Raw genomic sequence first — 57,671 nt, 5'->3', positions numbered from 1 at the left:
AAAATTATCAAAAAGTTTTATCAAATTATAACTTTAGAAACGTATGGATTGCACAAATGGGTACAGGGTTAGGAGGAAGTCTGTATTTTATAGCTCTTTCTTGGATTATCTGGGATATTACCAATTCTACGGCACAGAGTGGTATATTTGCGATAATGTATGACATACCTCAATTATTACTTGGATTATGGATAGGTGTTATTATAAGTCGTTATAATCTTAAGAGATTACTAGTAATCTCGGATTCAATACGTGCCGGCTTGGTTTTAACCGTTATGACACTTTATTTGTTTGATTTATTGACAGTTAATATAATATTTTTATGCATATTCTTAGAAGGTATCCTAGTTGTTTTTAATAGACCAGCAACTAATGCCATAATTCCTCAAATTGTAAATGAAAATGAATTAGAAACAGCTAATGCCACCACTCAGATGTCTAATAGAATTGTAAATACTGCTGGCTATGGAATAGGTGGTTTATTAATAGCGGGTGTTGGAGCATTTTTTAATATACTTGTAAATGCTTTCTCTTTGCTTTTTAGTGCTTTTCTTATCAGTCGGTTAAAAAATATTAAAAATCCATTTGAAGGTAAAGATAAATCAAATATAAAAGATGATTTTAAAGAGGGTTTTCGCTATTTGAAGAAAACTCCAGCGTTAATTACTATTTTCAGTATTGGAATACTTATGAATGTTGGCGGTGCCCCTATTACTGTATTAGGCCCAGCATATGTGGAAAATATACTTGGTGCTGGTTCTGGTGGATATGGTTTAATTCAAGGTTCTTGGTTTGTAGGGATAGCATTGGGGGCTTTATACATAGGGAGCAAAAAAATCAATTCATTGTGGAAAATATTAGCTTTAGGATTTTTTACTCAGGGGATAGCACAAGTGTTTTTCGGATTAAGTTCTAGTATCTATTTATCGATGTTCTTTATTATCATACATGGAGTTGCGATGTCGATTGCTAATATTCCTTTATTTAGTTTTGTCCAAAGGACAGTTCCAAGTAAACAACTTCCCCATGTATTTAGTATCCTAGGAACTCTAGTATCTATGGTTAATCCTCTAGCATTTGGTGCTAGTGGAGTATTAGCCGAATTCATAGGGATTCGGCAAACATATATGATAGGTGGTATGTTACCTTTAATAGCCACTTTACTAATTGTATTACCTTCTTGGTTAAAAAATGCAAATCAGGAGTGAGATATGATATGAGTAAATTAACAATGTTTTCTACTGAATTACCAGAATTTGCTAAGAAATTACCATTGCAATGTTTAAGTCCTTTACTGGGCAAGGTGGCAGGGATGAATATAAAAATGTCTTAAATAAATATCATTATTTCTTTGACGAGGATTTTATAAATAAACTGAAAAATATAAGTTGGAAATATGATGATTCGTCAAGAGAAAATTTTTATATTAGAGGTTATCTTATTGGTCAATGGTATAGTTACCATACAAAAGATTTTCTCGATGACTTGACTTTATTAGAGATTCAACCTGCTATAAATAATAAAGGAAAACTAATATCGCTTAGAGAGGCACAAAAAACAAATCAAATCTCATTTAACAATGAATTAAACAGGGAAATTCATAAATACTTAGATGAGTATTATAACCCAAAAGCAACTGAATTTTATACCATTTTAAATACTCTTTCAATAAATTTAGGATTTAATGATTTTATTGAAGTTGCAGACAATTTACGAAGGTATAAAATAGATAACTTAATTAGTGAGTACGATAGGTTTCTAGAATATTCAGACAGCTTTTTTACAGAAGAGGTCTTAAAAAACTGTTCAAAGGGACATTTCAATCTAAATAGTATTGATAAATTAGATAGTTTCACTGTAGAGCGTACAGTTTCTGATATGAATTTCTTAATTGATAGAATGAAATGGTCTACTAAAGGAATTCAAGTTGCTTGGGTGAATTCTAGAAATAAAACAGGAAACTCTTTTTGTGTACCTTTAAAAATACCAGGTGAAGTAACATTGGTCTCTGATAATAAACAAGGGTTTCAAACTCAACGGCACTTATACCATGAATTTGGCCATGGATTTCATTTTAACAATGTAGATGAAGGACTTGTATATGCTTTTAGAAGAATGGGGGATCATGCAGTAGCTGAAGCGTTTAGTGCATTAAATGAAAGCTTGCTTTTTAATAAACATTGGCTTAAGTCAAGAGGATATAATTCTGATATCGCTAAAGAGGCATATAAGTATAGGGTATATCTCATTAGAAAGTATTGGGCTAAATTAAAAACTGAAGTAGAATTTCATCGTACACTTAAATTTGCAGATAATGGTTACTATACAAGAGCATTATTAGAAGATGATATGAGTCTTTATAATCTATTAACATTAGATGACGAAATTAGTGCAGCTTGGCAATTAAGAGGATGGTTATTACATGCTCAGTTAGAGGAATTAATAATTAGAAAATATGATGAAAATTGGTTTGAAAAAGAAGAGACAGGAAGTTATATTAAGCAATTGTTTGCTTATGGATATAAGTATAACGCAGATGAAATATCTGAACTTTTAGGTGGGGATTTGTTAAACAATAAAGCATTAATGCACCAGTTTAATCAGCATTCATAAAAAGACGCATAAAGGTGGAGATTTTGTATGGAAGGGGTATTTGTAAGAAGACATGATAATTTTTATACTAAGTACATTCAATCGTCTAATATAAACTCTATTACTAATTGCCGGATTATTCCTTTAACTGTGCATAACGCAACTTGCTTAAATATTTTCGATATGTATACAAAAATAACATTTGAAGAAAGAATGAGAGCTTCCAATATTGAATTTTATACACATATAATTAAAAAAGATCATGTATTAATTTACAATGTACATTTTCAATTTTTAAATTCAACTAGAAAGCTTTTTGAAGAAATAGTTAATTCAATATCGTATTTGAACGATTTAGAAAATGATTTAAACAATAAACTTTTTGAGATTGCAAAGAGACGTGCCTTAGAAAGAACTCAAAGAGCGAATCAAGATATAAAAAGTCAAGCAATAAAAAAATGCTATGCTGAAGCAGGAATAGATTTTATTAGTTTGTATGGGGAAATATCATTTTATAATCAAATAAAAATAGATTCATTTTTTAATTGGATTGGCTCAACAAAAAAAGAAGGAAGCTTGAAGAAATTAATTTTTTATATAGGTAGTAGGATATCAAGAGATAATGAACGTTTATTAAGTCGATTTGTATCGCAAAATCAAAACTTGATCGAAAAAAGAAACAAAAATATACTTCCTGCTAAAAATAAAAAAACCTCGTATAACATCAATCATAGCTACAGTATTTTTGTTAACTTATTAAGTGTCAACTCATTAAATATAACAGATAAAGATTTTTCTTTATTAAATCTTTATATAGGTGGTAATAGTACAAGTATATTATTTAAACAGTTAAGAGAACAACAGCAACTAGTCTATGATGTAAGTTCAGTAGGGAATGCTAACACAGGTGAAATTGTCATATTTAGTAAGGTCAAAAATGGATTGTTGAATCAAGTAATTGAAAAAGTGAACACTGAATTAGAAAAAATTAATAATGGGCTATGGGATAAGAATACAATAGATGCAGCAAAAAACTATTTTAAATTAAATAGTCTAATAATAAAAGATAGGCCTTTGGCTTTAACAAGAGCCTATATAAATTATCTAACCAACAATGACGGCAATATTATTCAAAAATCAAATGATGACTTTTCTACTAGATCTTCTTTTAAGGTTGAAAATAATGTTCAACTTTGTCTATATGGAGGATTACATGAGAAAGCTTGATAAATTATTAAACTTAAAAATAACCATTAATGGTAATAATAAAGTGAAGATTTTTGAAAATTGCGACCTTAATTCTCAATTCGTTAGTATTAGCTTACCCATTGGTGGTTTGTCTTTTATCAATCAAAGTGGAGAAAGAATCCCTTCAGGTGCTGCACATCTTATTGAACACCTTTTATTAGATGATATGAACAATCTATTTGAAAAATATATGATTAAGGGTGCAAAGGTTAACGGTTACACGCACCTAAATACAACAACTTTTAATATTATAATGAGTGATTTTAATACTGCTATAATTGATGAATTTTTAGATGACCTTTTTAACAAAAAAATAACTAATGAGAGTTTTAGTAAACAAAAGAAAATCGTGTTGAATGAGTTTCATACCACTAACACAGTACGAAGTAAGTATGAACGAGGATTAAGGAAACTATTAGGTCCAATATACCGTTATTTTACTGTTATAGGTAACGAAGATGATATACGGGATATAGAACTTTATGAATTATTATCATTTAAAGAAGAGTATTTCATTATAGAGAATATCGATTTTATTACGCATGGACCAGCAAGATCTTTTAGTGTTTTTAAGTGGGCAGAGAAATTAAATAAAAGAAAAGATAAGGGTTTATTCGTTCCTAAAGATATTTCTTTTATTGAGGATGATATCAGATTTATTTGGGAGGATAATACATTATTTTCTCTTATAGATAACGATACAATTGAGCAATTAATTAAAACTGAGATGATTATTAACATTATTGGAACTAATTTTCTTGAGGTAGGAATTATTTCCGATTATCAAATAGACATAATAGGTAGCAAATTACTATGTATACTTGATTTTAAAAAGCTATCTCAAAATGGATTAACTATCTCATATAAAAAGTTTGAGCAGATTAAGAAACGTATTGTTTACAGTTTTTTGATGTCGTTTAATTATACAGAAAGATTTGTGGATAGAGTACATTGGATATATCTCAATAATTATAATTTAAGTGAATACTATCAGGCATTAAACACTGTTTCTTACAATTCATTATTGGAGTACTTGAAAAATTTACAGAATATTGTTGAACAAGAGATGGGTTAACACAACGGAAGTATTATACTATCATTTTTTATGGGGTAATTTACATCTACAAGGGACATAATCATAACTAATAAAAACCAACACTTTAAATATAATGTTAGTTTTTATTAGTTAGGGTTACGAGAATAGAGTTTTTTATACTATTCATAAAAGCAGAAATTTAATTATGGATTAGAATTAAATTTCTGGCTATACCCAAATGTAGAATCCATTTTGATCAATCATTTTTCAAAATGGATTCATTTTAGGTTATTGTATTATATAGATTTTTGAGGTGTTTTTGATCAAACTTTATACTAAAGCACACCATTGTAAAATTAAATTCCCATCTTCAACTAGTAAATTATCCTTCACCTAAAAATTCCTCATACCTGCATCGTTATAAGAAAAAACACTTGATTATTAAAATCTGTAAAATAGGAATTTATGGTTAACACATCCGAAAGAACTTCTTAGGTATGTTTATTAGAAATATTATAAAAAAGAAGCTTTTGATCATCGCTCGAAACTTTCCTAACCAATGTATTTATAGCTCAATAATTTGTCCTGTTTTGAAAGATTGTAATTTTTCTTTTAAAACGGTTTTGAGAATGTTAAATCCTTTTGCTCCAGTACAATGGCAAGAATAAATACAGTCAATCTTCATTTCATTTAATGTATTACCAATTGCAATTACTTCTTCTTTTGTCTTTCCTAAAGTATTAACTATAGGGAGATCAATTAAATGAAATCCCCCAATAATTGCGTTGATATTCTTATTTGGAAATTTTTTAGTTATAGTTTCAGTGATGTTTACAATTCCATGGTGACTACAACCGCTAAATAATACTAACCCATTTTCGTTTTCGATTACTAACACAATTTCGTGATTAAAATCGTCTAATTCCTTCTTATTCCCTTTAAAAAGATTTTTCGTATATGCTTTCGTGGGCTTTAAATGAATAATATGAATTCCTTTTGTAAGTTCTATATCATCGTAAATAAACTTCAGACGATTTTCGGAATTTTCTATTGTATCCTTTGCTCCTACATTATGATAATAAGGTCCAATTTTTAACCAATGTGATTCTAATGCATTCGAAGACAAATAAATTGGAGCATGTTTATTTACTTCATCCAAATAACTTAATCCCCCAATATGATCAGAGTGCCCATGCGAAATAATTATTGAATGGGCTTTATTTAAATCGATACCTAAAGCTTGTGCATTTTTTATATGGGAGCGATCCGGGCCTAAATCAAAAATTATTCTCATTTGTTCAGTTTCTATATACAATGATAAACCATGCTTAGCTGTTAATTTTTTATCTAATTTCGAATTTTCGAGGATAGCAGTAATTTTCAAAAGAATCCTTCTTTCTAATTAAGATTTGTAATTAAATACTAGATAATTTGATATTGTAGTAGTGTATTAAACTTTAATTTTGTATTTAAGTGGAATATGTTTTATGCCTCTTGATAATATTTTACCATGTAAATGGTTTGTTACCTATTCTTGGTGAAAGTGAAAAATTTGGATGACAATTGTTAAAATCCATGACGAGAATAGCGATAGAGGATCGAAGGCTAAAAGGATCACGTCCGTGATAACACCTTTGTGACCAATCTCGGTGATGTTGTTAACGCTTCTTTTTCGCACAATCAAAACATGTTGCTGACGTTTTGCTTTTGGGCAAAAAACATCTGTTGACCCGATGTTCCAGAAAGGCGGAACGGAATTCAACCACATGTTATGGTGTTGAGCTTATTTTTATGGACGATATGAACTACTTTAATTTAACGAGAGCTAAGGTGCTTTACTGCGGAAATATTTTTATTGTGACAAATACTTCCTTTTAATCTATGATTAGAAGAAAAGGGTGAAAATGTATGACGCAAGCGACTCAAGTAGTTACGATCCAAAATAATGATATTGTACAATTTGAACATGATATTAATAACGCTCTATTTGATTTAAGCGAGTATTTAATAGTTGATATTAAATACAATACGTTATATATAGGGGAACATACAGTTATACATTCAGCTTTAATTATTTATAAATGATTGATCCAGAGGGGGAAATAACTTGTCAAAAATATATTGGGTATCAATTGCTACAAGAACAGGTGATGAATCTGGAGTGGAGAAAAATGTCATTGAAAAAATATTTGCGAAGAAATCTAAACTCAAGCATTTTTTAGAACAAGAAGGCTATTGTAAGGCAGCGAAAAATCAATATATTAAAATTGATGATGAATTGATATATGAAGCGGCCGTTGAAAAAGTAAAAATGAAATAATCATAATAAAAGAGTTATCCGTGGGTGAAAGGGAAATACCCGCGGTTGTGGATATGCGAGAGATAATGCCAGGTAATAAGCTTCCGATAGGGTCTTCCTACCGCCATCTATCCTAAGTCATGATGATTCTATTATTGAAACAATGATAATAGAAATTGTCTATCTTCAGGGAAGGTTAATGTTAAATCTAGTAATTCATCTTTTGATTTCCACGCAATTTCATAAATCAATTCGTCGGGATCATGTAGCGTCATTTGTCCACCCTTAACGATTGTTTCGAAATAGCGAACTTCTACTACATCATTATTTTTATGTAACACTTCTCTGACGATGTCTACTATAAATCCGGTTTCTTCATACACTTCGCGGATACAACATGCCTCAAAATTTTCAGTAGCTTCTATTCCGCCTGATGGTACTGCCCATGTTTTTGCTTCTTCTTTAGTTCCTTGCAAAACCATTAATAATTCATTGTCTTCATTTAAGCAAATTCCTGCAGCACCTTGCCATTTAACCAATATAAAAACCTCCAATCTAACTTTTTATTTATATAATCTTAACCTATAATATCCAAAAGTGGGTACCCTATTAGTTAATTATTTACATATAGGTCGATTCCCGTCGTTTCGATGATTCCATCCGTCGCTCTGGCGATTTTTAGCGGCGGAATAACAGGATTTAGCGGCGTTCCTCCCTTGGTTAGCGGCGCAACTGACACATTTAGTGGCGAAATCAAACACATAAGCTGGACGATTTGACAAAAATAAAGTCAGGATTAAAAAACTTTTTATAGAATTTTACACAATATTAAGGACTTGACTATTCTTTCTGTTACTTCAATGGGTTCTTCCGTCGTTGGCGATTCTTTAGCGGCTCATTGGACGCTCCTAGGAAGCTTTGCTCTGTGCGAAAGCGAAGCGACAGCAACAACAAAGCGCCCAGTCGAAACGGCAATCAACCTGACGTTATGGTGATAAGCAAATAAAAAATAAAGCTTTCATTTTTACCTGTCCAAAGTTAGCATAAAAAGACAGGAATAACTAATTTTGATGTTTTAAGCTATAACCAAGGAGTGAGAGCAATTGAGTTGGATTGAGTCGATTCAAAAAGCAATAAATTATATCGAAGAGCATTTATTAGATGACATCACAATGGAGCAAATTGCACGAGAGGTAAATTCTTCGGTCTTTCATTTTCAACGGACTTTCTCGATTTTAACGGATATGTCTATTGCAGATTATATAAGACGTAGAAGGCTAACATTAGCTGCACAGGAGTTAATAAATACAGAACAAAAAGTAATCGATCTCGCCTACAAATATGGCTATGACTCTCCTGAAGCTTTCGCCAAGGCATTTCGTAAGCAACATAACCTAACGCCTAGTGAAGCAAGAAAGAAGCAAGGACAGCTACAATCATACAATCGCCTGGTCATTCAGGTAAGACTGAAGGGAGCAGAACCAATGAAGTATAAAATCGTAGAAAAAGAAAAGTTTCAAGTGGTAGGGGTAAAAAGAACATATAATAGTCAAAATGGTGAGAACTTACAGGGCATTCCTCAATTTTGGAATGAGATGAATTCGAAAAACTTCGATCATCAACTTATCCAATTAAATAACGGAAGCATCAGAGGGGTGCTAGGTGTTTGTTTACCAAATTCAGACCAAGGGCAAAATGGTTTCATTGATTACTGGATTGCTACGGATCATGTAGGGGAAGTGGGAGAAAATCTATTAGCGATGGAAGTACCTGCATCGAAGTGGGTAGTCTTTGAGGTGCATGGCCCTATGCCAGATGCTATGCAAAATACATGGAAACAAATATATTCAGAGTGGTTCCCATCCAATCCATATAAACCAGCAGGAACGGCTGAACTTGAAGTTTACCCTGATGAAGATGCATATAGCCCTGATTCATACTCTGAAATTTGGATTCCGATTCAATAATGATAAAATGGATTTGGTAAACGATTAGTTTGCCAAATCCATTTGTAGTGAGGATGTTCACTATAAACACCTTAAGAGAAACTTTCGCTTTTTGAACATCCATATTTTGTATAATGTTAATGAAGGAGGATGCATATGGACATAGATAGCATTATTTTCGATTTAGACGGGACACTTTGGGATTCAAGTAATACAGTAGCGCAATCATGGACGCAGGTAGTTCAGAGGTCTCCTTACGGTAAAGGAAAAATAACCGAAGAAAATTTATCTAAAACGATGGGTTTACAAATTCAAGAAATAGCTGCTATATTATTTGATTATCTTGATGAAGAAAAGCAGATGGAGCTTATATTAGCATGCTGCCAACAAGAGCAAGATGATTTATTACGCAATGGCGGTATTTTATATCCGCAGTTAGAAGAAACTTTACTAGCTCTTTCAAAAAAATTCCCCTTATTCATTGTAAGCAATTGTCAAGAAGGCTACATAGAAACATTTTATGCATTTCATAAACTAGAGAAATATTTTCTTGACTTTGAAAATCCGGGGCGTACAGGCTTGTCAAAAGGAGAAAATATTCAATTAATTATGAAAAGAAACCACATAAAAAAAGCTGTATATGTGGGAGATACGCAGGGAGATATGCTTTCTGCAAAGTTTGCAGGGATTCCTTTTGTTTTTGCTTCATATGGTTTTGGTAAGCCAGAGGAATATGACTATATCATCGAAAAGCCAATAGATTTATTAAATATATTTTAAACAGAGTGTAGAGTCTGTCTTTTCTGACGGTCTCTATACTCTGTGTTGGCTAAGAAGTACAAAACAAACCTCTGGGAAAGCTGAGTAGGAATTGAACTCGGACAAAAATCCATGTAACCTTGATTTTTATTTTGAAATTTGCATTCCGATTCAGTAATAGAAATTTATTTTAATAAAGAATAAACATTAATGTCATAAAAAGATTCTTTTGATTCTTCTTTTTCCTGAAATGTTCCTTCAAAAGTAAAATTCAATTTCTCTACTACCTTTATAGAATTTACATTACCAGGCTCAATTTTTGCTTCAATTCTATTTATGTTTAAAGTGGTGAAAGCATAATCAATTAAAGCCGAAATACTTTCTGGCGCATAGCCTTTTCCCCAATAAGCTTTAGCAAGATCATATCCGATTTCTGCTGAGGCGTTAACTTCGTCAAATGCATTGAATCCACAAGAGCCGATTATCTCATTTGATTCCTTCTCGATAATAGTAAAGCGAATAGCTTTGCGCTCCTCAGCTAATTCATCAAAAAGCTTAATCATGTCATTCACTTGTTCTTCATGCGTAAAATTAGTGATATTCATAAACTTTGTAACTTCCGGGTCTGACCAAATTTCAAATAAACGATGAGTATCAGCCATTTTCATTTTTCTTAAATATAATCTTTTTGTGTAAATTTGTTCTATCAATACTTTTACCTCCAAGTTATTAATTAAGTTTGGATGAAAAATATTGCTATCTGTGCATAATTCAGTCCCTTCAAATTTTATGTACCCATTATACAATATTTAAATATTAAACAATAACCCCAATAATTCCCTCAAACGATATTTATATATAAAGATATGCAGTTTATACAAAATCTTAATTCATAAAAAATGCTCACGGTGGAAAAATAACATCGTGAGCATTTTTTATGAATTAAAAGAATCTATTACGCATTCCAAAGATATTGTAAAACAATTTAGCATCTCTTGCCATTTTAGTATTGGCGTTCATTTGTGGTCGTAAGCAATTTTGGAACATTTCATCGCAATATCTTGATCTACCATATCGAGCATAACATTCGTCATGTAATTTGCAGCATGAATCTACGGCATTGATAGGTCTACCTGGTCCTAAACACCCTGGTCCACAGTATTTATAACCCGGGTAGCAAAAACCAAATCTGCGGTATCTGTACATCATCTATTCTCCTTTATTAAAAAAATAATGATTACTATAAAATATGAAATTTTTGCTTGTAGGAGGGGATTAAAAACTAATGTAAGTGAAAAAAGCATTAACTGATGAGACAAATCTATAAATGTAAGGTTCCTGTAAGCTTTTCAAAAAACTACTGTAAGGATGAAAGGTTATGATAGCCATAGTTCGTAAAGTATGAAAGATAAGGAGTTTTAAGAATGAATTCATCCATTACTCAAAAAGAAAGAATCGTTTCCTTAGATATTATTCGAGGGCTAGCGTTATTTGGCATTCTGTTTATAAATGTAGCGGCCTACCAGATGATAGTAGAGGGAGGACCGATGCCTGACTATAGTGGAATTAACGGCATTATTGATACGCTCATTGATATTTTTATTGAGAAGAAATTCTTTTCCATTTTTTCATTTCTCTTTGGTGTAGGTTTTTACATTTTTGCTTCACGTGCAGAAGCGCGTGGCGATAAGCCAAGATGGCGTTTTGCAAGACGTTTACTAGCTTTATTATTAATTGGTATTGTCCATGTGTTTATTTTTTGGGGTTCAATCCTCGCTATCTATGCAGTAATAGGTTTTTTATTAATTCCTTTCTATAATGCAAAGGTTTCAACAATTGGTAAATGGCTATTTGCTATCATTACCGTTCATGTCCTTAGCATTCTTGGACAACTATTTATGCCAAATCAAGGAGCATTATCGACTGTTTTTGGGATATTAGGAAATGATGCCGTTACTATTTTTATCATGTTTTTAACTGGTTTTTTAGCAGCAAAAGCTGATTGGATTAGTCATATTAGTGAATACTCAAAACAAATAAAGTGGCTACAATTTGTGACATTCCCACTCTTTGTTGGTATCTCTCTTTGGATTTGGTTTGCTGCTCAAGGGGAAGATCCACATCTACAATTGATTATTGGTTTAGGGGTAATTCCGACAACGTATTTTTATTTAACTTGTCTATTTATTATGTTGGAGAATAAAAGCATCGCGAAGTTACTTAAGCCAATTGGGCGAGTTGGTCAGATGGCATTTACAAACTATTTAGCTCAAAGTTTTATTGGTCTAGCTATTATGTCATTAATGGGGCTTGAAGTTGTTTCGCCTTCTGATGTAGTAATCATCGCAATCTTAATTTTTATCATTCAAATTCTCTTTAGTGTCATTTGGTTCAAATTCTTTAAAATGGGGCCATTTGAGAAGGTATGGCGCTTTATGACATATGGAAGAAAAACAGTGCCGAATAAGTAAACGATTTGTACGAAACTCCCTTGCGGTAAATGATTCCAATCCGCCAGGGAGTTTTTAGTGCTATGATAATGTATGAATTTGTAAAAAATGAAACCTAAAGAAGTAGACATCCGTAAAATAAGTATCGACATAAAGGAGAAATAGGATATGGCAAAACAAATGAAAAAATACATAACAGTCACAACAGCGTCATTTATGGCTATGCAATTAGCCGCGTGCGGGAATACAGAAACTCAGACTGTTAAAGAGACTACTGCCACTATAGATAATACAACGGAAGAAAATAATACTTCAACAGCAGGGAATGGTTTACAAAGTGTCTATGACAGTGACATGGCAAATTCATGTAAGAAATGGAAAGAAAATGATGATGGTTCGTTCGAATGTTTAGATGAAAATTCGCCGCATTATGCACATCATTTCTTCAATGGACTTATGTATGCAACTACCGGTGCGATGATAGGGAGTGCTATTTATAAAAGTCGCAATTTAAGAAATGGTACAGACAGAGAGGACAAAGGTGGTGGTTCAGCAGTACCACGAACGAATTATAGCAATACGAGCGACAGTAAAAATGCGAATTCTAATGGAATTACGACGAATGGCTCTCAAAATCCGTCTGGTACAACATCTAGTAGCTCAAATAACTCAACAACAAATAGCTCAAATTCAAATACAAGCGGTTCCAAGTCTTATTCGAGTGGCAAGCGTTCATACTCAAATAGTTCAAGTTCATCAACGAATAGTTCTAATTCTTATTCAAATCACTCATCATCTAGCACAGGGAAATCAGGCTTTGGCTCAGGTGGTGCCTCTCGAGGTGGCTCTTCATCTTCTTAAAAGGAGAAATCAATATGGACAAATATTTTCAACAACGCCAAGCATTTTATTCTCAATTTCCTAATTTCTTTCCTGACTTTGAGGATCTTGAGTATGCCTTGTACGATGTACTAGATTTACCCAAAGAGAAAATCGATGAAATTAACTATGCCTCTACTATACTTTGGAAAATATTTTTAAAGGTTGGGAAACAATTTAAGCATTTATCGGATGAGCAACTTTTAGCACTAGGCATTCGTTCTGAAATGCTACCATATATTCCATTAGATTATTTACAGCAACAATCGATACTGGCTCGCTTCGATTTTATTTGTACAGAGGACGGACAAATAAAATGTCTTGAATTAAATGGTGAAACGCCATTTCTTGTCCAAGAAACCTTTGAGATCAATGAAGCGCTTTGTCAGCATTTAGGATTTGATAGTCCGAATGATGTTTCAGCATTACATAAATCCTTGTCTGGTGCACTCTTTACGGCTATGCATTATTTAAATGATGTGAAAAAACCTAAAATCGTCATTACAGGGAAAACGGCCGCGGAAGATTATGAGGAATATTGTCAGGTACAGTTTTTAAAGAAATGTATACCTTTTGATGTGGAGTATGTTCCTATTCAAGAGCTAATCATTTTTTCTAGTAACACTGCTAATATAGCTCGAGGCCTTTATACACCTGCCATGGAGAAAATTGATATTTTATATCGTCCTGCACACCCAGTAGAGTTTTTAATAGATGATATGTCTTCCGATGGTGATCGTATTGGCCTACATTTACTGGAACTCGTAAAAGATGGACAGCTTGCTATTATCAATGCACCTGCTGCATATGTACTGCAATCGAAAATTTTATTATGGTTAATTTGGGAACGTAAAAATGATCCGCTTCTTTTTAATGCAGAAGAACGAGCTGCTATTCAGAAATATATGTTGCCAACGTACCTTTCGGCAGAACTATTCGTACAGGAAAACTTGCCGTTTGTAAAGAAACCTGTCTATTCTCGGGAAGGGAATACTGTAGAAATCTATGCAGGGGATGGTACGAAAACAAATGCTTCTGCGTATACCCATTATGATGATAATTTGTTTATTTATCAGCAGTATGTGGAAATGCCTTCTATAACGATAAACCTAAAGGATGGATTACAAACAAAGAAATGGTTAATCGGCTCATTTATCGCTGATAATCGTGCATGTGGCTTATCTTGTAGAGTAGGTAATCAAATTACAGAATGGGATTCTCACTGGTTAGCTGTTGGATATAAGAAAGAAATTTAAATAAAAAACGACGAGACTTTTAATAAAGTTTTGCCGTTTTTTATGTTACTCGTTCCAGCCTTTACAGACGTTAATCCATTCTTGATATGGTGTATAGATTTCTAATTCAGAAATAGTAAGCTCAATGGCGGAGCTGCTACTACCACATGCAGGGAATACCGTTGTGAAGCGTTTAAGTGATTCATCTAAATAAATAGCAACGCCCTCATTCACGCCGAAAGGACAAACACCCCCTACATCGTGTCCGATCTTTTCAAGAACTTCATCTTTCCCAAGCATCTTTGCTTTTGTACCAAAGGCCGCTTTAAATTTTGCATTGTCGACTTTGGCATCGCCTGCAGCAACAATTAGTATCGCGCCATCGTTCACGAGAAACGATAAGGATTTCGCAATGCGTTCAGGCTCGCAGCCGAGTGCCTGTGCTGCTAGTTCAACGGTCGCCGAACTTTCGTTTAGCTCCTGTATTTTGTGTTGCACATTCCATTGTGCTAAATGTTCACGTACTTTTTCAATTGCCATATGTAATACCTCCCTACAATACTTCATTTTATTTTAACATAATTTTCAGAATATATAGTTGTGTTACTTTTCGAAAATAACCTATTATATAAATATGGTATAAAATCACTCTTTTGGAGGTGGAGCCGTTGATTATGAAAGTGCTACAGTCTCTTTTTGTACTAATAGGATTATTATTTTTCACAGGAGTAGTTGCGTTGTATTTAATTATAAGTGGTGGGCTACATTTTAGTGGACTACTCTTAACCGTTCCGATATGTTTATTTGTCCTATTTATTTGTTTAATTTTTGATTGGTTGACAACGACAAAACGGAAGATATGGTTAGCTGGACTAATGGGCATTGCGTTGTTGATTGCCTCGATTAAGCCTATTCAACATTACTACAAAATGAGTATTCCAACCGTTGATGCAGAAATTGATGTGTCTGCCTATCAACCATTTATAGAGCAAAATAATGTAGTAAAGTCAGATACAAAGGCTTCATTGCAATTAGTTGACTCACTACCTCGCTTAGATGGGGCAACGGCGATGTATCCACTGTATGCTGCCTTTGTAGAAGCGACCTATCCAAAGGGTTACTATCCATATGATAATAGTAGAGTAATGGTGAGTCGTACAGCTGAAGCTTATCAAAATTTGATTTCAGGAGATGTTGACCTGATTTTTGTAGCGGCGCCATCTGAATCACAAAGGAGGCAAGCTGAGATGGAAGGTCTTACATTTGACATGACCCCCATTGGACGAGAGGCATTTGTCTTTTTCGTCAATCATAAGAACAGCGTAGAAAATTTATCATTGGAGCAGTTAAAACAAATATACGCTGGGAAAATTACGAATTGGCATGAAGTCGGTGGTGAAAATGCTGCGATTCGTGCATTTCAGCGCCCAGCAGATAGCGGAAGCCAAACAGCGCTTGAAAGAATGATGGGAGATACACCAATCATGGAAGCACCTGCTGAAAATGTTGCAACAGGTATGGGTGGTATTATTCATGAGGTATCACAATATCGTAATTATAAAAATGCCATTGGCTACACGTTTAGATTTTACTCAACAGAAATGGTAAATAACCACGAAATTAAATTATTGTCCATTGATGTGATTGCGCCCACAAAGGAAAATATTCGTAAAGGCACATACCCACTCGTATCTGAATTTTATGCTGTAACAGCAGGAACAGATAATCCTAATGTAAAGAAGTTTATCGACTGGATTGTCTCAGACGAGGGGCAAGCACTAGTTGAAAAAGTTGGTTATGTACGAGTAGAAAATGATTGAATAGTTTGCTATACTAGTAGCACAATCAAATATGTTAGTTTTCTAGGGTTCCGTAGCAAAGCTAGTCTGGTCCGAGAGAAAACCACAAATTGATTTTGTGACACGGAAGGATAAAAGCCTGGGAGATACTGTTTACAGCAGTGTTCCTTGGGCTTTTTTTATTTGGCTACTGTTGAAGGGTAGTTGTAGAAAAAACGCAAGTCAGATTTCTGGTTGCCGAACTGCTCGGGTAGGTCAGAATACCGTCTTAAAGAACCCCAATAATAGTATCCATATGTGTTTAACTATAAAATGGAGGAATTCGTAATGAACAAACAATGGTTAAGTGTCGTAATTGCTGCTTTTTTTGAAGTCGGCTGGGTTATTGGCTTAAAGCATGCAGGGAATGCATTCGAATGGATTGGAACCGCGATTGCAATTTTTGTTAGCTTTTATTTACTAATTAAGGCTGGGGGAAGTTTGCCAGTAGGTACTGTTTATGCAGTATTCGTAGGCTTGGGGACAGCGGGTACTGTATGTGCTGATAGCTTACTGTTTGGAGAACCATGGAAATTAACTAAGATTTTATGTGTTGTCGTTTTACTTGCAGGTGTCATCGGCTTAAAGCTTGTGACAGGGGATGTTAAAGAAAAAGAGGTGAATGAATAATGGCATGGTTTGCATTAGTAGTCGCGGGGCTATGTGAGATGATGGGTGTTTATATGATTAGTAAATATAATAATGCTAAAAGTATTAAAAATTTACTGTTATTGATTTTTGCGTTTACCTTGAGCTTTGCTGGCCTTGCATATGCCATGGAAACATTACCGATGGGTACAGCCTATGCCATTTGGACTGGCATTGGAGCGGCTGGTGGTGCATTACTCGGTATGGTGTTGTTCAATGAATCTAAGGATTGGAGACGTATTGTTTGCATTACTCTTGTTTTAGGAGCTGCGATATTTTTGAAGTTATTATCCTAATTAATAACATAAATAGTCATCTGGCACGGTTTAATCGTTGCGAGGTGACTTTTTGTTTATGATGAGGAGTTCTTGCTTGAAAATTCGCAAAAGAACGTTAATTATTTGTAGTCTTTTATAAAAAAACCATTGCGGCGATGTTAGCGAGATGGAGCTGAATTTTAGTAGCCTTAAATGATGTTCTTCAAATAAGACGGGAAGAGCCTATAAAAAAGACAGACAACCACTCCGGTTGTCCGTCACTTTTTGAAAATTATTTTTTTACATCCTTCGTCCATTCAGCAACTTTGTCTGCGTTAGCTTCCACCCAATCTTTAGCAGCTTGTTTTGGGTCTTTGCCATCCATAATTTCTAGCATAACGCTCTCTAAGTCTTCTGATGTCCAGTGGAAGTTATCTAGTACAGAATAGACATCTGGTTGATCTTCTTTTAAACCTTTACGAGCGAATGTGTTAATCGTTTCTTCGCCACCATAAACGCCTTTTGGATCATCTAAATATTTAAGATCATATTTAGCGAATTTCCAGTGAGGAGACCAGCCTGTCACGATAATGTCTTCTTTATTTTTAATTGCTTTAGCAAGAGAAGTGGTCATAGCTCCAGATGAAGAAGTTAATAGCTGCCAACCTGCTAGGTTATCATATTCATCTAAGGCCTTTTCAGTAGCAGCTGTAATCCCAGCACCAGGTTCAATACCCGTAATTGTTTTATCTGCTTGGTTTTTTAAATCCTCAATCGAGTTAACGTCCATATAGCTTGGTACTACTAGACCTATTTTGGCACCAGTAAGGTTTTCACCTAGTTCATCAAGGTCGTTCTTATATTTTTCGTACTGTGGGGCATGAGTATTTGGTAACCATGCAGCGACCATGCCATCTGCTTCACCTTTTGAAACAGCCTCCCACATAATTGCATTATCAAGTGGTGTTAATGATACATTATAGCCTAAATCCTCTAGTACCTGACCAACTACATTAGTTGAAGCAATTTCTGTATCCCATTCAACGTAGGCTAGATTGACGTCCTTTGAGTTACCACTACTCTTACTTGAATCATCACTATTACATGCGGCTAGCAAAAAGCCAAGCCCTAAAGCCATTCCTAATTTAGTTAATGTTTTCAGTTTCATCGAATCTTCCTTTCAACTATTAATAGTTTTGTAGCAAACTACAAATCGTAAATCTCAGCGGTGAAAGTAAAGAACTAAGATTTTCGTCAATAAATTGCCTCTTTTTCTATACGACTTTCTTCTTATTAAAACTTTGCGTTAGGCGGTCTATAACAATGGCGAAAATTACAAGACCTAAACCTGCAACAAAGCCATTACCAACCTGTGTACGTTGTAGTGCAGTTAATACTTCACGTCCTAGACCAGGTGCACCGATCATTGAGGCAGTTACAACCATTGACAGTGATAGCATAACTGTTTGGTTAATCCCTGCCATTATAGTTGATTTGGCAAGAGGAATTTCTACTTTAAATAGTTTTTGCTTTGAGGTACTTCCATATGAATCAGCAGCTTCTACTAATTCTTTTGGTACTTGGCGAATTCCTAGGTTCGTCATACGTACAGTTGGTGGTAAGGCGAAAATAACGGATGCAAATACACCAGGGACTATCCCAATACCAAAGAAGGCAACGGCAGGAATCAAGTATACGAAGCCAGGCATTGTTTGCATGAAATCGAGTATCGGCTTAATCACATTTTCTGCTACAGTTGACTTCGACATTAGAATGCCAAGAGGAATACCTAATATGATTGAGATGATACTTGAAAAGAGCACGAGTGTGGTTGTTTCCATAAGATGCGTCCATAAGCCTTGATTATAAATAAATAACAAACCAATTAATGAAAACGTTGCGAGCCCGAATTTTTTACCGGTAACGAAAAAAGCAAAAATGACAACAAGTAAAATAAGAATAATCGGAGGAATGCTCACTAATAAATCAGTGACCTGATTCATGAGTAGTTTTCCATTTTTTTGAATCAAGTTAAAAAACACTGAAAAATTACTCGTCAACCAGTCCATAACTGATTCTACCCATGGTCCCACTGGTATTGCGGGAATATTGTCTAATAAATTATTCATGTGCATTCGCCTCCTCATCGCTAGTTGAAAGTGCTTCGATGACAACGCCCCGGATAAGAACACCAAGCAAGCGCTCATCTTTTACAACCGCAATAGGAGTAGGACTATTATGAATCAAACCTAATATATCTTGTAAAAGCATATCTGGTGGAACGGTTAACATATCTGATTGAACAATTGAATGTACCGTTTGTTCTTGTCTTTTAGCTGCAGCCCGTGCGTCGTCAGCAGTAATATAGCCTTTTAAATGTCGATTTTTGTCAACGGCCATTAATAAACTAACCGTTTCCTCACGCATTCTTTTAAGTGCTACGGTCGGTCCATCTACATCTACATTGACGGATACAGGTCGAACCATGGCATTTTCAGCAGTTAATACTTTAGAACGATCGACGTCTTCTACGAATGTTTTAACATAATCATTTGCAGGATTTGTTAAAATTTCTTCTCCAGTACCAATTTGGATGATTGAGCCATCTTTCATAATGGCGATACGATCACCAATACGTAATGCTTCATTCAAATCGTGGGTGATAAATAAAATTGTTTTTTTCAATGTGCTTTGTAAATCGAGTAGCTCATCTTGCATTTCTTTTCGAATTAATGGATCGAGTGCAGAAAAAGCCTCATCCATTAGTAATATTTCAGGGTCATTTGCAAGTGCCCGCGCTAATCCAACACGCTGTTGCATACCGCCTGATAATTGACTAGGATATTGGTCCTTATAAGCAAGTAAGCCTGCATTGTCGAGAGCTTGCTCTGCTTTTGCTTGCCGTTCTTCCTTTGAGATGCCTCTGATTTCAAGGCCGTATTCTGTGTTTTGAAGAAGTGTACGATGGGGGAATAAACCGAAGTTTTGAAAGACCATACTCATTTTGTTTCTTCTTACATTACGTAAACTCTCTTTGCCCATTTTAGAAATATTTTCTCCATCGATGTAAATATTTCCACTTGTAGGTTCTATGAGACGGTTTAAAAGTCGAATCAGTGTCGACTTACCACTTCCTGATAATCCCATGATAACGAAGATTTCACCTTCATTTACGGTAAAACTTGCATCGTATACACCGACTGTTGCACCTGTTTCTTTTAAGATATCAGTCTTGCTTTTTTGTTGCTTGACGAGTTCTAAGGCTTGGGGAATATGTTTCCCGAAAACTTTAGAAACATGTTCCACTTTTATTTTTTCCACTAGAACCACTCCTTTCGTAGATCAATTTCGCCTTGGCGTAATGGGTGTTACTTCACTACGCACATATAAATTGCCACTAGACGAGGCATTTTTAGGCTGAGTCCCTCTATTGCAGTAGGTGTTTGGACACTCACTAAATAAAGATAAATACTATTTGAGGATAATGATACCCAAATATAAACAAGTAACAACTCAACCCTAACAAAAAGTTGTTACTTCTGTCAAATCGACAAAATAGAAAAAATCCGCTTAAACGCTGCTATATCAGCGTTTAAGCGGATTTTAATTTGGATATAAAAAGCTCTGAACTCGAGCGAAACTTTCATCATTCCCGATAAAGTAAATAATGTCTTCTTCTTCCAAGGACACATATGGACCAGGTGATAGTAATAATTCATTTTTACGACGAATTCCGACAATCGTGCTAGATGTATTTTGCCAAAAATTCAATTCCTGTACTGTTTGGTGGATACAAGGGCTTTCAGCTGTCATCTCTAATTGATAAGGAATAAACGGATTGACGGATCGGAAATGTTCAGTTCGACTAATCAGTTGTTTGGTCTTTTCCTGTAGATTTATTAATTCTTGGTGCTGCTTCTGAATGCTAGACATAAGCTCATGTTGTAGCTCATGGACTGATTGAACATCATGGAATTGGCGGACAAAATGTGCAGCCTTTTCATATGAGATGATTATAACTCCACTACCTTTGGTGGCCTCCACAATTTCCAAGTCTTGCAAAACAGCAATTGCTCTTCTTGCAGTTTCCGCAGAGACATTGTATTGACTAGCTAGGGATGATCTTGCGTAAATTTTATCGCCAATTCGATACTTTCTTTCCACGATTTTTGAGGCTAGGTCGACAGCTATTTGTTGATATTTTGGCTGTTTCACTTGCACATTTTTTTCTAATTGCATTCTAAACTTCCTTTCGTCATTACAGTTCCCTCAGCTTATTATAGACTAGCCTGCACAGAAAAAATAGCATCTCCATAAGCTAGTAGTATATGATAAAAACGTAATATAGCAGTTTTTGTTTCTTAATAGAGTAGGAGCTGGAGTTTGACAGTTGTTAGTTATTATTATAAACTAAGTTACGTTATGTAAGTTATATAAAAATACAAGTGCTCAGTTAGTTTGTTTTGCTAGCTGTTAACATTAGAAGGTTGGAGAAAATATGACAATTACTACTAAAGTTTTAGATATAGTGAAAGACAAAATGACGATCGTGAAGCAATCAGAAACTGAAAGTATTTGCCTAGTTGGTCCAGTGAAATTACCGGTAAAACAGGGTGAATTTTCAGCGACATTTCAATGGTATAACTGGTTAAAAGTAGGAGCCGATCAGTCAAAAGAGGAAATTATTGATGGGTTAGCATCTGCAAATTTAGCTTTTTTACAACAGTCATCAGTGCTTGTTTATGGAGATTTTACACATGCTGAGGATGCTTTAATTCGCATGCATAGCATTTGTCATACAGGTGATATTTTTGGAAGCGAACGCTGTGACTGTGGTTATCAATTGCATGAATCGATGAAAATGATTGTGGAGCATGGCTGTGGGGCCATTTTCTACTTAGCTGATCATGAAGGCCGCGGCATCGGATTGTTCTCGAAATCGCTTGCTTATTTATTACAAGAAGAGGGGTTAGATACGGTTGAAGCAAACCATGCTCTCGGCTTCCCAGATGATACTCGTTCTTACGAAGATGCCATTACTGTGTTAGGAGCACTTCGTTCAAAACCAGTTACACTCATTACCAATAATCCGAAGAAGCTTGCCGCATTACAGGCACATGGTTTGGCAGCAGAAGGACATGTCCCATTATGGGGAGGATTAACGGAGACAAATCGTTTTTATTTAGACACGAAAGTAGAGAAATCTGGACATTTGCGCGAAGAGAAGTGAGTGGAGGAACGAAGATGACAACAGATGAAAAATATATGCAGTTAGCACTTGATTTAGCCGCTAGTGCAAAAGGAAATACAAATCCTAATCCACTAGTAGGGGCTGTAATCGTCAAAGACGGTGTAATTGTTGGAACAGGTTTACACAGAAAAGCAGGGGAACCACATGCAGAGGTGCATGCATTTCATATGGCTGGAGAACATGCTAAAGGTGCGACACTTTATGTAACTCTTGAGCCATGTTCGCATTACGGAAAAACACCTCCTTGTGCAAATTTAGTGAAGGAATCAGCAGTTAGTCGAGTAGTAGTAGCCATGCAAGATCCAAATCCTGCTGTTGCTGGACGTGGTATACAGCTGTTACGAGATGCGGGTATTGAGGTAGAGGTGGGTATTTTAGAAGCTCAAGCTCGCCGTTTAAATGAACGTTTTATTCACAATATGCTAACAAAACGACCATTTATTATTTCAAAATATGCGATGACTTTAGATGGGAAAATAGCTGCTCATACAGGACATTCCAAGTGGGTAACTGGTGTAGCAGCGCGTGAGGATGTTCACCGTATTCGACATGAGGTGGATGGTATTTTAGTTGGTGTTGGTACTGTTTTAGCTGACAATCCATCCTTAACAACAAGATTAAAAGAAGCTTACGGAAAAAATCCAGTACGCATTATTATGGATAGCTCCCTTCGTACACCAGCTCATGCCAATGTTCTGAATGTAGAAGAAGCGAAAACAATTATTGTATGTAGTGAGAATGCCGGCCAAGAAAAAATAACAGCATTTGAGGAAAAAGGCGTGACTGTATTGCCAGTTCGACATGACTCTGAGGGCCTTGTTGTTGACGATATGCTTGAAAAACTATATCAATATGGCATTACGGATATTTTAGTAGAGGGTGGAAGTACGATCAACTCTTCCTTTTTACAGCAAGGTGCTATTAACAAATATGTGATTTATATAGCGCCAAAAATTCTCGGTGGTCGCTTATCATTAACACCGATTGCTGGTCCAAATCCATCTACTATGGATGAAGCATGGGATGTAGAGTTTGCTTCGTTTGAGCAGGTTGGGCAAGATTTACGTATTATTGCTTATCCAAAGATAGGTGAAGGAAAGTGAATTATCAAGCAGATGTTTGTATCGTAGGGGCTGGGCCAGGTGGAGCACTTCTTTCGCACTTACTAGCGAAAAAAGGTCTTTCCGTAATTCTACTGGAACAAAACGCAGCACTTGGGCAGGCATTTCGCGGTGAGCATTTAAATGAGGAGGGTGAGGCTGTTTTAAAAAGTCATCAGCTTTTTGAAGCAGTCGAAGCGCTCGGTTTATTACGTATGGGAAAACTTGAATATTACGCAGACGGTAGAGCAATAAAAACTATTTTCCCTGTTGAAGCTGTTGGACATTTAGGAATTCATGTACCGCAAGCAAATCTATTAAAGGGAATTTTACAAGAAACACAGCATTTTCCTCACTTTTCTTGTTTCTTGAATACGAAGGTAATGAAGCTCTTAGTTGATTCTTTGGGTAGATATACGGGTGTCGTTGCAACAAGAAATGGGGAAAAGATTGAAATTAGTAGTCAGTTAATTATCGGTGCTGACGGCCGTTACTCTACTATTCGAAAGCAAGCGCACATTGAGATTCAAAAGCATAAGCATGGCTTTGATTTATTGTGGGCAAAAATTCCTGCCCCTCAGGGATGGGAACCATCGATTAAAATGGCATTAATAGGTGGAAAACAGCTATCCTTATTTACGCAGGTAGGTGGGTTCGTTCAAATCGGCTGGAATATTGAACAAGGAAGTTTTCCTCAGCTCAGAAAAAAAGCATTTACACCATTTATCCAACGGCTTTTAGAACAATTCCCAGAACTATCTGATACTGTAAACGAACATATCAGATCTTGGCAAGATTTTGTCTTGCTTGATGTATTCAGTAGTCATTGTGACTGCTGGGGGACAGAGGGGCTTGTACTATTAGGGGATGCTGTTCACACGATGACACCAACTGGAGCATTCGGGCTCAATAGTGCACTCAAGGATGCAGATTGTCTTGCGTCATTATTAAATAAAGATACACTTGTTCATTTTAACGTACACGATTTTCAACAAATGCGCGAGCGAGCCATTGAAGAAGTATTAGCGATGCAAATTGAAAAAGAGCAAACATTCGCGACTAACTTTATCACCAAGGCTTCTTGAAGGGAAGAAGAACAACATGAAATTTGGCTTTGATATAGATGACACACTCATAGATTTACGAGCACATGCCTTTGCGCTCTATAATAAAAAACTTGATAAAAATGTTTCGCTAGAAGTATTTCAAGCTTTGCAAAGAGTTGAAATTCACGAACCTTTTGCATTAACAGATGCTGAAGGAGCAGCGATGTGGAATAGTTCATTAGAGGAAATTTATTTTACGGATTGTCCTTCTTTTGAGGGAGCACTAGAGACGCTTCAAGCTTTGGCACAGCAGGGACATGACATTTATTATATTACTTCACGTCCTAAGCAATATTGTGAGCAAACACAAGCATGGATGAAAGCACAAGGATTTCCAATTATAGAAGGTCATTTTTTCTGCGGAATGCAAGATACAGAGAAAGTAGCGATCATCAAAGAGCTAGCTTTAGATGTTTATGTAGATGATAAACCAGCTGTATTAGAAACACTGCAAGATGTGAAGACAAAAGTAATTTTAAAAAATCAATCCTATAACAAGCATGTTGAACTGCCACGCTTAAATTATTGGGATGATTTCTTGGAATTAGTAAATAATTAACTTATCACCATAACGTGTAGTTGATTTCCGTTCCGACTGGGCGCTTTGTTGCTGACGCTTCGCTTTCGCACAGAGCAAAGCTTCCTGGGGGCGTCCGATGAGCCGCTTCGCTTCGCTGCAGGGTCTCGGGCCAACACGATGTTGGTCACGAAGGCGTTATCACAGGATGTGATGCTTTTAGCCTTCGTTCCTCTATTACTGATCCCCAAGGAGTCGCCCAGTCTCCACTCCAATCAACTAATATTTACTTGAAAAAATAGTATCGCTGACTTTGGTGCTAAGTCGATTAAATGTTAAAAAGGAGAGTGCGTTAATAAACGCTGCTCTCCTTTTTGAGTCGCTCAAATGCATAATACTATCACTTTATTCTTTGTTTCGATTAATACAATTGCTTTTCGATTTCTAATGCAACGGTTTGAATAGTGTCAATTAATAAATTTTCATCGTAGTCACTGTAGCGTACCTCTGGTATGACCAGTGTTACTGAAGCGATGATTTGTTGAGATGCATTTAATATCGGTGCAGATATAGAACATGCGCCACGTACACGTTCGCTTTTACTAGTCGCAAACTGTTGTAAACGGATACGTTTTAATTCCTTTAACAGCTGCTCTCTTGAAAGTATTGTCTGATCAGTGATAGGTTCAAGACGTATATTCTCTACATATTCTTCAACATTCGGCATAAATGCGAGCAATATTTTAGATGATGCACCTGCATAAAGGGGAGAGGTGTCACCTACAAACATTTTCGTTGAAAGCGGATATGTTGAATCAAAGTTTAAAATACATCGTCTTTCCAATCCATCAATAATATTCATGGAAACACTTTCGCCGATTTCTTCGTTTAGCTTTTTTAAAATAGGTTCTGCGACAATAATAAGACTTGATTCTTCTTTTACTAAATTGCCTAAATACAGAAGTGAATGACCTAATTGATAGCGCTTTGTACGTTCATCTTTGTGAAGAAAGCCTTCGTACACAAAGGTAGAAACGAAGCGCTGTAAACTCGAAATGCTGATCCCTGTTTTTTTACTTAGCTCAGTTAGGGAAAGGCTTGGTTCATCTTTTGAGAAAGCTTTTAACACATTAATAGCTTTGTGCAGCGATGACATTGTATAGTTTTTTTCGAAAATCTCCTGATTCATTCCGTCACCTACGTAATAAAATTTTCTTCGACATCAGCCGGAGGATTTATCTTCAGATATACATGCAGCTATGCTTTTGCGCATAAAAACATTTATTAATGAAGATAAAACTGGCCCATCACCATAACGTGGGGTTGATTTCCGTTTCGACTGGGCGCTTTCCTGGGGGCGTCCGATGAGCCGCTTCACTCGCGTTGCTCGCTCCAGGGTCTCGGACCAACACGATGTTGGTCACGAAGGCGTTATCACAGGATGTGATGCTTTTAGCCTTCGTTCCTCTATCGCTAATCCCCAAGGAGTCGCCCAGTCTCCACTCCAATCAACCTATCCACATGACATACTTTTTAATAAAATGTCATTCCGAACTTTCAGTGATGAACCATAAAAGTACTTCTATTATAGCGCAATTTTATTTTTGTAGAGAGGACTTTTGCAATTGGTCTGTGTGTTCTCCAAGTATCGGTGGTGCTAATTTATATTGAATATCTAAATCAGAGAACTTTAACGGGCTTTTGATGAATCTGATTGTACCATATTGTTCGTGCTCTATTTCACCAATCATGTCCCGTGTCATAAATTGCGGTTGTTCTAGTGCCTCAGCAATTGTGTTCACACGTCCACCTGGAATTTTGTATTGCTGTAACAAGGTAATCCATTCATCCTGTGTTTTTGTCATGGTAATGTCAGTAATCATCCGAACAAGCTCCGCTTCATGTTGCTTGCGCATTGTATTCGTTAAAAAGCGCGGATCATTGACCCATTCCCCACGTTGCAACATCGTGCAAAACTTTTTAAATTGTCCATCTGTCCCAACGCAAATCATTAGGGGGCCATCCGCACAGTTAAATACTTGATAGGGCGCAACATTATTATGACGATTACCGAGACGTTCTGAAATAAAACCTGTATTTAAATAAGCACTCGCTACATTCGCTAAGCTACTCATCTGAACGTCTAATAAAGCTAAGTCAATAAATTGCCCTCTATTTGTTTGATCACGCATTCGTAAAGCGGCTAAAATACTAATGACGACATAGTTAGAGGTTAAAATATCTGCAATAGGAACACCAACTTTTGTCGCTTCTCCATCAGATGAGCCTGTGACATGCATTAAACCACTCATCGCTTGAATTACTGGATCGAAGCCTGGTTCGTGTGCAAGAGGACCAGTTTGACCGAATCCTGTAACTGCACAATAGATGATTCTAGGATTCACTTTGCTCAATTCCTCATAGCTGAGCCCCATTCGCTCCATGTCACCCGTTTTAAAATTTTCGAGGACGACATCAGCATCTTTGACAAGTTCTTTAAATTTTTCTCTGTCCTCCATTGTCTTTAAATCTAATGTGATCGATTTTTTATTGCGATTGGCACATAAATAATACGTACTTTGACCATTCACAAATGGCCCCCAATCACGCATGCTATCAGAACCATTTGGATGTTCTATACGAATTACTTCTGCCCCTAAATCTGCCAACAACATGGAGCCAGCAGGAGCAGCATAAACGCGAGATAAATCTAATACTCGAATATTTTCAAGAGGTTGCATTGTTCGTCCTCCTAAACACGTCATTTATAAATAGGCTTACGTTTTTCTACAACTGCGTTCACACCCTCTTTAAAATCATCTAGCTCTGTAACAATAGCCATTTGTGATGAAATGTAATCAAGGGCACTACGTAAATCCATCCGTTGACTTTGATATACAGCACGCTTTATGAATTGCAATGTCGTAGTTGGACGACTAGCTAATTCCTTTGCATAATTCAATGTGTATTCGTCAAGCTCATGGTCTTCTACAACAAATGTCACAACACCTTTGTCTTTTGCTTCATCGGCAGTTAATACACGAGCTGTCCAGAACATGTCCAAGGCTTGATCGATGCCGATTAATTTTGGTAAGTAATAAGCGCCACCGTCGCCTGGCACGATCGCAACGTTAATGTAGCTTTCTGAAATCTTTGTAGATTTTGCGGCAATCCGTATATCGCACATTAAGGCCATATCAAGTCCTGCCCCCATTGCAAATCCATGTACCTGTGCAATAACGGGCTTATCAATTTCTTCAAGGAGAAGGGGAATACGCTGAATCTTTTTCCACAGAGAATTTTTTCGTGCTAAGCCTGTAGAAGAGATATCGTCCTCGCTTTGGAAAAATCCTTCCCCAGCTTGCATCGCCTTAATATCCCCACCAGCGCAGAATGATTTTCCATTACCCTTTACGATGACAACACGAATATCCTCTGAATCACGAACAGTTTCAAGGGCTTCAATCCATTTAGCAATCATCTCTTCACTAAAAGCATTGTACGCCTCAGGTCTATTTAATGTAATCGTAGCAACATGGTCTTGCACTTCAAAAAGTAAATCAGTCATTGATAACACTCCTTATCATGTCATTAGTGGTTTGTCACAAATTAATGTTGGTCATTGGCCTTATCCTTCTACTTTGAGAAGTGGAGAGTTTGCGCTACTTGAAGTTAAATATCCCCATAGACTATCTCCGCTATTTTTTAGTAGCTGTGTTGCTACTAAATTAGTCCAATAAGAGGTGCTAGCCCCTTCATCGCGCCATGACCAAAGTCTGCGTGTAAATTGATGCAAACTATGCTCGTGTGTCGTACCAATTGCAGCGTGTACTTGATGCGCAATTGTTGTCACTGCTTGAATAATTTCTTCGAAACGAATGCAGGCGTAAGCAACCTCACTATTTTGATTGTTTTTTAGAAGTGCTTCCGTTACATTATTAAATGCAGCTAGAGCAATCGCTGTTTCACCTGCTAAATGTACAATATGCTGCTGAACGAGCTGAAAGCGATGAATCGGTCGACCGAATTGCTCACGTTCTTTCGTATATTGAACAGTTAAATCATTTATTTTATCGACGGCACCAGTCATCAGTGCTAATTGAAAAGCAGCTTTGAGTGTTGTAATAGCGTGTATCTTGTTAGGAGATAACACAGCAGATACTTGTGAAACTTTAGCATGATGGAATATCACGGTATCACGCGGTTCGCCTGCTAAATTTGATCCTACCTTAATTTCAGCTTGGCTTAAATCGATTTCTACAAGATGAGTACCCTCCGTGCTATAGGCAAGTGTCACTAGATGTTTTGTATGACGTGCCCAAGGGATGTGGATCGCCTCTCCCGTTAATTTGCCATTCTCTAACGTAAAGGCTTGGTTAGGGTAAAGCATATACGTGGCCAAGTCTTCAATTACTTGTAAACTAGTAAACTCTAATAAATAATTTGCAAATGTTGTTTCTGCAAATGGGATTGGTGTAGCGTATTTTCCAGTTAAACGAACAATATTTAATAAATCCTCTATGTCGCCACCTGCACCGCCATTTTCTTCTGTAAAGGCTACAGCTGTCATACCGTTTTCTTTAAACAAATCCCATAGTTCTGGTGCCCAATGACCTTGTTCCACTGTATCGACTAACTCTTTATCGACTTTTTCTTTTAACATGCGTTCTACAACATCAAGAATCATATCTTTCATTTCACTCATTGTGCTACAACCCCTTTCGCTACAACGCCATACAGTACCTCTGAAGTTCCTCCTCGGATAGTGAAACCTGGTGCATGTAAAATGGATTCAGCCATAAAGCGATCAATTTTACGATGAGCGTCAAGAGTAGGATAAGTCTGTACGATTAAGCGTGTAATTTCAGGAATACTTTGCTCAAATTTCGTACCGAGTGCTTTCACAAGTGCTGCAGGAATAGATACGTCTTCACCATTACCAGATTCTAAAAGCTGGGCTACGCCAATTGACAAATTACGTAGGCCCCAAAGACGAGCTATTATTTTAGACGCTTGCTGTAACCCTTCTAAATTTTTTTGGCGCTTTAACTCTTGAATAAGTTCATCGATTAATGGGAAAGTGCTTAAAATTCGCTCTGGACCACTGCGCTCAAAGGCAAGCTCTGCTAATCCTTGAGCCCAGCCATTACCGATCTCCCCTACAACCATATTGTCAGGTACAAAAACATTGTCAAAGAATACTTCGTTATAATGATGCTCTCCGGTTAAAAATTTAATTGGAACAACCGTTACTCCTTCCGCATGTAAATCAACAATCAATTGACTGAGTCCTGCATGTTTGCTTTTTCCATCAAAAGGACTAGTCCGTACTAAAGTCACCATATAGTGGCAAAGGTGTGCATTACTCGTCCATATTTTTTGACCGTTGACAATCCATCCACCCTCTACTTTTTCAGCACGTGTGCTAACCGAAGCGAGGTCGGATCCACTATTTGGTTCACTTAAACCTATGCCGAAGTAGCATTCGCCTTTCACAATTTTCGGTAAGAAATATTCTCGCTGCTCTTCTGTTCCATACCGTAAAAGAAGTGGGCCTGTTTGGCGATCAGCAAACCAATGTGCAGCAACCGGAGCACCAACAGCTAAAAATTCTTCCGTTAAAATGTATCGATCAATAGTACTCCTCTCTTGACCACCATATTTTTTAGGCCAAGTTAAGCCAATCCAACCTTTTTGACCAATTAATTTAGAGAATTCAGGATCATCTCCACTAAGCCAAGAGTCACATTTAGGCGTGAAAGTTCCTTTTGCTATTTCATCCTGTAGAAACGTTCGAACATCTAAGCGGAAGTGCTCCTGCTCTTGTGTAAATTGCACAGTTGGTACATGAAACATTTGATCACTCCTTATTTTTTACCGTAATGTGGTAACTGTTATTATATATGTGTATTTTATGATGGCTTATAACTGCAGTCAATTACTTTTTTGGAATTATTAGAAAATTTTAATACATAGAGTAGGGAGGCTCGTGGTTTATCACCAAAACGTGGGGGTGATTTTCGTTCCGCCTGTGCGCTTTGTTGCTGCCGCTCCGCTTTCGCACAGAGCAAAGCTTCCTGAGGGCGTCCGATGAGTTACTTCGGCAAAAAGGATGTCAGCTACGCTATAATTCAAAAAAACATTTGATTAAAAAATGGAAAAAGAGAGAATAAACGTGTTACTATGTAGAAAATTACGCGATGGAGGTATGGGGTATGCAAATAGCTATCAAAACTTCCCAAAAAATAATGCAAGTGTTATCACCACAGCTAGTACAGCATTTAGAAATACTACAATATTCAACAAATGAATTAGAACAGTATATTTATGATAAGGCTAACGAAAATCCACTGTTAGTTGTCACTGATGCGACGGTGAAAATGCAATATGAGGAAATTATGCAATTAGCAAGTTATTCTGATAAGAGTTATTCTGCGCAATATCATGCACCGCAACATCATTCATTTAATCCCATTGAGATGAAGTTTGCAGCAAAAGAGAGCTATGAGCAGTTTTTATTGGAACAAGTACCAATGCATAAAAATCTATCTACTGTAGATTTAAAAATCATAACGTTTTTAATTCAATCCTTAGATGAACGTCTATTTTTAGATGTTGATGTAGAAATCGTCGCAAATAAGTGTAATGCAAATGTTTTGCATGTAGAGGCGCTATTGGACTTACTTCAAACTTTCGAGCCAGTAGGAGTAGGGGCACGTAATTATAAGGAGTATTTACTCATTCAGGTAGACAGTGATGCGCTAGCACCGAAATTAGCCTCTCGATTGATCGAAGAGGATTTAGAGTTAGTGGCCGCACAAGCTATTAAACAATTAAGTAAAAAGTATAAGACGTCTCTTCATGACGTGAAGAAAACTGTCAACTATATAAAAAATTTAAAACCAGTGATGACAGGAGATAAATTTGAAGCGATTCCATATGTCATTCCAGAAATCGAAGTAGAAAAATTAGGAGAGGAATGGATGATTAAATTAAATCGCGGATATTTACCGAGCGTCACTATCGATAAATATTATGTTGAAATGCTAAAGAATGATCCGAACTGTAAAACCTATTTTAAAGACACAATGAAAGATGCACTTTTATTATTACAAGGGATCGAACAACGTGATAAAACACTGTACGAATTAGCTAGATTGCTAGTGGAATTGCAAGAAGATTTTTTTCATAAAGGCATTGAGGCATTAAAGCCTATGCGGTTAAAAGATGTAGCTGACATTTTAAGTCTACATGTATCAACGATTAGTCGGGCAGTACGTGGAAAATATATAAAGACCGCCCATGGCGTATATGCTTTACAATCGTTATTTACAAAAGGAGTAATGAATATTTCTGGAAAGATGGATTCTATTATGTATATTAAAAAGCGGCTCAAGCAGTTGATTGAGACAGAGGATAAACAAAAGCCATTAACTGATCAACAGCTTACAAATACTTTAAGTGCTGAAGGTATCCAAATATCCAGACGGACAGTAGCGAAGTACAGGGAAGAGATGAATATTATGAGTTCATTTAATCGTGTATATGGATAGATGATGTAAATGAACTGTTAATGATGTATTTTTGCATCAAATTTTTAAAATCGCATATGAAAACACTTGGCGCTGAAAAAGAAGTTAAAACGTATATTATATATGGGTTGAATGGAGTGAAGGCTGGGCGACTACTTGGGGCTCATCTTACTCCCACAGGAAGCTTTGCTCTGTGCGAAAGCGAAGCGATAGCAAAAAGCGCCCAGCCGGAACGGTAATCAACCTCACGCTATACTAAAATCGCTGAGTTAGAAAAATATTAGCAATAATAGATGTACAGGTTGATAATTTTTTGAAATTTTTAATAATTGAGTAGGTTTGGCATCAGAATTGCTCATTAAACGATAGACATTGAAGTAGAGGAAAGGGGCTAGTAAATGTCTACATAACACAAAGGGGTGGTTTAATGGGGGCTTTGCAAAAATCATTGAAAACACGGCATATTACAATGATCTCCATTGGAGGGGTTATTGGTACAGGGCTCTTCGTAGGGACAGGAAAAAATATTTTAAGTACCGGTCCTGCGGCGGTGATTTCATATGCGATTGCATGCATGCTTATAGTTCTGATCATGCAAATGGTTGGGGAAATGGCATCAGGAGAAATAGTATTAGGAAAGAAATCAGGAGGTTCGGCAGAACTAGGCTCATTTGCTTCCTATGCAGGGAAGTATATTGGTCCATGGGCAGGGTTTACAGTAGGATGGCTTTATTGGGCAAGCTGGGTATTTATTGTGGGGTTAGAAGCGGCACTCATAGGGGGAATGCTCCATAATTGGTTCCCGATGATACCAACATGGCTCGGAAGCGTAGGCATAACATTATTGATGACAATTGTTAATATTTATTCAGTAAAATCATTTGGTGAATTTGAATATTGGCTGTCCTTCGTTAAAGTTACGGCAATTATTGTATTTTTAGTTGTTGGTATAGCTATGATTTTAGGAATTTGGCCAAATTATGAACCGAAGGGGTTAGGAATATTAACGGAATTCGGTGGATTTGCTCCGAATGGTATTGTCCCGATTTTTACGGCCATTGTCTTTGTTATATTTTCAATTTGTGGTGCTGAGGTTGCAGCCATTGCGGCAGCAGAGTCTGAAAATCCAGCGAGAAATATTGTCCGCGCCATTCGCAACGTTGTCTTTCGATTAGGGTTATTTTTTGTAGGCTCAGTAGCTATTATGGTTTTAATCATCCCTTGGAATGATTCGAAAATATTGGCAGCGCCTTATGCAAATATATTAACGATGGCAGGGCTTCCAATTGCTGCTCAACTTATTCAAATCGTCATTTTTATTTCACTAATCTCTGTGTTAAATTCAGCCCTTTATACAAGCTCACGTATGCTACTTGAAATGTCGCGTCAAGGGGATGCACCAAAAATATTCTCGCAAATTAAAAATCGTCGAGGTGTGCCTGTACCAGCTGTTATTGGTAGTACAGTAGTAGCCTATATTTGTGCGATGCTATACTTCATTTCACCTGAAGTTATTTTCTACTTTTTAGGTAATTGCGTTGGAGGATTAATGATTGCAGTTTATATTTTTATTGCTATTTCACAAATTCGTTTCCGACGTTATTACGATAAAGTTTCAGATGAGCCATTATCGATTAGAATGTGGTTATTTCCATATTTATCGTATGTGACAATTGGTATTTTAACAGTCGTCTATTTATGCCAAGCGCTCATCGAATCTTTACGTTCACAATTCTATTTGAGTACATTTGTATTAATTGGCTCAGTTGTGTTGTTCGTGATTATGCGAAAGCTGTCGACAAGGCCAGCAGAGCAAATAGAGGAAAAGCTAGCATCAGAGTAGAATACTATAAAAATACAAAAAATTCGCAATATTTCTGCGAGATATCAAGCCAAAGGAAACTTTAATACCTTTTAGGCTTCCAGATGCCCCGTAGAAAGAGCGAATTTTTTTGTATGAAAAAGCCTTTAAAGTTCAGAGGGAGTGATCTAGATGTCGATAACTCAACTACATAAAGAGGAGCATTTTTTTATTGTAAAAAATGATGAGGTAATGATTAAAAGTGATATCCAAATAGAGCTTCTTGAAAAAATAATAAAAAAATATAGTAAAGGAATAGAAACCTTTGATGTAGAAGACTATTTTATTCATGTAATAGAGACTTCGCAAGGTAGCTTATTCCATGTCAAACCATTCATGCAGTATAGCTATATAGACTTTATGAACCCATTGTCCATTAAAGTATTAAACTCCATATCCGATGGCGTTACAGTCTGTGATAGCGATGGCAAAATTATATTTCAAAATGATATAGATATTGAAATTGTAGGCATTGATTTAATGGGGAAATATGCAAAAGACGTCATCGCTGAAGGAATAATGAGTGATTCCATTTCGATGAAAGTAATTGAATCAAAAGAAAAAGTAACTATTTTGCAGACGTTCATTAATGGCAAATGCTTTTTAGTTTCTGGAAAACCGATATTTGATGAATACGGCGAATTACAATATGTAGTTGCTATTACTCGTGATATGACACAATTAAAGCTGTTGGAGAAAGAAGTAAAAAAATTAGAAGTTCAAAACGAGAATTTTAAAAATAAACTACATGCCTTACATAATAAAGAAAACACAAAAAGTAGTTTAATCGCTGTATCTTCAGCAATGATGCAGGTTGTAGAGCGTGTTATGAGAGTTGCAGAGGTAGATTCTACTGTATTAATTGGTGGTGAATCGGGCGTAGGCAAAGAAGAGATAACAAAGCTTATTCACGCAAATAGCCGCCGTCATGATAAGCAAATTTTAACGATTAACTGTAGTGCAATCCCAGAGAATTTATTAGAATCTGAACTTTTCGGCTATGAAGCTGGAGCCTTTACGGGAGCGTCAAGAGGTGGTAAGGCAGGGTTATTTGAGATTGCGTCAGGTGGCACAGTGTTTTTAGATGAGATTGGAGAGATGCCCTTGCTACTACAGGCGAAATTATTACGTGTGCTCCAAGAATCAGAGGTACAGCGTCTAGGTAGCGGAAAGCCTATTCCTATTGATGTACGTATTATCGCTGCGACAAATCGAAATCTAGCGGAGATGGTGAGGCAAGGTAATTTTCGTGAGGATTTATATTATCGTTTAAATATTATACCTATTGAAATTCCTCCTTTAAGACAACGTCGTCAAGATATCATCCCATTAGTCAACCATTTTTTGGCAATTATTGAAGAAAAATATGGGATCCATCGGACAATTGAGTCATCGGCAATGAAAATATTAGAATCTTATGATTGGCCAGGCAATGTACGTCAACTTAAAAACATGGTGGAGCGTATTTGCTTACTAGCAACGCAGCCAGAAATAACAGCATTTATTGTGCAACAAGAACTAGATAGTAACCCAACTATTACACGTGTTCTAGAAAACCCAGTAGAAATACAAAGCATTCAGGAACAGGTTGTAACTCCGAAGTTTAGTGGTGCTTTAAAGGAGCAAGTAGCTGCGTTTGAAAAGCAGATTATTAAAGAAGCTCTATCTAAATATCCAAGTATTAGGCAAGCTGCTAAATCACTTGGATGTGATCAGTCAACATTAGTACGTAAAATACAAAAGTTCCAATTAACGAAACAAATTTCATATGAGGATTAACGATGTATTTTTGCATCAAAACTTCATCTATGCACAGTAGCTAGTAATATTGCAATGCTTACTAATTCATACAAGGAAAATGATGTAATGCATCATTATGTTAATAGATTGAGGGACATTTTCGAAAAATGAAAGTGTTCCTTTTTCATTTTGTTGCAGTTGTTGTGAAGTAACTAATAGAAAAAAACGCTGCTTTCTCATAACGTGGGGTTGATTTCCGTTCCGATTGGGCGCTTTCCTGGGGCGTCCGATGAGCCGCTTCACTCGCGTTCCTCTATTGCTGATCCCCAAGGAGTCACCCAATCTCCACCCCAATCAACTTATATAAAAATCAATTCCTTTTCTTTTAGAAATGAGTCAAAAAAATTACAACGCCTTAAGGAATTGTTTCATCAGTTGGCATGAGAATTGCTATTAAAATTGTGTATGAAATTTTAAACGAAAAGAGGTTGGCATTTATGACAATTCAACTAAAAGAAGAGTTAAAAAAGTTAGATCAAAAACATTTTCTACACCCAACAACGTCGATTGAGCAACAACAAACACAAGGGCCAGCAGCCATTTTTACAGAGGGCAATGGCATTTATTTAAAAGATATAGAAGGAAATGTCTTCATTGATGGGATGTCTTCTTTATGGAATGTAAATATTGGGCATGGTCGTAAAGAAATTGCCGAAGTGGCGAAGGAGCAAATATCTACATTAGCATTTAGTTCCTGCTTCGCTTCTTTTAGCAATGAACCGGCTATTCGTTTAGCGACGAAAATTGCTTCTTTAACTCCTGGAGACTTAAATACTGTATTTTTCACTTCTGGGGGCTCAGAGTCGAACGATACAGCGATTAAGTTAGCACGTCATTACTGGTTACTAAAAGGACAGCCAGAGCGCCAAAAAATTATTTCACGTACCCATTCATACCATGGTGTCGCAATGGGTGCTACAAATGCGACAGGCTTACAGGCATTTCGTGACTTTACGAATTCGCACGCACCTGATTTCCATTATGTATATAGCGAATCCGTACGTATTTTAAGTGAAACGATTGAAGCGTTAGGCCCTGAGACTGTGGCGGCGTTTATTTCTGAACCTGTACAAGGTGCAGGTGGGGTTAATATTCCACAAAAAGATTACTTTAAAGAAGTGCGAAAAATTTGTGATGAGTACGGTATTTTATTCATTGCAGATGAAGTCATTACCGGGTTTGGTCGTACAGGGAAATTTTTCGGTATGGAACATTACGGGGTAGTGCCAGATATGATGTCATTCGCTAAAGGAGTATCGAGTGGTTATGTTCAGCTTGGTGGTGTGGCGATATCCGAAAAGCTGCATCAAGATCTTTGCGAACTTTCTAAAGGGACATTAATGCACGGATACACTTACAGCGGCCATGCACTCGCTTGTCAAGTTGGGTTGAAAAATATAGAGATTCTTGAGCGCGAAAATCTCGTTGAAAATGCTGCAAAGATGGGCGATGCCATGTTAGAAGGATTCCGAGCACTGCAAGAAAAATATAGCTTTATCGGACGCGTGCGAACGCTTGGATTACTTGGAGCCATTGAATTAGTGAAGAGCCGTGAGACGGGTGAATTGTTTGAGTCTCCTCTTAGTCCCATTTTTGTACAAGAAACGATGAAACGAGGATTGATTCTACGAACAGTTACGTATGAGCAAGATACAGTTGTCTTTTCTCCACCTCTCATTCTATCAAAAGTAGAGCTAGATGAAATGTTACGTATTTTAGACGAGACATTTGAGCATATACGTAAAACAATTGTTGAAAAAGATTAATGTCAACGAAGCGATCATTATTTTAAGGAGGAGTTTTATGACAACTATCGTTAGAGAAATACGAAAACAGTTTAATCCGGCGAAACCATCTCAATGTATAGGCCAAGTTGAGCTTTTGACAATAGATGAGACGAAAGACGTTATCATTGCAGCTCAGGAAGCATTTGAAGGGTGGAAAAATACGTCTTCTGTTGCGCGTGGAGAAATTTTACGCGTGACAGCAGACTTACTTGAGAAAAATATTGATAGAGTAGCTGAAATAGCTTCGAGTGAAATGGGTAAAACGAAACATGAAATGCTTGGTGAAGTTAAACGTGGCGCTTCCATTTTACGTTATTTTGCACAAGAAGGGATGCGGGCAACAGGGGAAGTGTTACCTTCTGCCAATGAAGCGAAATTATTGTACACAATGCGAGTACCACTTGGTGTCGTTGCTGCCATAACTCCTTGGAATTTCCCTGTCGCTATTCCTCTATGGAAAATTGCACCAGCATTAGTGTACGGCAATACGGTTGTTTGGAAGCCTTCTACTGAAAGCGCTTTAACTGGTGAATTAATAGGAGAATTATTTCAACAAGCAGGTTTGCCAAAAAACGTGTTAAATGTCGTGCAAGGCCGTGGTTCAAAGGTTGGGCAGGTATTATTGGATGCACCTGAAGTAAAAGCGATTACATTTACAGGTTCAAATAGTGTGGGGCAAAGTATTTTAGATACTGCTGGATCGACTAATAAAAAAATTCAGCTTGAACTTGGAGGGAAAAATGCAGCGATTATTTTAGCTGATGCCAATATCAAGCAAGCTGCAAAATTAACGATTGAAGGTGCGATGAAACAGACTGGACAGCGTTGTACAGCAACTAGTCGAGTTTACATCGAGGAAGCGGTTTATGAAAAGGTAGTAGAGCAGTTAATTGAAGAAGCTAAAAAAATAGAAGTTGGTGTCACGATGGGGCCTGTGTCATCTAAAGGACAATATGATTCTATATTATCCGCCATCGAGAAAGCAAAAGCTGAGGGAGCAGAGCTAGTATTTGGCGGGGGTCCTACAAAAAGTATATTAGAAGGATACTATATTGACCCAACAATTTTTACGAATGTATCACATGAAATGTCGATTGCCCATGAAGAGATTTTCGGACCAGTTTTAGCCGTTATCAAAGTAAAAGATTATGAAGAAGCGATTCGATTATCGAATGATTCTAATTTTGGATTGAGTGCTTCTATTTATACAAATAACATTCCGAAAGCATTTGATTTTATTAACCGTAGTGAGGTTGGACTTGTACAGGTTAACGATGAAACGGGTGGAGCTGAGCCACAAGCGCCGTTTGGAGGAATGAAAAACTCAAGTACCGGTGCCCGTGAGCAAGGGCAGGCAGCCAAAGAGTTCTTTACAACGTATAAAACAATTACGATTGGCACAAAAAGTGAGTAAAAGGTTTATGTTGAAAAAAATTTTAGGATAGCAAACAAAAAAATATATGTCACATATGCCTCGGTGTAATGGCCCAGATTTTTCTTGAATTGAACGCGATATCATTAAAAAAATCTGGGGCATATTCTTGAGGCATTAACTTTATCCTCAAAAATATGTTTTGGTGAAAGCAAAGTAACACGATGTGAACAACCGCAAAATGCGTGTTAGCCTTTTTAAAATTTATAAATGAAAGAAGGTAGAGCAATGGCACAAAGTCGTTTAGCAATTGATGTCGGTGGAACGTTTACGGATGTATTTGTTTTTAATGAAGAGACGGGAGAAGTATTTGTCACAAAAACGTCGTCAACACCTTCAAACCCGGAACAAGGAATTCTTAATGGAGTAGCAAAAGCGGAACTAAATGGGAAGGATATTAAAATTTTTTCTCATGGTACAACAGTTGGAACGAATGCATTAATTGAACGCAAGCTACCAAAAACAGCACTTATTACGACAATGGGCTTTAGAGATGTCATCGAAATCCGCAGAGGGACGAAAGAAGATATTTGGGATACGTACAAAGATACTGCGAAGCCTTATATTCAACGGCGTGATCGATTTGAAGTGACAGAGCGAGTAGATTATGAAGGAAATATTCTTCAAGCCATTGATGAAGAGGAAGTTCGTTTATTAGCAAAAAAATTACAACGCAGAGGAACAGAATCCATTGCTGTCTGTTTCATCAATGCCTATGTGAACGGGGAAAATGAGGCGAAAGTCAAAGGAATTTTAAAAGAGGAATTACCGGATGTCTATGTTTGTATTTCCAGCGAGGTGCTTCCGGAAATTTTTGAGCATGAGCGTATGAGTACAACGATTATCAATGCCGTTCTTGGACCTATTATGAGTAATTACATTAGTAAGTTAAGCACTGAAATGCAGAAAAAGGGCTATGACGATGAAATATTAGTTTTACATTCTGGTGGTGGTGTTATGACTTCAAGTACAGTGCCCCGCTATGCTGCTAGATTAGCAAGTTCTGGGATAGCTGCTGGGGCAATTGCCAGTAAGCATATCGCGAAGTTATGCGGATTTGACAATGCAATCGGCTTAGATATGGGTGGTACAAGTACCGATATTTCACTGATGCATAAGGGAGATATACGAATTACAAAGGATTGGTCGATTGAATATGGCTATCCAATTGGTTTCCCGAGCATTGAAATATTAACAATAGGAGCTGGTGGGGGGAGCCTCGCCTGGAAAGATGAAGGCGGTTCTTTACGAAATGGACCACAAAGTGCAGGGGCAGTACCAGGTCCAGCTTGCTATGGCCGAGGAGGCATTGAGCCTACTAACTCAGATGCAAATTTAGTGTTAGGACGTCTTGGTGTGGATTTGTTAGATGGAACGATGCAGTTAAATAAAGAGGCAGCTAGAGAAGCTGTGGAAAAGATTGCAAATTCATTCGATCGAACGGTTGAAGAAGCGGCAAGTGCCATTATAGAAGTTGCAAATGCCAATATGAGTGATGCAGTTCGATTAATATCAGTACGGAGAGGCTATGATCCCCGTGATTTCGCGCTTGTAGCTTTTGGTGGTGCAGGTCCATTACACGGTGCCTATTTGGCAAAAGATTTAAACATTCCAAAAGTCATTATTCCTACGCATCCAGGTGTAGCAGCGGCAATGGGGTGCCTACTTGTAGATGTACGCCATGATATTTCTAAAACATATGTCAAAAAACTAGATGAAGTAAGTGTAGAGGAACTGACAAATCAATTTAATGCATTGCGAGAAGAAGCAAGAGAATTATTAGAAGAGGAAGGAATAGCAGAAAACACAACGTCATTAACGAATTATATAGATCTTCGTTATAAAGGACAATGGAGATCTCTAGCTGTTCTCGTATCCGATCAAATCACTTCCCTAGATGCTATTTTGGAAGCGTTCCATCAAGAACATGAACGAGAATTTGCATTTTCTGATAAGGATCAAGCTGTAGAAATATTTGGCTTACGTGTAACGGCTATAGGAACAGTACCAAAACCTAATTTTCCTCAATATGTTCCTGAAGGCTCATTGGAAGCTGCTTTTAAAGAAACACGTCCTGTTTATTTTGAGGGTAAATATATTGAAACAAACGTATATAATCGCGACAAAATACCTGTTTATACACAATTTGCTGGTCCAGCCATTATCGATCAGCTAGATACGACGACTGTAATTCCACCAGGGTTTACTGCGGAAGTAGATGCCTATAAAAATATTATTATTACGGTGAACTAATACGCGATAAGGAGGAATTGGCTATGAGTACAACGAAATTGGTGACACATCATAAGGTCCAAAATCTAGACCCAGTAACATTTGAAGTGTTAAAAAACGGCTTTGTGAATTTAGTCGATCAAATGGCTGAACAAATGTTACGTACATGTTACTCGTTTGTCATTTATAATCGAGATTTTAGTTGTGCATTATGCGATGCACAGGGGAATACCGTTATGCAGGGAACGCAAGATATTTCCGTACATGTAGGGACATTACATTTAACTGCAAAAGCTGTTTTAGAGGATTTCGCTGATGATATTCATCCAGGTGATGTATTTTTAGTAAATGATCCTTATCGTGGTGGAACACATTTCAGTGATGTGCGTGTAATTTCACCAGTGTTCCATGATGATAAACTGATTGCACTTATGCAAACAAATGGACATTGGGCAGATGTTGGTGGTTCTAACCCAGGTTCCTTTGATATTACAGCAAAGGAACATTACGGGGAAGGGCTACGTATCCCACCTGTTCGTATTTATAGTAAAGGTCAATATTTAACAGATGTTGTGAAGATTATTGTCATGAATATGCGCATTCCGGAAGAACGTATAGGAGATTTAAGGTCTCAAGTGGAAGCGGCAAAGGTTGGAGAGAAGCAGCTCCAAGAAATGATTGAAAAGTATGGCATTCACACGGTGCTAGTAGCCTTTGAAGAAGTTCAAAATTATGTAGAGCGATTAATGCGAGCGAAAATTAAAGCTTTACCAAAAGGACAATGGGAAACGGTGGACTATATTGATATGGATCCGCAATTAGGAGATGGCCTCATTCCAATTCGTGTGAACATGACCATTACGGAGAATGAAATAGCTTATGATTTAAGCGATTCACATCCTTATATTAGCTGTTTTTTAAATGCAGGCTTTGGTTCAGCACTCTCTGGTACTTATGCAGGAACCAAAACATTTTTCCCAGAGATTCCTCTGAATTCAGGATTTTATCGTGTTGTGAAAATATTCCTACCCGAAAACTCAGTCGTTAACGCACCTAGCCCAGTAGCTGTTTCTGGCTATTGTTCAGGCGCTTTTGAAAAAATTATGAATGCCTGCTTCGAATTATGGTCGAATATTATGCCTGAACGCGCTATCGCATGTTCATTTAATTTAGAGTATTTATTAATAGGTGGGTACGATCAGCGGAGAGATAGTAGTGAATATTTTATGTGGTATGACTGGATGGCTGGTGGCCATGGTGGACGTATTGACCGTGATGGTGCAAATACTACCTCGCCGGTTTTTGGGGTAGGTTTGAGTGTTCAACCATGCGAGGGTCAAGAGCGTTTGTCTCCGGTTGTTACAACGAAGCATGAAATAATGATAGATTCAGCTGGTCCAGGTAAATACCGTGGTGGCTGTGGTGTGGAAAAGGGAGGCATTTTAACGGATGTAAACCAAACAGTGATGTCCTATTGCTGTGATCGCTCTCGCTCCATTACATGGGGGATTATGGGCGGCCTACCTTCTATCGCGCAGGGGGCCATTTTAAATCCAAACAAAGAGGATGAAAAATTTTTAGGCACGATTTTCTCCAATGTCGAGTTGAAGAATGGAGAGTCCTTTACACGTCCCTCAGCAGGAGGCGGTGGTTTAGGTGACCCATTAACACGAGATGTAAACGCTGTTTTAGAGGACGTGATAGATGAATATGTTTCGCTTGAGCGCGCAAAACTTGATTATGGCGTAGTCATCCATGAAATTGACCGTGATATAGATGCCTTCGAAATTGATATGACTGCAACATTAAAAGAACGCGATTATATTCGAAAAAATCGTCATAGTTGGCTGGAAACAGATCCAATAGAAGTTGAGCAGATGTATAACAAAGGTGAAATTAATCAAATGGATGTTGTTCGTAAATATGGTGTCATTATGGATTATCAAACAAATACAGCATTGCCAATTTCCACAGAGCAATACCGAGAAGCAATGAAAAAACGTTCTTTAGCATATTGGTGATCATCAAAACGTTCTAGCGCAAATTGCTTGAGTAAAATAAATAAGAGAGTAGTTTACACTACTCTCTCTGTGAAATAAGGGTATACGAATTTTTAATATCAAGGAAGCGTTATGAAAAATCTCACTACATAACTTAAAAAATCTAAAGTTAAGTTGGATGATGGCTAATGCCCAACGAAATATGCTTAGCAAACATATCATATATCAAAACTAATCGGCATGGATAACGAATAAAGTGTTGAATAATAACACCATTAGTGTAAAATTACACTAATGGTGTTATTTTAGTTGTGTGAGTAAATTTTGAAGGACATCGATAAAAAAGTAAAAGTTATGCTAATCGGGAGGGAATGAAATGGCATTTTTACGTTCTTTGCATGTTAAAATTATGATGATGTGTATTGTTGCGTTTTTAGTGGCAGTAATTGGTATCAATCTATTTGATCTCTATCAACTGGGGATACTTGGTATACTCGCTATTATTGTATTTCCAATTACAGTGATTTTAGCTGGAAGACGCTTTGCCCCAGCGCCATTTAATAATTTCACTACGTGGACTGTTATCATTATGATTGGTATTTGCATTTTACATTGGATAGGTCAAGATGATAAGGGACTTTTAATGTCGCTTTTCACGGTTGATTTTGTATATATGTGGCTGCTCTATCACGACCCAGTACGAGAGTATATGGTTGCTAATGATTTTACGTTCTTTCGCTATATCGTGCGCATTGGGCTTGGGTTATTATACGGTATTTTGTTGGATGTCTTCGTCTATTTCGTAAAAAAGATAATGAAACGATAAGTTTACTTAAACAGAAGACAGCCTTATGCCTTTAAAGGCATAAAAATTAAACAACTTTATGATCGTTTTACAAAAGGGCCTGTATCTACAATTACTTGGTAATTAAAGATACAGGCTTTTAATTTCAATGTTTACTTGTTGTTATATATATTTAACTATTAGGAAGTCTTCTCGCAGTAATCCGACACAGTAGTAAGTGCATCAGTTTGTATTAAATCTACTAAGCTTAAAGAGTGATAAATCCTGCTTACTTTTTCCGTTAAGCGTTAAATCAGCTAATACTTCACCAACAGCGCTACTAAATTTAAAACCATGTCCTGAGAAGCCCGCTGCAATGACAATATTTCGATACTCTGGTAAAAAATCAATAATGAAATCTTCATCTGGTGTCATCGAATATTTACATGTTTTTCCGAATTTTAACGCACCATGTTTAGGCATAAAACGATTAATAAAGTTTTGTAAATCTATTAAATCCTGTTCGTCGAATGGCCGTAGCGGATCGTTTGGATTGATAGCCTCACCGCCATCATGTCTGCCAAGCTTTAGGCCTGCTCCATCAATACTGGGAAAACCATAGTACATAGAATCAGCAAATTCAAAACAATAGGCCGGGAAAATTTCTTCATGATAAAGCTGCTCATCCGCCTCAAACCATGCAAATGTTTTTCGCGTCGGTGTTACAGGAATGGCGATGTCCATTGTTTGTAGTAACTCAGTTGCCCAAGCACCAGCTGTCACAATTAAATGTTTGGCCTCGTATATATTATTTGCTGTTTGTACACGGACAATTTCTCCAGCTTTGATGTTCTGCACTTTTTCATTTGTATGTAAGGTTGCTCCTGCTTCAATGGCTAATTTTTTATAAGCGCTAATGCAATCTTCTACACGAAGGACTCCAGCAGTAGGCTCAAAACAAACAACGAAGTCTTCGGGTAAGGATAATCCAGGCCATTTTTCCATTGCCTCAGATGCTGAATACTGTTCTAATGATAAATCGTAGAGCTTAGCACTAGTTTTCACATTTTGAATAAAAGGATGGGCCTCTTCACCGACATTCATTACACCTGTTTGTAAAAATAAAGCTTCATCCGTTAACATTGCAAGCTCTTTCCATAATTCACCCGCTCTTTTGACAAAAGGTACATAGCTAGCTCCTTCTCCGTACGCAAAGCGAATAATTCTTGTCTCCCCATGGTGACTACCTTCTTCGTGGGGAGGATTAAAGGCATCAAGCATCAAGACATTTTTGCCTGCTTTCGCTAAATTATAGCCAGCAGCCATCCCCATCGATCCTGCACCAATTACAATCACGTCGTATATCATTTTAATCCCTACTTTTTTACTATAGTATAACAAAAAAAAGAGAAGGTGGGACAAAAAATTCAGAAATTTAAGCCGATTCCGGACGCCATTATGCCGAGGCATAATTGATATAAGAAAATGCACAATCTCCTAAAAGAGTAGGAGTATTGTGCATTTTAGTTTAAAAGCTATTTCACACTAGGTAATATTTTATTTAATACGATGGCTACTATAGCTGCTGTTGCTATTGGAGAGCCGAATAAGTATTGAACTGTTGTTGGTAATGAGTATAAGAAATCTTTAGGAAGTAACGTTAGAGCTAATGTTAAAATCACTGGCACTGCGATAACATACATTTCCTTTTCACCAATGTTTTCATTTTTCATTACTTGTAAACCACTAATCGCAATAATGCCACAAACGATAACGAATACACCACCGATAACTGCTGAAGGAATGGCAGAAATAAGAGCAGCTAGTTTACCAGAGAAGCCGAATAAAATAAACCAAAAACCTGCAGCAATAAAAACACGACGACTTGCAATACCTGTAATCGATATCACACCTGCATTTGTTGAGTAGCCAGTGACGGGAGTTGAGCCTAGTAATGATGCAATGAAACAACCAATTCCTTCACCGATCACACCGCGATTAATTTGTTTATCCGTTAATGGTTTATCGATGACATTACTCACTGCAAACCATGTACCTGTTGTTTCTGCCATTAAGACGATATAAATAATCACCATTGTAATGATGGCAGAAAAGTTAAACGTGAAGCTGAAATCTGCAAATGGAATTCGAGGCATACTAAACCATTTTGCTTGTGACACTGCTGATAAATCTAAAACGCCCATAATATTTGCTGCAATACAACCTGCGATTAAAGCGATAATTACTGAAGTGATCCGAAATACACGGCCTTTTTTATTAAAGACAAAACCTAGCATAACGCAAAGGATTAGAACGCTAGCTGAAGTTAAAGCTAAATAGATGTTTTGGTTAATAGATGCACCTGCCGCATTAAAAATATTATTACTTAAACCTACAGGCATTAATGAAAGACCGACCACAAAGATAATTGTTCCTCCGACAATTGGCGGAATGAACGTTTTCACGATTTTATTGAAAATACCTGTAAAACCTAAAATAATAACTAAAATGGCGCCGACTAAACTTGCTCCTAGCACAGTACTCCAACCAAGATCTCCACTACCACTTGCTGCATATATACCTACAATGGCACCGATTGGAACATATGAAGGACCTTGCGCTATCGGTAACTTCATGCAAAAGTGAGTTTGAATAATCGTTGCAATTCCGGCCGCAATGAAAGTCGATTGAATCAATGCACTTGATTGACCTGATTGTAAACCGATTAACATCGCAATTAAGAAAGGTACTACGTAGACATCCATTGCCATAACGTGCTGTAAACCAAGTAGGGTAGATTGGCCGAATGACACCTTCTCGTCTGGTAAAACTGTTAACTGCTGAGTTTTCATTTTATCGTTAGCTATTTTGTTATATTGCGTTTCCACTAAGATGTACACCTCAAAATTGTAAATTTGGAATTTTTTTATTTATGCTCTAGCGTGAACCTTATTTCCTTGCACCCAAACTTCACGGATATTTTCAGGGCGCACAAGATACATAATTTTTTGGAAGATATCCTGTAAATCTTCCTTGTTATCAAAAATAGGAAGTTTTGCTGAAGGTATGTTAGTATCGATGATTTGTACATCCCACGTGTAGTTTTCTTGTAATCGACCAATGGGTAGGCTTAAGCTTTCCCCGCCACCTGCTGTTGCTAAATAAAATGCTTCATTAATCGTAATACGTGAATTTGGGACACCACGTTTTTCAGCAGAAAGAGATGTATCAACACCGTCTTCTAACATTCTAGATGACATGACTGCTTGTCTAGCATTATCGAATAGACTAGGTGAGAAACCGCCAGAAATATCTGAGCCTAATCCGATATCAACGCCTTTTGCATGGAAGCGGGCAATTGGAATGACGCTATTTGCAAAATAAGCATTAGAAATTGGACAATGACCAATCGCTGTGCCTGTTTCAGCAAATAACTGTGCATCATCCTCATTTAAGAAATTACAATGTGCCATTACAGATTTATCGCCTAATAGACCAAAATCATGTAAGGCAAAGGCATCATTTTTCTTAAATCGTTCCTTTACATAGCCATGCTCCCAATCGCTTTCACTACAATGTGACTGGATATGTGTATTGTATTTAGCAGCTAATTCTCCTAAACCTTTTAAAGCATCGTCTGTACAACTTGGAATAAATCGTGGTGTTACAACTGGATAAACACCTTGTTTAGTTGATTTGGCTAATTCCTTCACAGCTAAAATAAATTCTTCTGTATCTTTTAGTGCAGTTTGAGTATTTGCATCTCGATAATAGTCTGGATTTTGTTTAGGATCATCCATCACAACTTTCCCAACTAGACCTCGTTGCCCTTTTTTAGCACAAATTTTCGCTAATAGCAGGCTTGCTTCTTTATGGACGGTTGCAAAATAGAGCGATGTAGTTGTTCCATTTGCAAGAAGATTACTTACTAAATCTTCATAGACCTCTTGTGCGAACTCTAAATCGGAGAATTTGGATTCGATCGGGAAGGTGTATGTGTTCAGCCAGTCATAAAGTGGAATATCTAATGCAGTTCCAGCTTGTGCCCATTGCGGTGCATGAACATGCAAATCGACAAAGCCTGGTAGGAAATATTGTCCTTCAGTTAATTGATGAAAATTTTCTTGATGCTGATATGAAGTTAGCAGATTTTGATAATCTGGATGCTCAGGAGCTACTGTTTTCTCAATCATCCCGTTAGCATTAATGAAGAATAAATAATTCTTTAAAATTTGTATTTCAGTAGGAGACTTACTTGAAAAAGCTGTCCCTTTAAAAATTAACGTATATTTAGTCATGAAAACCACCTTAATGTTCGTGTATTGATGAATTCATGGATTATTATAGGTCATTAAAACTGTTTAGTCTATATAAAAACGAATAATAATGATTTCTCTTTTAGGCTTCTTGAATGAATGTCACTATTTTTTTATAGATTTTACAGGCATTGGGATTAATTGTTGCTGAAAGTTGAGGTGGGATGTCATCAGTTGATTGGAGTGGAGGCAGGACGCCCTCAAGTAGCCCGAATGGAACGTAAATCTACCTCCCGTGTTTTGGTGATGAGATATAGTAGATTACAAATTTTAGATATAAAAAACTACACATCAATTCGTTATTGCACAAATTTTGTGTAGTTCGAACTTTTGAAAAGTAATTGTTATGAAATTGAATCATTAATGATGTTACTAAAAGTATTAAAGGTCGAAGAGGTATTTTGTTCATTTTTCCTTGTGCAAAGATAAATAGGACGCTGAATATCGATGTCTTTTATTAAAACTCGCGCTACTTGCTGTCGTTGAATGAAGCTAGAAGCCGCTATGGATGGAGCTAGCATCGTACCATACCCAGCTGCAATGGCGTAAATGGATTCATTGATCCCGTCCAATTGAAGCCCTACTCTTGGTGGTGGAATTTTATGAACTTTACATAAAGCATTCAAATATTCTTTCGTAGAGCTACCATCTTCACGTGAAACAAATGGCTGCTGCATTAATTCCGCTAATGTCACTTTCTGTTCTGCCAGCGGATGACCAAATGGGACGATAAACCAATAATCAAGATTCATGAGAAATTGATAATTAATATCTGGATGATGCCCATCTTCTTTTACGATAAAAGCCATATCAACCTTATAGTGAAGCAATTCTTCAATAACCTGCTGGGAGTTAGCCGTTTTTATGTGGATATTAGTTGTCGGATAGGCTTGTTTATACTTTGCGAGCCATTTTGGTAATAAAAAATGGGATGGGACATGGGTAGAAGCAATTTGTAATTCTTCATTACCTGTGTTTTTTAATTGCTCTAGTTTGTTTTCAATATCCAATTCTAAATCAAATAGTCGCTGAGCCTGTTTAAATAAAAATTCCCCATTTTGTGTTAAGGTAATTCCTCGACCTTTTGGTTCTAACAGCGTTAAGCCTAGTTCTTTTTCCAAATTTCTAATTTGAATGGTAACGGCAGGTTGACTAATCATTAGAGCTTGCGCTGCCTTAGAAACACTTTTGAGCTCAGCTACTTTTGTGAATAATCTAAGAGCATGTAAATTCATTATGTATCCCACCTCTTATAAAAATTTTTTATCCTTTTATATAAATTATATATTAGATTTATTAATTTTCACTCTGTATCCTTTTAATTACAAAAAGTTTTTAGGGGGTGGGAGACATGATGAATCGACAGCACATCGGAATTTTATTTGGTGGGGTGCTATTACTTGTAGTGGCTATGGGGATTAGCCGGTTTGCATTCACACCAATTTTGCCATTTATGCGTCAGGATGTCGGGTTTTCGTTTGAAGTTGCAGGGTTTTTAGCATCGAGTAATTATATTGGCTATTTCATTGGCGCTTTGTGGGCAGGGTTTATCAATCGCCAAAAGAAGAACTTTTTATTGTTAAGTGTTGTCTTGAATGTCCTTTCTGTTGTTCTTATGGGAATCATTGAAATATATAGTATTTGGCTTGTACTTCGTCTGATTGCGGGCATTACAGGGGGACTTATTTTTGTATTAACATGTAGTATTGTTATGGATTATTTAGCAAAGCATTCACTTACACGATGGTCAGGTTATTTATTTGGTGGTATCGGATTAGGAATTGCTATTTCAGGTTTATTAGTCCCTGCTATTGAAGCACGTTTTGCTTGGCAAGGTACATGGATCGGTTTAGGGGTTTTATCTGCAGTTTTTTTAGTGACAACATTTATACTTTGGAGAGATTTGCATGTACAAGATAGTGTGAAAACCGTAAAATCCTCGGATGCAAAAATGACAAAGGGCTTTATGCCATGGTTGATTGTCGCCTATGGCTTTGAAGGATTAGGCTATATTATCACGGGTACATTTTTAGTGGATATCATTCACAATATTCCTTCACTACAAGCATACTCTTCGTATAGCTGGGTCATTGTTGGGGTAGCGGCTATTCCATCAGCACCTGTTTGGACTGTTTTATTAGAAAAATTCTCTGCCATCAAAATTTTAGTAGTCGCCTATGTATTGCAAGTATTAGGTATATTGTTACCAGTATTTTCACAAACAGTATGGAGTGTATTATTATCGTCATTTTTATTCGGCTTAACATTTGTAGGCATTGTGACGTTAACGACCTCTTATGCACGTCAGCTATTCCCGACGCAAAGCGGTCCAGTCGTATCATTATTAACAACATTTTATGCCTTTGGACAAATTATCGGACCGATCATCGCGGGTCAGCTTGTAGCAGTTTATAGTAGCTATAAGGCAGCACTTGTCTTTGCAGGAGTCATTGTATTTTTTGCATTGATTGTTATGTTATGTGGAAGGTGGATCACTGTTAAACGACAATCCACTGTAGACAATGTATTGCCTATCAAAACTCAATCTAGTCCTTAAACTAGAAAAGCCAGAAATCCTATTGGGAATTTCTGGCTTTTTTTACCGGTTTTTTATGTTGAAAGGATAGTAAAATAGATGGCTTTGGATTGAACGCTAGCTAAAAGTTGACTTTAAAAGGAATTATTTATTATGTTTAGTAAAACGAAAATTTGGGAGGGTGATATAGGTGGATAAGCGAGAGCGAACAAGAGCACAAATATTAGTAGCGGCAAAAAATGTTTTTTTAGCAATTGGATATAAGGAAACGACGATCAAGTTAATTGCCAAGGAAGCAGGACTAGGTTACGGGACGATTTATTCTCATTTTAACTTAGGGAAAGAGGAAATTTTGGCAACTTTAGTTGAGGATGTCATGGGCCCATTCTATAAAATTGTAGAACTAAATTATACGCCTAAAAATAAGCAAGAGGCTTTTAAATTTACGTTTAAAAATACATATAATTACTTATCCTTGGCAGTTGAAAACAAGGAAATATTTAGATTGATTCATGAAGCAAAGGGGGTGTCCCCGTTAATTGAGGAGAAATGGGAATCAATCACGGATCAATTTATTAAAAGGGTGTCTGCCAACGTAGAAATTGTTCGACAGCTGGGGCTGATTCGCAATGAAAATTATCATGCAGAGGTTATTGCGGGTTCATTGTATTACATTGGAGAGCGGTATTTATGGAAAATTATTTTGGACAAAACAGACATTCCAATTGAAGAAATTGCACGTGATATGACAACCATGTATATATACGGTTTGTTTAAATAATTCTGCTTAAAGTGAAAAAAAGCTAAATAAAAACAAAATTAGCTAATGACGTGGCTTCGGTTTCTTATTTATAATAGAAATAACGTTATAAAGGGAGGAATTGAAATGTGGTTAAATCAGTCATGTTTAGAGGGAGAAATTGAAATGTGGTTAAATCAGTCATGTTTAAAAATTGACGCCGCGTCAGTTTTGGAGGAAGATTGTTCGCTTTCGGAAACTTTCTTTAAAAGAACGGCCACAGATGAGCAATGCATCGCAATGTATAAACATATGGTACAAGGAAGAATCTTTGATGGCATTGCATTGAAATTTCAGCGCCAAGGTAAAATAAAAACATATCCACCAATTAGAGGGCAAGAAGCAGCACAGGTTGGAAGCGCTTACGCATTGACTTCGAATGATTGGATTTATCCTAGTTACCGAGATATTGCGGCTTCATTTGTTCACGGGATGCCTATCGATAAGTTCTTTTGTTACACAATGGGTAAAATGGCTGGGCAGCATTTAACTGATTTATCTATTTTTCCTATTCAAATCGTTATTGGAGCGCAATTTTTACATGCGGTAGGTGGGGCATGGGCTAGTAAATATAAAGGGGAAGAAAGTGTTTCGGTTGCTTATATGGGTGATGGAGGTACCTCTGAGGGCGATTTCCATGAAGCATTAAATTTTGCAGGTGTATATAAATTACCAGTGGTTTTCTTTATTCAAAACAATCAATGGGCAATTAGTAATCCAATTCATAAACAAACCGCTAGCCAAACAATCGCACAAAAGGCTTTGGCTTATGGGATTACAGGAATTAGAGTAGACGGCAATGACGTATTAGCAGTTTATGAGGCAACGAAGCTTGCTATAGAAAAAGCTAAAAATGGAGAGCCTGTGCTGATTGAAGCTGTTACATTTCGCCAAGGACCTCATACAACTGCAGACGATCCGACGAAATATAGAGACCAAGCTGAAGTTGAGCAATGGCTGACAAATGACCCTATAGAAAGAATGAAAAAATTTATTGTTTCTACTGGACTATGGGATGAGAGGCAAGAGGAGGAGCTGTTAAATGACTGTGAAGAAATCGTTTTAAAAGCCTATGAAAAGGCACTTACAATTGAAAAGACAACGATTCCAAAAGTACTAAGAGCAACGTATGAAACAATGCCTCAAAACTTAGTAAGACAAATGCAACAAAGAGGAGGGGTGTAATGATGGAGATGACAATAGTACAGGCAATCAATACATGTTTAAGCCAAGCAATGGAAAATGATGAAACAATCCTCTGTCTCGGTGAGGATATCGGAAAGAATGGTGGGGTTTTCCGTGTGACGGACGGGCTCATAGAACGTTTTGGAGAAAGGCGTGTAGTTGATACACCGATTGCTGAGTCTGCAATTATCGGAGCTGCAGTAGGTTTAGCCACTAGAGGACTTAAACCAATAGCAGAAATACAGTTTTTAGGGTTTATTTATGAGGCGATGGATCAAATGGTAGGACAAGCTGCACGCCTTCGTTCTCGAACGGAAGGTACAGTTACCGTGCCACTGGTTGTTAGAGCACCGTACGGAGGAGGGATTCATGCACCTGAATTACATTCAGATAGTTTAGAAGCATTGTTTTTACACTCACCAGGTTTAAAGGTAGTTATGCCAAGTACACCTTCCGATGCTAAAGGGTTACTCGCAGCGGCGATTAAAGATCCAGACCCAGTATTGTTCTTAGAGCCATTGAAGCTATACCGAACGATAAAAGAGGAAGTACAAGAAGAATACTATGAAGTGCCTATTGGTAAGGCGGCGATTGTTCAAGAAGGGGAGCATGTGACCATCGTTACATATGGTCCGAGTGTCGTAACGGTAAAACAGGCAGTAGCGCAATTACAAGAGCAGGGTGTGTCTGTGGAAATCATTGATTTACGCACAATCGCACCTATTGACTATGAGACTATCATTCAGTCGGTAGATAAAACTGGCAGACTAGTCGTTGTTCATGAAGCGGCAAAAACAGGCGGTGTAGGGGCGGAAATCGCAGCAGTTATTGCCGAAAACTGTATGTATGCTATGCATGCACCTATTTTACGTGTCACAGGTTATGATACACCGTTCCCAGTATCGAGCATTGAGGCAGAATGGATGCCAACCGTAGCGCGCATTATAAGTGCAGTACAAAATGTCATGAAAGAATAGGGAGGGATAGTAATGTATGATTTTTTACTCCCTGATATAGGGGAAGGTTTACATGAAGCAGAAATTGTTGGCTGGTTTGTAAAACAAGGGCAAAAAGTAGCGATTAATGAGCCGTTAGTAGAGGTTCAAACCGATAAAGCCGTTGTAGAGATTACAGCGCCAATTACAGGGGTGATTGAGAAGCTTGGAGCCGAGGAGGGGAATACCATTACGGTAGGTAGTCTGCTTTGTCAATTTAGTAAAACCTCAGATTCGTCACCACCCCAGCGAACTCAGCCACTTGAAGAGAAAATAGAGGAGAATATGCCGAAAAAGGTGACTGAATTTTCAATATCCAATAGGGTGAAGGCAGCCCCTTCAGTTAGAAAAGCAGCACGGACTATGGACATTAATATTGAAGAAATACAGGGCAGTGGACCAAACGGACGGGTGTTGCGAGGTGATTTAGATAGACATGCTAAACAATCATCGTCTGCGATAGCACTAGTGCAAAATAAGTCAAAACGTAGTGAAGATGAAGTGAATGAAAATAAAATCATCCCTATTCGTGGCTTGCGCAAAGCAATCTTTGAAAATATGCAAAAAGCTGTTTCTAAAGCAGTATTATGCACCGGAATGGAAAAAATTAATGTAACGAAATTAGTGGCTTTTAGGAAAAGTATTCAACAACTGCCGGAAATGAAGGACAAAAAAATAACTTACTTACCTTTTTTTATCAAGGCAGTAGCGACAGCTTTACAGGAACATGAGCAGTTTAATGCCAAGGTAGATGAAGATCAAAAAGCACTTGTGATTTTCCCTTATATTCATATTGGTGTTGCAGTTGCTACTTCAGATGGTCTACTTGTGCCAGTGATAAAGCATGCAAATAAAAAAAGTATTTTTGAAATTGCAGAGGAGCTAGAAAGCTTATTGGCAAAGGCTCTTTCTAAAAAAGCAACGGTAGAAGATTTAACAGGTAGTACTTTTACGATTTCTAGTACAGGAAAGGACGGGGCAACATTTGCGACGCCGATTACGAACTATCCTGAAGTAGCAATCCTGGGCACTCATAAAATTGTGAAAGAGCCAATCGTAGTAGAAGATACAATACAAATTGGCCATACAATGACACTGTCTTGCACATTTGATCATCGTGTTATTGATGGCGAGCCAGTAAATGCATTTATGCGTAGTTTGGCAGACTATTTAGAGGAACCTGTACGTTTTTTACTATAGTTCAAAAATGATAGATGCTAGCCAAAGCGATTTCTGTTGTTCTGTGGATAGTATGCAAGTGTCGCTGTGCAAAATGAGATTTGCACAGCAAAGAAAATAATTAATCCTCGTAAACGCCTCTGTTGTGTTTACGAGTTTTTGTGTCATCTAGACAGTAAATGTTTGTGCAAATGGGGTAGAAGTAACGTTGATCAATTTATTATCTTTATATGTAAATATATATTCATAGTTGGTTGTTTCATCCAACATTTTCGGTAAGTAATATTTTAAATCTGCTATTCCTACATTTTTAGGATGGAAAATCCATGATAGATCTTTCCAATCTAAAATGCCTTCTGCAACTTTAATCGGTGTCACATAATGATAGGATTCTGGTAATTCAGCAATAAAAGCATACATACAGCCGTAGTCGGTCATTCCATCAGTCCAGGTTATTTTTCCTTTGAATGTAATATCGTTCAGTAAGATGCCCGTTTCTTCCTTAATTTCTCGTAAGGCACCAGCTAGTGGCGTTTCATTTTTCTCAATCTTTCCACCTACACCGTTCCAAGCTCCCATCCATTCTGGAAAGTCTCTATTTAGCAATAATATTTGATCACCCTTCTTAAGAAAGCAAATTGTAAATTCAACCAAGTCTTGTCCCTCCTTTTTGTTTGTTAAAGCAAAAAAATTCAAGCCGTATATGCCATTGCTCTTATCAAAAAAACTGTAGATGAAAAAATAGTAGCACAAACTAGATAACGTTTGCGCTACTAAAAAAATTATTTTTGCATTATTGTTATTGCTAAAAAATCATATCTGTTAATAAATAGAGTACGGTAGGTGCTAGTAAGCACCTAAGCCTGTATAAAAAGTTGCAGTAACTGCTCCATAAGGTACTAGTTTAGGATCTGTAGCTGCTAATCCTCCTGTTACACCTGAGGTAGTTCCCATTTACCCACCATAAACCATAGCAGTAACAGGGTTATTCAAGCCGATATACTTTGCAACAAAAGGTGTGCCCACCATCACAAGTACTGATTTTACCAAACCAGCAGCAATACTAATGGCAATTACTTCAGAGCTTGCACCTAAAGCTGCTCTGTAACGGGGCCAACGATATACGTAACTGTGCCAGCCCCAATTGTTGCAATACTAACCGCATCATTGTAGCCAAAACTAGTAGCAAAAATAACACCGATTATAAAAGATAAGACTACTCCGATGAACAAAGAGAGGATGCCACGAAGTCCTGATTTTTTTATTTCATCGAAATTGGCCCCAAAAGAAGTAGAAACAATGGCGAAATCACGAAGCATACTACCACCTAAGAAGCCAATACCCGCAAGGAAACTAACATCTGAAAGACCTTTCGCTCCACCAGTTGTAACCCCACCAATATAAGCCAAAATTAAACCAAGCACTATTGCGATAGCAGAGCCGTGGATAAGCCCCTTTGTTAATTTATTTGAAATTAAGTAAGCTATCCACATTGTGATGATGTCGGCAATTGTTTACGCGAGGCAACAATTGGACCAGCAAGTATTAGATTATTTGGATAGTATTGATTTGGATTTTACGATAAAGGATGATATCGGAAATGTATATGATGGCACAAATTTTGGAGGTCGTGGCTTTCCAAACGATATAAGCACGGGTAAGACGCTTGAGAAAATAGATGAAAGGGCAAAGACTTTGACAATTGTGCCACATGTTCGCCTCACCAAATCATCGGAAATGATGGTGAACAAACCGAAGAAAAGAATGCATTCGGTGAATCAGTTGTTAGCAATGGGACAACAGAAGTAGCGGATTATAAAGAAACAACGCTTGCACCGATAGTAATAAATCTACAAAAATAATAGTTATGTAACAAAATATAGCTAATTATCTTCTTTAGCTCCAAAATGCTATAATTAAGGTAAATCATTTGGAGTGATGGGTATGAGTGAAAAGGCTTTACGTAGAATTCCACTTGAAAAATTTGTAGATCTCAAAGTTGATTACGCCTTTAAGCAATTATTTGGTAATGATAATAATAAAGATATAACGGTTGTCTTTCTTAACGCAAT

At 37.0% G+C, this 57,671-nt stretch carries 52 protein-coding genes, 1 pseudogene and 1 riboswitch (2 of these 54 running past the window's edge); of the genes and pseudogenes, 33 read left to right on the top strand and 20 right to left on the bottom strand.

Features of this window, described 5'->3' with window-relative positions; genetic code table 11:
- From ACIPKN_RS09515 to ACIPKN_RS09500, 4 genes are all read left to right on the top strand, one after another.
- A protein-coding gene (locus ACIPKN_RS09515; RefSeq protein WP_400935447.1) for an MFS transporter crosses the window boundary here: on the top strand, positions 1-1,208 show its 3' portion. It extends 16 nt beyond the left edge of the window; the window shows 1,208 of its 1,224 coding nt (coding positions 17-1,224); the start codon falls outside the window, past its left edge; the stop codon is at positions 1,206-1,208.
- Between the two features lie 70 nt (positions 1,209-1,278).
- Positions 1,279-2,613 carry a hypothetical protein gene (locus ACIPKN_RS09510; RefSeq protein WP_400935445.1) on the top strand — a complete coding sequence of 445 codons (1,335 nt, stop codon included), beginning with the start codon at positions 1,279-1,281 and terminating at the stop codon, positions 2,611-2,613.
- Positions 2,614-2,640: 27 nt separating this feature from the next.
- A complete protein-coding gene (locus tag ACIPKN_RS09505; protein WP_400935443.1) occupies positions 2,641-3,819 on the top strand; it encodes an insulinase family protein in 1,179 nt (392 codons plus the stop codon).
- Positions 3,806-4,915, top strand: coding sequence for a peptidase M16 family protein (locus tag ACIPKN_RS09500; protein WP_400935441.1), 1,110 nt, complete (start codon positions 3,806-3,808; stop codon positions 4,913-4,915). Before ACIPKN_RS09505 ends, ACIPKN_RS09500 begins: the two co-directional genes overlap by 14 nt.
- A 526-nt stretch (positions 4,916-5,441) precedes the next feature.
- Here the strand turns inward: ACIPKN_RS09500 and ACIPKN_RS09495 are convergent.
- Positions 5,442-6,260, bottom strand: coding sequence for an MBL fold metallo-hydrolase (locus tag ACIPKN_RS09495; protein ID WP_400935439.1), 819 nt, complete (start codon positions 6,258-6,260; stop codon positions 5,442-5,444).
- 524 nt (positions 6,261-6,784) lie between these two features.
- Between ACIPKN_RS09495 and ACIPKN_RS09490 the strand changes: the two genes are divergently transcribed.
- Together ACIPKN_RS09490 and ACIPKN_RS09485 are read left to right on the top strand one after the other, a co-directional pair.
- A complete protein-coding gene (locus ACIPKN_RS09490) occupies positions 6,785-6,961 on the top strand; it encodes a sporulation protein Cse60 (RefSeq protein WP_132363113.1) in 177 nt (58 codons plus the stop codon).
- 22 nt (positions 6,962-6,983) lie between these two features.
- The gene (locus ACIPKN_RS09485; protein ID WP_142509780.1) at positions 6,984-7,196 is read left to right on the top strand and encodes a hypothetical protein; all 213 of its coding nucleotides are present in this window, start codon (positions 6,984-6,986) and stop codon (positions 7,194-7,196) included.
- 131 nt (positions 7,197-7,327) lie between these two features.
- On the opposite strand, the gene ACIPKN_RS09480 is transcribed toward ACIPKN_RS09485, so the two are convergent.
- A complete protein-coding gene (locus ACIPKN_RS09480) occupies positions 7,328-7,714 on the bottom strand; it encodes an NUDIX hydrolase (RefSeq protein WP_400935436.1) in 387 nt (128 codons plus the stop codon).
- A gap of 564 nt (positions 7,715-8,278) precedes the next feature.
- Here ACIPKN_RS09480 and ACIPKN_RS09475 point away from each other — a divergent pair.
- Complete coding sequence (locus ACIPKN_RS09475) at positions 8,279-9,142, top strand: AraC family transcriptional regulator (RefSeq protein ID WP_400935434.1); 864 nt, start codon at positions 8,279-8,281, stop codon at positions 9,140-9,142.
- Positions 9,143-9,277: 135 nt separating this feature from the next.
- The gene (locus ACIPKN_RS09470) at positions 9,278-9,901 is read left to right on the top strand and encodes an HAD family hydrolase (protein WP_400935432.1); all 624 of its coding nucleotides are present in this window, start codon (positions 9,278-9,280) and stop codon (positions 9,899-9,901) included.
- Between the two features lie 164 nt (positions 9,902-10,065).
- Here ACIPKN_RS09470 and ACIPKN_RS09465 read toward each other — a convergent pair whose 3' ends face one another.
- Both ACIPKN_RS09465 and ACIPKN_RS09460 read right to left on the bottom strand, forming a co-directional pair.
- Entirely contained in the window at positions 10,066-10,590 is a 525-nt protein-coding gene (locus ACIPKN_RS09465; protein WP_400935430.1) for a GNAT family N-acetyltransferase, read from the bottom strand.
- Positions 10,591-10,822: 232 nt separating this feature from the next.
- Positions 10,823-11,086 (bottom strand): Parvovirus coat protein VP1-like protein, encoded by a 264-nt coding sequence (locus ACIPKN_RS09460; RefSeq protein WP_400935428.1) that lies wholly within the window; start codon positions 11,084-11,086, stop codon positions 10,823-10,825.
- A 218-nt stretch (positions 11,087-11,304) separates the two neighbouring features.
- On the opposite strand from ACIPKN_RS09460, the gene ACIPKN_RS09455 reads away from it, so the two are divergent.
- The 3 genes from ACIPKN_RS09455 (at position 11,305) to ACIPKN_RS09445 (ending at position 14,465) form a co-directional block, all read left to right on the top strand.
- Positions 11,305-12,351, top strand: coding sequence for a DUF418 domain-containing protein (locus ACIPKN_RS09455; RefSeq protein WP_400935426.1), 1,047 nt, complete (start codon positions 11,305-11,307; stop codon positions 12,349-12,351).
- A gap of 147 nt (positions 12,352-12,498) precedes the next feature.
- On the top strand, positions 12,499-13,191 hold the full coding sequence (locus ACIPKN_RS09450) for a hypothetical protein (protein WP_400935424.1): 693 nt from the start codon (positions 12,499-12,501) through the stop codon (positions 13,189-13,191).
- Positions 13,192-13,205: 14 nt separating this feature from the next.
- Positions 13,206-14,465 carry a glutathionylspermidine synthase family protein gene (locus ACIPKN_RS09445; RefSeq protein ID WP_400935422.1) on the top strand — a complete coding sequence of 420 codons (1,260 nt, stop codon included), beginning with the start codon at positions 13,206-13,208 and terminating at the stop codon, positions 14,463-14,465.
- Between the two features lie 45 nt (positions 14,466-14,510).
- Here ACIPKN_RS09445 and ACIPKN_RS09440 read toward each other — a convergent pair whose 3' ends face one another.
- Positions 14,511-14,984, bottom strand: coding sequence for a YbaK/EbsC family protein (locus tag ACIPKN_RS09440; RefSeq protein ID WP_400935420.1), 474 nt, complete (start codon positions 14,982-14,984; stop codon positions 14,511-14,513).
- A 134-nt stretch (positions 14,985-15,118) separates the two neighbouring features.
- Here ACIPKN_RS09440 and ACIPKN_RS09435 point away from each other — a divergent pair, with 134 nt between their 5' ends.
- The 3 genes from ACIPKN_RS09435 (at position 15,119) to ACIPKN_RS09425 (ending at position 17,226) form a co-directional block, all read left to right on the top strand.
- Positions 15,119-16,264 (top strand): PstS family phosphate ABC transporter substrate-binding protein, encoded by a 1,146-nt coding sequence (locus ACIPKN_RS09435; protein WP_400935534.1) that lies wholly within the window; start codon positions 15,119-15,121, stop codon positions 16,262-16,264.
- Positions 16,265-16,295: 31 nt separating this feature from the next.
- Positions 16,296-16,391, top strand: a riboswitch (guanidine-I (ykkC/yxkD leader).
- Positions 16,392-16,570: 179 nt separating this feature from the next.
- A complete protein-coding gene (locus ACIPKN_RS09430; RefSeq protein ID WP_400935418.1) occupies positions 16,571-16,912 on the top strand; it encodes a DMT family transporter in 342 nt (113 codons plus the stop codon).
- Positions 16,912-17,226 carry a DMT family transporter gene (locus tag ACIPKN_RS09425; RefSeq protein ID WP_400935416.1) on the top strand — a complete coding sequence of 105 codons (315 nt, stop codon included), beginning with the start codon at positions 16,912-16,914 and terminating at the stop codon, positions 17,224-17,226. Before ACIPKN_RS09430 ends, ACIPKN_RS09425 begins: the two co-directional genes overlap by 1 nt.
- Before the next feature lie 253 nt (positions 17,227-17,479).
- Here ACIPKN_RS09425 and ACIPKN_RS09420 read toward each other — a convergent pair whose 3' ends face one another.
- The 4 genes from ACIPKN_RS09420 to ACIPKN_RS09405 form a co-directional block, all read right to left on the bottom strand.
- Complete coding sequence (locus ACIPKN_RS09420; RefSeq protein ID WP_400935414.1) at positions 17,480-18,355, bottom strand: glycine betaine ABC transporter substrate-binding protein; 876 nt, start codon at positions 18,353-18,355, stop codon at positions 17,480-17,482.
- A 106-nt stretch (positions 18,356-18,461) separates the two neighbouring features.
- Positions 18,462-19,316 (bottom strand): ABC transporter permease, encoded by an 855-nt coding sequence (locus tag ACIPKN_RS09415; protein WP_142509758.1) that lies wholly within the window; start codon positions 19,314-19,316, stop codon positions 18,462-18,464.
- Positions 19,309-20,508: a quaternary amine ABC transporter ATP-binding protein gene (locus ACIPKN_RS09410; RefSeq protein ID WP_142509757.1), complete on the bottom strand. Its 1,200-nt coding sequence runs from the start codon at positions 20,506-20,508 to the stop codon at positions 19,309-19,311. Before ACIPKN_RS09410 ends, ACIPKN_RS09415 begins: the two co-directional genes overlap by 8 nt.
- Positions 20,509-20,790: 282 nt before the next feature.
- The gene (locus ACIPKN_RS09405; protein ID WP_142509756.1) at positions 20,791-21,426 is read right to left on the bottom strand and encodes a GntR family transcriptional regulator; all 636 of its coding nucleotides are present in this window, start codon (positions 21,424-21,426) and stop codon (positions 20,791-20,793) included.
- A gap of 259 nt (positions 21,427-21,685) precedes the next feature.
- On the opposite strand from ACIPKN_RS09405, the gene ACIPKN_RS09400 reads away from it, so the two are divergent.
- The 4 genes from ACIPKN_RS09400 to ACIPKN_RS09385 are packed head-to-tail and all read left to right on the top strand — an operon-like array spanning position 21,686 to position 25,203.
- Entirely contained in the window at positions 21,686-22,417 is a 732-nt protein-coding gene (locus tag ACIPKN_RS09400) for a GTP cyclohydrolase II (protein ID WP_400935410.1), read from the top strand.
- Positions 22,418-22,431: 14 nt separating this feature from the next.
- Positions 22,432-23,541: a bifunctional diaminohydroxyphosphoribosylaminopyrimidine deaminase/5-amino-6-(5-phosphoribosylamino)uracil reductase RibD gene (gene ribD, locus ACIPKN_RS09395; protein ID WP_400935408.1), complete on the top strand. Its 1,110-nt coding sequence runs from the start codon at positions 22,432-22,434 to the stop codon at positions 23,539-23,541.
- On the top strand, positions 23,538-24,623 hold the full coding sequence (locus ACIPKN_RS09390) for an FAD-dependent monooxygenase (RefSeq protein ID WP_400935406.1): 1,086 nt from the start codon (positions 23,538-23,540) through the stop codon (positions 24,621-24,623). Before ribD ends, ACIPKN_RS09390 begins: the two co-directional genes overlap by 4 nt.
- Before the next feature lie 16 nt (positions 24,624-24,639).
- Positions 24,640-25,203, top strand: coding sequence for a 5' nucleotidase, NT5C type (locus ACIPKN_RS09385; RefSeq protein ID WP_400935404.1), 564 nt, complete (start codon positions 24,640-24,642; stop codon positions 25,201-25,203).
- Between the two features lie 379 nt (positions 25,204-25,582).
- On the opposite strand, the gene ACIPKN_RS09380 is transcribed toward ACIPKN_RS09385, so the two are convergent.
- The 5 genes from ACIPKN_RS09380 to ACIPKN_RS09360 form a co-directional block, all read right to left on the bottom strand.
- A complete protein-coding gene (locus ACIPKN_RS09380) occupies positions 25,583-26,350 on the bottom strand; it encodes an IclR family transcriptional regulator (RefSeq protein ID WP_400935402.1) in 768 nt (255 codons plus the stop codon).
- A gap of 409 nt (positions 26,351-26,759) precedes the next feature.
- Positions 26,760-27,902: a CaiB/BaiF CoA transferase family protein gene (locus ACIPKN_RS09375; RefSeq protein ID WP_400935400.1), complete on the bottom strand. Its 1,143-nt coding sequence runs from the start codon at positions 27,900-27,902 to the stop codon at positions 26,760-26,762.
- Between the two features lie 20 nt (positions 27,903-27,922).
- The gene (locus ACIPKN_RS09370) at positions 27,923-28,729 is read right to left on the bottom strand and encodes an enoyl-CoA hydratase/isomerase family protein (RefSeq protein WP_400935398.1); all 807 of its coding nucleotides are present in this window, start codon (positions 28,727-28,729) and stop codon (positions 27,923-27,925) included.
- A 60-nt stretch (positions 28,730-28,789) separates the two neighbouring features.
- Positions 28,790-29,866: an acyl-CoA dehydrogenase family protein gene (locus ACIPKN_RS09365; RefSeq protein WP_400935396.1), complete on the bottom strand. Its 1,077-nt coding sequence runs from the start codon at positions 29,864-29,866 to the stop codon at positions 28,790-28,792.
- Positions 29,863-31,017, bottom strand: coding sequence for an acyl-CoA dehydrogenase family protein (locus tag ACIPKN_RS09360; RefSeq protein WP_400935394.1), 1,155 nt, complete (start codon positions 31,015-31,017; stop codon positions 29,863-29,865). Before ACIPKN_RS09360 ends, ACIPKN_RS09365 begins: the two co-directional genes overlap by 4 nt.
- 359 nt (positions 31,018-31,376) lie before the next feature.
- Between ACIPKN_RS09360 and rpoN the strand changes: the two genes are divergently transcribed.
- The 8 genes from rpoN (at position 31,377) to ACIPKN_RS09320 (ending at position 44,631) form a co-directional block, all read left to right on the top strand.
- Entirely contained in the window at positions 31,377-32,714 is a 1,338-nt protein-coding gene (gene rpoN / locus ACIPKN_RS09355; protein ID WP_400935392.1) for an RNA polymerase factor sigma-54, read from the top strand.
- Between the two features lie 406 nt (positions 32,715-33,120).
- Positions 33,121-34,536: an amino acid permease gene (locus ACIPKN_RS09350; protein ID WP_400935390.1), complete on the top strand. Its 1,416-nt coding sequence runs from the start codon at positions 33,121-33,123 to the stop codon at positions 34,534-34,536.
- A gap of 150 nt (positions 34,537-34,686) precedes the next feature.
- On the top strand, positions 34,687-36,333 hold the full coding sequence (locus ACIPKN_RS09345) for a sigma-54 interaction domain-containing protein (RefSeq protein WP_400935388.1): 1,647 nt from the start codon (positions 34,687-34,689) through the stop codon (positions 36,331-36,333).
- A gap of 458 nt (positions 36,334-36,791) precedes the next feature.
- On the top strand, positions 36,792-38,120 hold the full coding sequence (locus ACIPKN_RS09340; protein ID WP_400935386.1) for an aminotransferase family protein: 1,329 nt from the start codon (positions 36,792-36,794) through the stop codon (positions 38,118-38,120).
- A 37-nt stretch (positions 38,121-38,157) separates the two neighbouring features.
- A complete protein-coding gene (locus tag ACIPKN_RS09335) occupies positions 38,158-39,555 on the top strand; it encodes an aldehyde dehydrogenase family protein (protein ID WP_400935384.1) in 1,398 nt (465 codons plus the stop codon).
- Between the two features lie 246 nt (positions 39,556-39,801).
- Positions 39,802-41,826, top strand: a complete 2,025-nt coding sequence (locus tag ACIPKN_RS09330) for a hydantoinase/oxoprolinase family protein (protein ID WP_400935382.1) — start codon at positions 39,802-39,804, stop codon at positions 41,824-41,826.
- Between the two features lie 23 nt (positions 41,827-41,849).
- Entirely contained in the window at positions 41,850-43,826 is a 1,977-nt protein-coding gene (locus tag ACIPKN_RS09325) for a hydantoinase B/oxoprolinase family protein (RefSeq protein ID WP_400935380.1), read from the top strand.
- 355 nt (positions 43,827-44,181) lie between these two features.
- Complete coding sequence (locus ACIPKN_RS09320; RefSeq protein ID WP_400935378.1) at positions 44,182-44,631, top strand: hypothetical protein; 450 nt, start codon at positions 44,182-44,184, stop codon at positions 44,629-44,631.
- Between the two features lie 201 nt (positions 44,632-44,832).
- Here ACIPKN_RS09320 and solA read toward each other — a convergent pair whose 3' ends face one another.
- The 4 genes from solA to ACIPKN_RS09300 form a co-directional block, all read right to left on the bottom strand.
- Positions 44,833-45,957 carry an N-methyl-L-tryptophan oxidase gene (gene solA, locus ACIPKN_RS09315; protein WP_400935376.1) on the bottom strand — a complete coding sequence of 375 codons (1,125 nt, stop codon included), beginning with the start codon at positions 45,955-45,957 and terminating at the stop codon, positions 44,833-44,835.
- Positions 45,958-46,124: 167 nt separating this feature from the next.
- Entirely contained in the window at positions 46,125-47,477 is a 1,353-nt protein-coding gene (locus ACIPKN_RS09310; protein ID WP_400935374.1) for a uracil-xanthine permease family protein, read from the bottom strand.
- 42 nt (positions 47,478-47,519) lie between these two features.
- Complete coding sequence (gene guaD / locus ACIPKN_RS09305; RefSeq protein WP_400935372.1) at positions 47,520-48,887, bottom strand: guanine deaminase; 1,368 nt, start codon at positions 48,885-48,887, stop codon at positions 47,520-47,522.
- A 362-nt stretch (positions 48,888-49,249) separates the two neighbouring features.
- Positions 49,250-50,140, bottom strand: coding sequence for a LysR family transcriptional regulator (locus tag ACIPKN_RS09300; protein WP_400935370.1), 891 nt, complete (start codon positions 50,138-50,140; stop codon positions 49,250-49,252).
- A gap of 119 nt (positions 50,141-50,259) precedes the next feature.
- On the opposite strand from ACIPKN_RS09300, the gene ACIPKN_RS09295 reads away from it, so the two are divergent.
- From ACIPKN_RS09295 to ACIPKN_RS09275, 5 genes are all read left to right on the top strand, one after another.
- Positions 50,260-51,462, top strand: coding sequence for a YbfB/YjiJ family MFS transporter (locus tag ACIPKN_RS09295; protein WP_400935532.1), 1,203 nt, complete (start codon positions 50,260-50,262; stop codon positions 51,460-51,462).
- A gap of 169 nt (positions 51,463-51,631) precedes the next feature.
- Positions 51,632-52,222 (top strand): TetR/AcrR family transcriptional regulator, encoded by a 591-nt coding sequence (locus tag ACIPKN_RS09290; RefSeq protein ID WP_400935368.1) that lies wholly within the window; start codon positions 51,632-51,634, stop codon positions 52,220-52,222.
- A 105-nt stretch (positions 52,223-52,327) separates the two neighbouring features.
- Complete coding sequence (gene pdhA / locus ACIPKN_RS09285; protein WP_400935366.1) at positions 52,328-53,425, top strand: pyruvate dehydrogenase (acetyl-transferring) E1 component subunit alpha; 1,098 nt, start codon at positions 52,328-52,330, stop codon at positions 53,423-53,425.
- A complete protein-coding gene (locus ACIPKN_RS09280; RefSeq protein ID WP_400935364.1) occupies positions 53,425-54,402 on the top strand; it encodes an alpha-ketoacid dehydrogenase subunit beta in 978 nt (325 codons plus the stop codon). Before pdhA ends, ACIPKN_RS09280 begins: the two co-directional genes overlap by 1 nt.
- A gap of 12 nt (positions 54,403-54,414) precedes the next feature.
- Positions 54,415-55,620, top strand: a complete 1,206-nt coding sequence (locus ACIPKN_RS09275) for a dihydrolipoamide acetyltransferase family protein (RefSeq protein ID WP_400935362.1) — start codon at positions 54,415-54,417, stop codon at positions 55,618-55,620.
- Between the two features lie 147 nt (positions 55,621-55,767).
- On the opposite strand, the gene ACIPKN_RS09270 is transcribed toward ACIPKN_RS09275, so the two are convergent.
- Positions 55,768-56,253: an NUDIX hydrolase gene (locus tag ACIPKN_RS09270; RefSeq protein ID WP_400935360.1), complete on the bottom strand. Its 486-nt coding sequence runs from the start codon at positions 56,251-56,253 to the stop codon at positions 55,768-55,770.
- A 151-nt stretch (positions 56,254-56,404) separates the two neighbouring features.
- Positions 56,405-57,098, bottom strand: a pseudogene (madM, locus tag ACIPKN_RS09265) (malonate transporter subunit MadM); the annotation flags it as partial.
- Between the two features lie 31 nt (positions 57,099-57,129).
- On the opposite strand from madM, the gene ACIPKN_RS09260 reads away from it, so the two are divergent.
- Complete coding sequence (locus ACIPKN_RS09260; protein ID WP_400935358.1) at positions 57,130-57,408, top strand: hypothetical protein; 279 nt, start codon at positions 57,130-57,132, stop codon at positions 57,406-57,408.
- A 135-nt stretch (positions 57,409-57,543) separates the two neighbouring features.
- Positions 57,544-57,671, top strand: partial view of an Rpn family recombination-promoting nuclease/putative transposase gene (locus ACIPKN_RS09255; protein ID WP_400935356.1) — the start only. It continues 850 nt past the right edge of the window; the window shows 128 of its 978 coding nt (coding positions 1-128); it begins with the start codon at positions 57,544-57,546; the stop codon falls past the right edge of the window.

It is taken from the genome of Lysinibacillus sp. NPDC086135, from assembly GCF_044746345.1.
Lineage (GTDB): Bacteria > Bacillota > Bacilli > Bacillales_A > Planococcaceae > Lysinibacillus.
Note: the sequence above shows the minus strand (reverse complement) of the source record. Positions and strands in the feature narration are given on the sequence as shown.

Coding starts and splice junctions, on each gene's coding strand:
- ribD (WP_400935408.1), top strand. CDS start 22,432: ATGACAACAGATGAAAAATATATGCAGTTAGCACTTGATTTAGCCGCT.
- ACIPKN_RS09340 (WP_400935386.1), top strand. CDS start 36,792: ATGACAATTCAACTAAAAGAAGAGTTAAAAAAGTTAGATCAAAAACAT.
- ACIPKN_RS09430 (WP_400935418.1), top strand. CDS start 16,571: ATGAACAAACAATGGTTAAGTGTCGTAATTGCTGCTTTTTTTGAAGTC.
- ACIPKN_RS09505 (WP_400935443.1), top strand. CDS start 2,641: ATGGAAGGGGTATTTGTAAGAAGACATGATAATTTTTATACTAAGTAC.
- ACIPKN_RS09420 (WP_400935414.1), bottom strand. CDS start 18,355: ATGAAACTGAAAACATTAACTAAATTAGGAATGGCTTTAGGGCTTGGC.
- ACIPKN_RS09330 (WP_400935382.1), top strand. CDS start 39,802: ATGGCACAAAGTCGTTTAGCAATTGATGTCGGTGGAACGTTTACGGAT.
- rpoN (WP_400935392.1), top strand. CDS start 31,377: ATGCAAATAGCTATCAAAACTTCCCAAAAAATAATGCAAGTGTTATCA.
- pdhA (WP_400935366.1), top strand. CDS start 52,328: ATGTGGTTAAATCAGTCATGTTTAGAGGGAGAAATTGAAATGTGGTTA.
- ACIPKN_RS09405 (WP_142509756.1), bottom strand. CDS start 21,426: ATGCAATTAGAAAAAAATGTGCAAGTGAAACAGCCAAAATATCAACAA.
- ACIPKN_RS09300 (WP_400935370.1), bottom strand. CDS start 50,140: ATGAATTTACATGCTCTTAGATTATTCACAAAAGTAGCTGAGCTCAAA.
- ACIPKN_RS09455 (WP_400935426.1), top strand. CDS start 11,305: ATGAATTCATCCATTACTCAAAAAGAAAGAATCGTTTCCTTAGATATT.
- ACIPKN_RS09360 (WP_400935394.1), bottom strand. CDS start 31,017: ATGTTTCATGTACCAACTGTGCAATTTACACAAGAGCAGGAGCACTTC.
- ACIPKN_RS09445 (WP_400935422.1), top strand. CDS start 13,206: ATGGACAAATATTTTCAACAACGCCAAGCATTTTATTCTCAATTTCCT.
- ACIPKN_RS09295 (WP_400935532.1), top strand. CDS start 50,260: ATGAATCGACAGCACATCGGAATTTTATTTGGTGGGGTGCTATTACTT.
- ACIPKN_RS09320 (WP_400935378.1), top strand. CDS start 44,182: ATGGCATTTTTACGTTCTTTGCATGTTAAAATTATGATGATGTGTATT.
- ACIPKN_RS09280 (WP_400935364.1), top strand. CDS start 53,425: ATGATGGAGATGACAATAGTACAGGCAATCAATACATGTTTAAGCCAA.
- ACIPKN_RS09450 (WP_400935424.1), top strand. CDS start 12,499: ATGGCAAAACAAATGAAAAAATACATAACAGTCACAACAGCGTCATTT.
- ACIPKN_RS09400 (WP_400935410.1), top strand. CDS start 21,686: ATGACAATTACTACTAAAGTTTTAGATATAGTGAAAGACAAAATGACG.
- ACIPKN_RS09415 (WP_142509758.1), bottom strand. CDS start 19,316: ATGAATAATTTATTAGACAATATTCCCGCAATACCAGTGGGACCATGG.
- ACIPKN_RS09470 (WP_400935432.1), top strand. CDS start 9,278: ATGGACATAGATAGCATTATTTTCGATTTAGACGGGACACTTTGGGAT.
- ACIPKN_RS09365 (WP_400935396.1), bottom strand. CDS start 29,866: ATGAGTGAAATGAAAGATATGATTCTTGATGTTGTAGAACGCATGTTA.
- ACIPKN_RS09375 (WP_400935400.1), bottom strand. CDS start 27,902: ATGCAACCTCTTGAAAATATTCGAGTATTAGATTTATCTCGCGTTTAT.
- guaD (WP_400935372.1), bottom strand. CDS start 48,887: ATGACTAAATATACGTTAATTTTTAAAGGGACAGCTTTTTCAAGTAAG.
- ACIPKN_RS09425 (WP_400935416.1), top strand. CDS start 16,912: ATGGCATGGTTTGCATTAGTAGTCGCGGGGCTATGTGAGATGATGGGT.
- ACIPKN_RS09335 (WP_400935384.1), top strand. CDS start 38,158: ATGACAACTATCGTTAGAGAAATACGAAAACAGTTTAATCCGGCGAAA.
- ACIPKN_RS09370 (WP_400935398.1), bottom strand. CDS start 28,729: ATGACTGATTTACTTTTTGAAGTGCAAGACCATGTTGCTACGATTACA.
- ACIPKN_RS09275 (WP_400935362.1), top strand. CDS start 54,415: ATGTATGATTTTTTACTCCCTGATATAGGGGAAGGTTTACATGAAGCA.
- ACIPKN_RS09385 (WP_400935404.1), top strand. CDS start 24,640: ATGAAATTTGGCTTTGATATAGATGACACACTCATAGATTTACGAGCA.
- ACIPKN_RS09510 (WP_400935445.1), top strand. CDS start 1,279: ATGTTTAAGTCCTTTACTGGGCAAGGTGGCAGGGATGAATATAAAAAT.
- solA (WP_400935376.1), bottom strand. CDS start 45,957: ATGATATACGACGTGATTGTAATTGGTGCAGGATCGATGGGGATGGCT.
- ACIPKN_RS09325 (WP_400935380.1), top strand. CDS start 41,850: ATGAGTACAACGAAATTGGTGACACATCATAAGGTCCAAAATCTAGAC.
- ACIPKN_RS09345 (WP_400935388.1), top strand. CDS start 34,687: ATGTCGATAACTCAACTACATAAAGAGGAGCATTTTTTTATTGTAAAA.
- ACIPKN_RS09435 (WP_400935534.1), top strand. CDS start 15,119: ATGAAAGTGCTACAGTCTCTTTTTGTACTAATAGGATTATTATTTTTC.
- ACIPKN_RS09500 (WP_400935441.1), top strand. CDS start 3,806: ATGAGAAAGCTTGATAAATTATTAAACTTAAAAATAACCATTAATGGT.
- ACIPKN_RS09490 (WP_132363113.1), top strand. CDS start 6,785: ATGACGCAAGCGACTCAAGTAGTTACGATCCAAAATAATGATATTGTA.
- ACIPKN_RS09350 (WP_400935390.1), top strand. CDS start 33,121: ATGGGGGCTTTGCAAAAATCATTGAAAACACGGCATATTACAATGATC.
- ACIPKN_RS09380 (WP_400935402.1), bottom strand. CDS start 26,350: ATGAATCAGGAGATTTTCGAAAAAAACTATACAATGTCATCGCTGCAC.
- ACIPKN_RS09440 (WP_400935420.1), bottom strand. CDS start 14,984: ATGGCAATTGAAAAAGTACGTGAACATTTAGCACAATGGAATGTGCAA.
- ACIPKN_RS09460 (WP_400935428.1), bottom strand. CDS start 11,086: ATGTACAGATACCGCAGATTTGGTTTTTGCTACCCGGGTTATAAATAC.